The sequence below is a fragment of the Ligilactobacillus apodemi DSM 16634 = JCM 16172 genome (genome assembly GCF_001434405.1).
GTDB classification, from domain to species: domain Bacteria; phylum Bacillota; class Bacilli; order Lactobacillales; family Lactobacillaceae; genus Ligilactobacillus; species Ligilactobacillus apodemi.
The window spans coordinates 230687-288357 of record NZ_AZFT01000053.1 but is presented as its reverse complement, the minus strand read 5'-3'; the positions used below and the strand labels follow the sequence as shown (position 1 = coordinate 288357).

At 37.7% G+C, this 57671-nt stretch carries 52 protein-coding genes, 1 tRNA gene and 2 pseudogenes (2 of these 55 running past the window's edge); 5 read left to right on the top strand and 50 right to left on the bottom strand.

The features are described from left to right. The 5 genes from FC32_RS06695 to FC32_RS06675 form a co-directional block, all read right to left on the bottom strand. A protein-coding gene (locus FC32_RS06695) for an ABC transporter permease (RefSeq protein ID WP_025087097.1) crosses the window boundary here: on the bottom strand, nt 1–302 show its 5' portion. It extends 469 nt beyond the left edge of the window; the window shows 302 of its 771 coding nt (coding positions 1–302); its start codon is at nt 300–302; the stop codon falls past the left edge of the window. Continuing rightward, nucleotides 299–1078, bottom strand: a complete 780-nt coding sequence (locus FC32_RS06690) for an ABC transporter permease (RefSeq protein ID WP_025087098.1) — start codon at nt 1076–1078, stop codon at nt 299–301. Before FC32_RS06690 ends, FC32_RS06695 begins: the two co-directional genes overlap by 4 nt. Further along, nucleotides 1075–2001: an ABC transporter ATP-binding protein gene (locus tag FC32_RS06685; protein ID WP_004049758.1), complete on the bottom strand. Its 927-nt coding sequence runs from the start codon at nt 1999–2001 to the stop codon at nt 1075–1077. Before FC32_RS06685 ends, FC32_RS06690 begins: the two co-directional genes overlap by 4 nt. Nucleotides 2002–2165: 164 nt before the next feature. Continuing rightward, entirely contained in the window at nt 2166–3329 is a 1164-nt protein-coding gene (locus FC32_RS06680; RefSeq protein WP_035459765.1) for an ATP-grasp domain-containing protein, read from the bottom strand. Nucleotides 3330–3352: 23 nt separating this feature from the next. Next, nucleotides 3353–4099, bottom strand: a complete 747-nt coding sequence (locus FC32_RS06675) for an esterase family protein (protein WP_025087100.1) — start codon at nt 4097–4099, stop codon at nt 3353–3355. A gap of 610 nt (nt 4100–4709) precedes the next feature. Between FC32_RS06675 and FC32_RS06670 the strand changes: the two genes are divergently transcribed. Further along, nucleotides 4710–5543: an alpha/beta hydrolase gene (locus tag FC32_RS06670; protein ID WP_025087101.1), complete on the top strand. Its 834-nt coding sequence runs from the start codon at nt 4710–4712 to the stop codon at nt 5541–5543. A gap of 58 nt (nt 5544–5601) precedes the next feature. Here FC32_RS06670 and FC32_RS06665 read toward each other — a convergent pair whose 3' ends face one another. From FC32_RS06665 to FC32_RS06635, 7 genes are all read right to left on the bottom strand, one after another. Then, entirely contained in the window at nt 5602–7821 is a 2220-nt protein-coding gene (locus FC32_RS06665) for a DNA translocase FtsK (RefSeq protein ID WP_056957337.1), read from the bottom strand. 199 nt (nt 7822–8020) lie between these two features. After that, nucleotides 8021–8662: a YtpR family tRNA-binding protein gene (gene ytpR / locus FC32_RS06660; protein ID WP_025087102.1), complete on the bottom strand. Its 642-nt coding sequence runs from the start codon at nt 8660–8662 to the stop codon at nt 8021–8023. 21 nt (nt 8663–8683) lie between these two features. Further along, nucleotides 8684–9001 (bottom strand): thioredoxin family protein, encoded by a 318-nt coding sequence (locus tag FC32_RS06655; RefSeq protein WP_025087103.1) that lies wholly within the window; start codon nt 8999–9001, stop codon nt 8684–8686. An 82-nt stretch (nt 9002–9083) separates the two neighbouring features. After that, nucleotides 9084–9728: a tRNA (guanosine(46)-N7)-methyltransferase TrmB gene (gene trmB, locus FC32_RS06650; RefSeq protein ID WP_056957336.1), complete on the bottom strand. Its 645-nt coding sequence runs from the start codon at nt 9726–9728 to the stop codon at nt 9084–9086. A 140-nt stretch (nt 9729–9868) separates the two neighbouring features. Beyond that, nucleotides 9869–10663 (bottom strand): phosphotransferase family protein, encoded by a 795-nt coding sequence (locus FC32_RS06645; RefSeq protein WP_025087104.1) that lies wholly within the window; start codon nt 10661–10663, stop codon nt 9869–9871. Between the two features lie 63 nt (nt 10664–10726). Then, nucleotides 10727–11941, bottom strand: a complete 1215-nt coding sequence (locus FC32_RS06640; protein ID WP_025087105.1) for an ABC transporter permease — start codon at nt 11939–11941, stop codon at nt 10727–10729. Next, nucleotides 11934–12674: an ABC transporter ATP-binding protein gene (locus tag FC32_RS06635; RefSeq protein ID WP_056957335.1), complete on the bottom strand. Its 741-nt coding sequence runs from the start codon at nt 12672–12674 to the stop codon at nt 11934–11936. Before FC32_RS06635 ends, FC32_RS06640 begins: the two co-directional genes overlap by 8 nt. Nucleotides 12675–12822: 148 nt before the next feature. Here FC32_RS06635 and FC32_RS06630 point away from each other — a divergent pair, with 148 nt between their 5' ends. The 3 genes and pseudogenes from FC32_RS06630 to FC32_RS06620 form a co-directional block, all read left to right on the top strand. Further along, nucleotides 12823–13251: an HIT family protein gene (locus FC32_RS06630; protein ID WP_025087106.1), complete on the top strand. Its 429-nt coding sequence runs from the start codon at nt 12823–12825 to the stop codon at nt 13249–13251. A 5-nt stretch (nt 13252–13256) separates the two neighbouring features. Further along, the gene (locus tag FC32_RS06625; protein ID WP_025087107.1) at nt 13257–13562 is read left to right on the top strand and encodes a hypothetical protein; all 306 of its coding nucleotides are present in this window, start codon (nt 13257–13259) and stop codon (nt 13560–13562) included. 93 nt (nt 13563–13655) lie between these two features. Beyond that, nucleotides 13656–14543 (top strand): annotated as a pseudogene (locus FC32_RS06620) (peptidylprolyl isomerase PrsA); the annotation flags it as partial. Nucleotides 14544–14846: 303 nt separating this feature from the next. Here FC32_RS06620 and FC32_RS06615 read toward each other — a convergent pair. The 31 genes and pseudogenes from FC32_RS06615 to FC32_RS06465 all read right to left on the bottom strand — a co-directional run bounded on the left by FC32_RS06615 (nt 14847) and on the right by FC32_RS06465 (nt 48876). Continuing rightward, the gene (locus FC32_RS06615; RefSeq protein ID WP_025087109.1) at nt 14847–15452 is read right to left on the bottom strand and encodes a response regulator transcription factor; all 606 of its coding nucleotides are present in this window, start codon (nt 15450–15452) and stop codon (nt 14847–14849) included. A gap of 8 nt (nt 15453–15460) precedes the next feature. Then, nucleotides 15461–15850, bottom strand: a complete 390-nt coding sequence (locus FC32_RS06610; protein ID WP_025087110.1) for a sensor histidine kinase — start codon at nt 15848–15850, stop codon at nt 15461–15463. After that, nucleotides 15847–16293 (bottom strand): Rgg family transcriptional regulator, encoded by a 447-nt coding sequence (locus FC32_RS06605; RefSeq protein WP_162150520.1) that lies wholly within the window; start codon nt 16291–16293, stop codon nt 15847–15849. Before FC32_RS06605 ends, FC32_RS06610 begins: the two co-directional genes overlap by 4 nt. Beyond that, the gene (locus FC32_RS06600; protein ID WP_025087112.1) at nt 16290–16700 is read right to left on the bottom strand and encodes a helix-turn-helix domain-containing protein; all 411 of its coding nucleotides are present in this window, start codon (nt 16698–16700) and stop codon (nt 16290–16292) included. Before FC32_RS06600 ends, FC32_RS06605 begins: the two co-directional genes overlap by 4 nt. 150 nt (nt 16701–16850) lie before the next feature. Then, nucleotides 16851–17441 carry a ribonuclease H1 domain-containing protein gene (locus FC32_RS06595; RefSeq protein ID WP_025087113.1) on the bottom strand — a complete coding sequence of 197 codons (591 nt, stop codon included), beginning with the start codon at nt 17439–17441 and terminating at the stop codon, nt 16851–16853. 22 nt (nt 17442–17463) lie between these two features. Next, nucleotides 17464–18414, bottom strand: a complete 951-nt coding sequence (locus tag FC32_RS06590; protein WP_025087114.1) for a 3'-5' exoribonuclease YhaM family protein — start codon at nt 18412–18414, stop codon at nt 17464–17466. A 128-nt stretch (nt 18415–18542) separates the two neighbouring features. Then, nucleotides 18543–18881 carry a YlbF family regulator gene (locus FC32_RS06585; RefSeq protein ID WP_025087115.1) on the bottom strand — a complete coding sequence of 113 codons (339 nt, stop codon included), beginning with the start codon at nt 18879–18881 and terminating at the stop codon, nt 18543–18545. A gap of 75 nt (nt 18882–18956) precedes the next feature. Continuing rightward, the gene (locus FC32_RS06580) at nt 18957–21098 is read right to left on the bottom strand and encodes a PBP1A family penicillin-binding protein (protein ID WP_025087116.1); all 2142 of its coding nucleotides are present in this window, start codon (nt 21096–21098) and stop codon (nt 18957–18959) included. A gap of 163 nt (nt 21099–21261) precedes the next feature. After that, a complete protein-coding gene (gene argR, locus FC32_RS06575; RefSeq protein WP_025087117.1) occupies nt 21262–21729 on the bottom strand; it encodes an arginine repressor in 468 nt (155 codons plus the stop codon). A gap of 72 nt (nt 21730–21801) precedes the next feature. Further along, on the bottom strand, nt 21802–22521 hold the full coding sequence (locus FC32_RS06570) for a cyclic nucleotide-binding domain-containing protein (protein WP_025087118.1): 720 nt from the start codon (nt 22519–22521) through the stop codon (nt 21802–21804). Nucleotides 22522–22676: 155 nt separating this feature from the next. After that, nucleotides 22677–24374, bottom strand: a complete 1698-nt coding sequence (gene argS, locus FC32_RS06565) for an arginine--tRNA ligase (protein ID WP_025087119.1) — start codon at nt 24372–24374, stop codon at nt 22677–22679. Between the two features lie 260 nt (nt 24375–24634). After that, nucleotides 24635–24705: transfer RNA gene (locus FC32_RS06560), tRNA-Gly, on the bottom strand. Nucleotides 24706–24751: 46 nt separating this feature from the next. After that, a complete protein-coding gene (locus FC32_RS06555) occupies nt 24752–24961 on the bottom strand; it encodes a hypothetical protein (protein ID WP_025087120.1) in 210 nt (69 codons plus the stop codon). Nucleotides 24962–25075: 114 nt separating this feature from the next. Next, nucleotides 25076–25972, bottom strand: a complete 897-nt coding sequence (locus FC32_RS06550; protein ID WP_025087121.1) for a LysR family transcriptional regulator — start codon at nt 25970–25972, stop codon at nt 25076–25078. A gap of 99 nt (nt 25973–26071) precedes the next feature. Continuing rightward, on the bottom strand, nt 26072–27352 hold the full coding sequence (gene purD / locus FC32_RS06545) for a phosphoribosylamine--glycine ligase (RefSeq protein WP_025087122.1): 1281 nt from the start codon (nt 27350–27352) through the stop codon (nt 26072–26074). Between the two features lie 14 nt (nt 27353–27366). Further along, nucleotides 27367–28905 carry a bifunctional phosphoribosylaminoimidazolecarboxamide formyltransferase/IMP cyclohydrolase gene (gene purH / locus FC32_RS06540; RefSeq protein WP_025087132.1) on the bottom strand — a complete coding sequence of 513 codons (1539 nt, stop codon included), beginning with the start codon at nt 28903–28905 and terminating at the stop codon, nt 27367–27369. 15 nt (nt 28906–28920) lie between these two features. Further along, nucleotides 28921–29490, bottom strand: a complete 570-nt coding sequence (purN, locus tag FC32_RS06535; RefSeq protein WP_035459769.1) for a phosphoribosylglycinamide formyltransferase — start codon at nt 29488–29490, stop codon at nt 28921–28923. 9 nt (nt 29491–29499) lie between these two features. Beyond that, nucleotides 29500–30540 (bottom strand): phosphoribosylformylglycinamidine cyclo-ligase, encoded by a 1041-nt coding sequence (gene purM / locus FC32_RS06530; RefSeq protein WP_025087123.1) that lies wholly within the window; start codon nt 30538–30540, stop codon nt 29500–29502. A 2-nt stretch (nt 30541–30542) separates the two neighbouring features. Next, nucleotides 30543–31991 (bottom strand): amidophosphoribosyltransferase, encoded by a 1449-nt coding sequence (gene purF, locus FC32_RS06525; RefSeq protein ID WP_025087124.1) that lies wholly within the window; start codon nt 31989–31991, stop codon nt 30543–30545. Further along, nucleotides 31967–34195 carry a phosphoribosylformylglycinamidine synthase subunit PurL gene (purL, locus tag FC32_RS06520; RefSeq protein ID WP_025087125.1) on the bottom strand — a complete coding sequence of 743 codons (2229 nt, stop codon included), beginning with the start codon at nt 34193–34195 and terminating at the stop codon, nt 31967–31969. Before purL ends, purF begins: the two co-directional genes overlap by 25 nt. Beyond that, complete coding sequence (gene purQ, locus FC32_RS06515; RefSeq protein ID WP_025087126.1) at nt 34192–34875, bottom strand: phosphoribosylformylglycinamidine synthase subunit PurQ; 684 nt, start codon at nt 34873–34875, stop codon at nt 34192–34194. Before purQ ends, purL begins: the two co-directional genes overlap by 4 nt. After that, entirely contained in the window at nt 34875–35123 is a 249-nt protein-coding gene (gene purS / locus FC32_RS06510) for a phosphoribosylformylglycinamidine synthase subunit PurS (RefSeq protein ID WP_025087127.1), read from the bottom strand. The genes purQ and purS overlap by 1 nt, the downstream gene beginning before the upstream one ends. Then, nucleotides 35123–35842: a phosphoribosylaminoimidazolesuccinocarboxamide synthase gene (gene purC / locus FC32_RS06505; RefSeq protein WP_025087128.1), complete on the bottom strand. Its 720-nt coding sequence runs from the start codon at nt 35840–35842 to the stop codon at nt 35123–35125. Before purC ends, purS begins: the two co-directional genes overlap by 1 nt. Nucleotides 35843–36063: 221 nt before the next feature. After that, nucleotides 36064–37209 carry a class C sortase gene (locus FC32_RS06500; RefSeq protein ID WP_056957334.1) on the bottom strand — a complete coding sequence of 382 codons (1146 nt, stop codon included), beginning with the start codon at nt 37207–37209 and terminating at the stop codon, nt 36064–36066. A gap of 78 nt (nt 37210–37287) precedes the next feature. Then, entirely contained in the window at nt 37288–38973 is a 1686-nt protein-coding gene (locus tag FC32_RS06495; RefSeq protein WP_025087129.1) for a SpaH/EbpB family LPXTG-anchored major pilin, read from the bottom strand. Beyond that, nucleotides 38963–40183, bottom strand: a complete 1221-nt coding sequence (locus FC32_RS06490; RefSeq protein ID WP_025087130.1) for a SpaA isopeptide-forming pilin-related protein — start codon at nt 40181–40183, stop codon at nt 38963–38965. Before FC32_RS06490 ends, FC32_RS06495 begins: the two co-directional genes overlap by 11 nt. Nucleotides 40184–40186: 3 nt before the next feature. Continuing rightward, complete coding sequence (locus FC32_RS06485) at nt 40187–43417, bottom strand: SpaA isopeptide-forming pilin-related protein (protein ID WP_025087131.1); 3231 nt, start codon at nt 43415–43417, stop codon at nt 40187–40189. Nucleotides 43418–43745: 328 nt separating this feature from the next. After that, nucleotides 43746–45041 carry an adenylosuccinate lyase gene (gene purB, locus FC32_RS06480; RefSeq protein ID WP_025086665.1) on the bottom strand — a complete coding sequence of 432 codons (1296 nt, stop codon included), beginning with the start codon at nt 45039–45041 and terminating at the stop codon, nt 43746–43748. A gap of 22 nt (nt 45042–45063) precedes the next feature. Next, entirely contained in the window at nt 45064–46218 is a 1155-nt protein-coding gene (gene purK / locus FC32_RS06475) for a 5-(carboxyamino)imidazole ribonucleotide synthase (RefSeq protein ID WP_235722443.1), read from the bottom strand. Then, nucleotides 46181–46669 (bottom strand): 5-(carboxyamino)imidazole ribonucleotide mutase, encoded by a 489-nt coding sequence (gene purE / locus FC32_RS06470; RefSeq protein WP_025086663.1) that lies wholly within the window; start codon nt 46667–46669, stop codon nt 46181–46183. Before purE ends, purK begins: the two co-directional genes overlap by 38 nt. Nucleotides 46670–46852: 183 nt before the next feature. Beyond that, nucleotides 46853–48876: pseudogene (locus FC32_RS06465) on the bottom strand (KUP/HAK/KT family potassium transporter). Nucleotides 48877–49048: 172 nt separating this feature from the next. On the opposite strand from FC32_RS06465, the gene FC32_RS06460 reads away from it, so the two are divergent. Further along, nucleotides 49049–49777 (top strand): deoxynucleoside kinase, encoded by a 729-nt coding sequence (locus FC32_RS06460; protein WP_025086662.1) that lies wholly within the window; start codon nt 49049–49051, stop codon nt 49775–49777. Nucleotides 49778–49834: 57 nt separating this feature from the next. Here the strand turns inward: FC32_RS06460 and rny are convergent, their stop codons facing one another. The 7 genes from rny to yfmF all read right to left on the bottom strand — a co-directional run. Next, nucleotides 49835–51379, bottom strand: coding sequence for a ribonuclease Y (gene rny, locus FC32_RS06455; protein ID WP_025086661.1), 1545 nt, complete (start codon nt 51377–51379; stop codon nt 49835–49837). A 195-nt stretch (nt 51380–51574) separates the two neighbouring features. Next, nucleotides 51575–52651 carry a recombinase RecA gene (recA, locus tag FC32_RS06450; protein WP_025086660.1) on the bottom strand — a complete coding sequence of 359 codons (1077 nt, stop codon included), beginning with the start codon at nt 52649–52651 and terminating at the stop codon, nt 51575–51577. Between the two features lie 202 nt (nt 52652–52853). Continuing rightward, complete coding sequence (gene pgsA / locus FC32_RS06445) at nt 52854–53441, bottom strand: CDP-diacylglycerol--glycerol-3-phosphate 3-phosphatidyltransferase (RefSeq protein ID WP_025086659.1); 588 nt, start codon at nt 53439–53441, stop codon at nt 52854–52856. Between the two features lie 99 nt (nt 53442–53540). Next, nucleotides 53541–54557 (bottom strand): helix-turn-helix domain-containing protein, encoded by a 1017-nt coding sequence (locus FC32_RS06440; protein ID WP_025086658.1) that lies wholly within the window; start codon nt 54555–54557, stop codon nt 53541–53543. A gap of 186 nt (nt 54558–54743) precedes the next feature. Then, the gene (gene ymfI, locus FC32_RS06435; RefSeq protein ID WP_025086657.1) at nt 54744–55472 is read right to left on the bottom strand and encodes an elongation factor P 5-aminopentanone reductase; all 729 of its coding nucleotides are present in this window, start codon (nt 55470–55472) and stop codon (nt 54744–54746) included. Then, nucleotides 55469–56776 (bottom strand): EF-P 5-aminopentanol modification-associated protein YfmH, encoded by a 1308-nt coding sequence (gene yfmH, locus FC32_RS06430; RefSeq protein WP_025086656.1) that lies wholly within the window; start codon nt 56774–56776, stop codon nt 55469–55471. The genes ymfI and yfmH overlap by 4 nt, the downstream gene beginning before the upstream one ends. Beyond that, nucleotides 56776–57671, bottom strand: the 3' portion of a protein-coding gene (gene yfmF / locus FC32_RS06425) for an EF-P 5-aminopentanol modification-associated protein YfmF (protein WP_025086655.1). The gene runs 367 nt beyond the window's last position; only the last 896 of its 1263 coding nucleotides appear in the window; its start codon lies beyond the right edge, outside the window — the gene reads right to left on this strand; it ends in the stop codon at nt 56776–56778. Before yfmF ends, yfmH begins: the two co-directional genes overlap by 1 nt.

Sequence of the window (57671 nt, the reverse complement as noted above, 5' to 3'; positions counted from 1 at the left end):
AATGGTTTGAGCAATAAACTATCCAAGCCCCCATCAACAATTAGCTCGCTTAGTTCTTCATGACCCAAAATAAATATAAAGTTGTAAGCCGACACCATAACTGATATACCCGTCACTAATACTAAATAATCAGTACGATCCCAACCATTTACCGACGTATTGCTCGAAAAATATACATATCCTGTTACATACTCTATTGCATAGAAAATAATTGCTAACAAAAAAGTTAACCACCCTGTTGCTCGATAGATCATAAACTGTTTAAGACTTTTATCCCAAGCACAGCTTAACACACGCATCATATACTCTCGACTCCTTCATATAGACGTAATCCATGCTTTAAAATAAGCCTATATATCACTAAAAATATGAATGTCCATCCAAGCGTAACAATTAAGTATTGCATCAATTCATATCCAGACAGACCAACAGTTAAAAAGCGCGCTGGTATGTCAGTAACTAGAGAAAAAGGATTATATTGAATTACTATAAAAAACTTGTTAGGTAAATGTGACAACGGAAAGTAACGTCCCCCAAATAATAAGTAGCACGCTGTCACAAATGAACGCAGTGGCCATAATTCGATCAACCAAAACGCCAGCATTCCTAAGATCATCATCAAAGAAAAAAACATTACGCCTGCAAAAGCCAGATATATTACTAAGAGAAGTAACATTAATACTGAAATTCCCGATAAAGACCCAAAATATACTACTAAGCATAAATTTATCACTATACCTAGAAACTGATCGCCTATAAAATATGCCAGATGCTCACCGTATAAAGAAATAGGCCGTTCAAGAAGCGTTGAGAGGCGCCCCGATTTTATTTGCGTCGCTAATCTAAAGGCTGGGGCAACACTAAAGCTCAGCGCTAAAAAATTGGCTAGAAAAAGGTAGGCATTTAATTTTTCCAGACTATAGTTTGGAACTACCAAAGCTTTCTGGCTATATAGCGCCTCCCAAACAAAAATACTAACTCCTACCTGCAAAATAGTCAGCCCATACTCTAGTACGATATTAGTCCGATAGATCAATTTTGCTTTTAAACTAGCTAAAAAAACATACAAGTATTTCATATACTATCCCCTTTAATAAATTGCAGGATCAATTCTTCTAGTTCCATACCTCTTTGACTGACACGTAAAATTCTTTCTGCGGGTATTTTAGCCAGAATTTCATTTAGTTTATCTGGGGCACACGTTAGTTTTTTCTCCACTGATTTTGAATTTAAGAAATCAATATCAAATAAAATTTCGGTGGTTAGTTCTTTTGGTAACTGCTCTAACTTGTCATTAAAAATGATTTTTCCCTTGTTTAAGATAATTACTTTATCTGCTAATTGCTCAATATCTTTGATATAGTGCGACGTGGTTATGATCGTTGTCTTGTGATACTGATTTTCAAGGCGCAAGATCTTATAAATAGTCTTTTGTGTTACAAAATCTAGTCCTAAGGTGGGCTCATCTAAAAACAAATACTTCGGTCGATGTAGCAAAGCCGCGATCAACTCACACTTCACTCGTTGACCTAGTGATAATTTACGTACTGGAATGTATAACAGTTCAGTTACTTCCAATTGTTCGCTCAACCAAGTTAAACGAGCATTATACATTTGCTTTGGTAGTTCGTAAATGGCAGCCAACATATCATAGGTATCGATCGCTGGTAGATCCCAAATCAACTGAGATCTTTGCCCCAATAAAACACCAATATTTTTTAGGAACACTTTTTCCCTTTGATAGGGCAACATTTGATCGATCTTTATCTCTCCTTGCCTTAAAGGCAATATTCCGGTCAATAATTTGATCAATGTTGTTTTTCCAGCTCCATTTCTGCCGATCAAACCTATCATTTCCCCTTCATTGATCGTTAATGAAATGTCAGATAGTGCCTCGACCTGAATGACCGATCGCTTGAAAAAATCATGCATGACCCCTTTTAAACCCTGTGATCGCTTAAAAGTTGTATACTGTAGTGTCGCGTTTTTGACTTCGATCATTTTTTCATCCCCTTTTTGCCCTAAGCTTAAGGCAACAAAAAAAGCTCTGCAAGTGCCATACAGGATTTAGCACTTGCAAAGCAGGATTTAGTTGATCAGCATTTCCAAATAAGACAGCGGACTTGGCTGCCATTTATATAGAGACTTGTATCACAGCCTCGTTTTTATTTGACTTGACTAACAAAATCAACGATCTTTAAAAGTTCTGATTTCGTTTTAGTGTTGAAAATATAACCAATATCACCCATAACTTCGGCAAAAACCCCCGGAACAGTTTGGATATCCTTTAACGCATATCCATATTTTTCCTTGATCATTTCTTCATCATACCGATATGTGCGCTTGTTATTGCGTGAAATATATACACTATAGTAATAACAGTCATTGGTCCTATAAAATTTATTTTCTTTAACGATATGCGCATACTCATCAAATAGATCTAATTCATGCGCATGATTCATCAGATCGATCGAAGCACCACCTGGAGGACGACAATTTAATTCTAAGGCGTACAATTTGCCATCTTTTGTACGGAAGAATTCAAAATGAAAGAAACGCTCTCGCACATCAAAAGCTGCCACGCTCTTTACCCCATATTCGTAAAGATCTTTTGAAATATCACGTGTCTCATAATAATACATGTCACCGCCACGGTTTACCGTTTCTAGTGCTGGTTCCATGTATACTAAAGATGAATAAAAAACGATCTTACCATTTTGATCAGTCAAACCATCAAAAGTTATGATATCACCTTCGATAAATTCTTCCATAAAATAAGCAACATTTGACCGTTTCTTTTGTAAAAAGTCGGCAAAATCAGCTTCACTGGTGATCTTATAAGTATCACTCGCACCTACCCCAGAGTCGGGTTTGATAATAACGGGATAGTCAAATTTTTTCAATAATTTTTTAGCTTCTTTATCGGTTTTAAAAGCTGCTCCTGCCGCAACGGGAATATGATGCTTTTTAAAGACTTCTTTCATTTTCGATTTATATTTAATGACATCAATATCCGCCAATTTATAACCAGGGATATTAAAATCAGTGCGCAGTCTAGCATCTTGGAAAAGCCAGTGCTCATTTTGAGATTCCAATCGGTCGATCTTACCATACTTAAAGGCAAAATACGCTACTGCCCGATACATTTCTTCATAATTTTCCATATCATTAACTTTGTAATACTCTGTCAATGCTTCGCGCAAATTTACACTTAAATTTTGATACTCTTCATCCCCGATTCCAAGCGTGGTGATTCCATTTGCAGCTAAGCGCACTGAAAAATTTTCAAAATTTTCTGGAAAATGGGGTGATGTGACAATAAAGTTCATTAAATTCTTCCTTTCTATCGCTATCAAAGCTGTCCAAGTTCAACTAATTTTCCTAAATAATATGGCATTTGTTTGCGCCACCAGATCCAATCATGAGAAACATCTTCGCCCCAATAATCAAACCAACCAGGGATATGCTTATGTTGAAAGGCTCGTTCTAATTTTTTAGTTTCTTCGACTTCTTCCCATGGTCCCAATCCAGTACAAATAATATAGGTGTTCTTAGCATATTGTTCTAAAAACCACGTATCGGCTAAATTTCCCAAATAGTCAACCGGAGAATTTAAATAAACTAACTCGTCGTTGCCATAGTCACCACATAAAAAGCGAATATCGTATAATCCACTCAAAGAAATAACGGTATCAAAAACGGTCGGATATTTAAGCCCAAAGTTCACCGCATGATAGGCCCCCATTGAACAGCCTGTAGCTAGCAAACCTCCTTGCCAATCATTTTCAGCACGGATCAATGGAACAAATTCATCAATAATAAAACGCGCATATGCTTCATGAGCTAAAGCACGGTCATGTGGCGATTTCCAACTAGCTTCCCATGACTCATTGTCATATGAATCTGGGGTATAAAAGCGAACTTTACCACTAGTGATCCACGGTTCACAAGCTGCGATCATCCCAAAATCACCATATTCAGCATGACTCCCACCTGATGATGGAAAGACTAAAATAGGCTTACCTGCATGCCCATAAACATTAAACCCCATATCACGACCTAAATTTTGACTATGTAAATAGCGATTTTCAAAAAACATTGTATTTCTCCCCATCCATCTCTATTTTCATAACACTTTTTAATTTTTATTCACGATTCCTTCTCATAAAACAGTTAATCTATGTTTTATTTTCGCTAAAAAACATAAAAATATCTTTTAATTTACTCTAATTTTTTGTTAATATTATCACAAAATTTCTTCCTTGTGAATAGTTTTCACCATATAAAATTAGTTCTTTTTAATCATTTAGCAATTTAATTGGTATTTTTTAATAAAAATTTCAAAAATATTGTATAATTAAAGTGTAAAGAACTCGTTTGAACTGTTTTTGCAAACACCTTTAATTGCTTGCTTTAGCACAAAGATAAGAGGTGAACGATATGTGGAATGAAGAAGAAAAACAAAAGATCAAAAAAATTTTTAGAGTGAAACATCCCTTTAGTCTGGGTTTTCCATCCATTTAAAATGCTTTTTTATTTGATCTGTATGACTTTTAATAGTCTTCATCGGTTGGCAGCTCATTTTTGGGACGCAAAACGACAACACGCTGGAGCAACACCAAACATCTCCTCAGACTGAAATAATAATCGAATGATCAATCATAATATTTTTTAGAAAGGACGCTATTTGCTAGCGCTACACATAAATTATGGTCTATACGAATAATTTTTACTTAGAATTAAAAACTCATTATTTGACAGTTCCCTATTCTCCTGAAAAACGTCGCGTCAGAGTCTTATTACCACAAGATTATTTTAATGAACCTACTAAAAGATATCCTGTCCTTTATTTGCATGACGGGCAAAATGTTTTTCACAGTCATGAAGCCTTTGCAGGATATTCTTGGAAAATCATCCCATTGATCAAAAGTCATCCTGAAATTCCTCCGATGATCGTTGTTGGTATCGATAATTCAGGTGAATATCGCTTAGATGAATACGCTCCTTGGAAAACTACCTTTTTTAAAGACGGGGGCTTAAATTCTTTTGGTGGGTTAGGTAAAAATTATGCTGATTGGCTAGCTCGAGAGCTTAAACCTTTTATCGACCGAAAATATCGCACATTACCTGCCAAAGAAAATACACTCTTAGCCGGCAGTTCCATGGGAGGATATATCACCGCTTATATCGGTGCCTTATATCCCGAAATTTTTGGAAATTTAGGTGTTTTTTCTAGTGCAGCTTGGTTACGCGCCGATAAATTTTCACAATTCATCTATACTCATCCGCTCGACAAAAATGCCAAAGTTTATATTCAAACTGGTGCCAATGAAAGTGATGCTGGCGACGATGATGTCTTACCACCTAACCAGCAAGCTCAAGCCTATATTGACGAAGCATTAAACTATCAACATGCATTACTTCAAACTGGATTACCGGTTTCACGAATTCGATTGCGGATTTTTGCCAATGAATCACATCACGAGTATTACTGGGCTAAACATTTTTCTGAATTTTTAAATTTCATCTTTAACGAATGGTGATATCAATAGTAAAAAGACCAGGTAAAACTAAGAACCTTTAGTTTTACCTGGTCTTTTATCAGTTTGTACGTAATTTATCTAAACCTTCTTGGGTCAAAAAGACTTTCCGTGGTTTAGCACCATGCGCTGGTGATATATATTGTTTAGCTTCTAAATCTTCGATCAAGCTAGCCGCACGATTATATCCGATCGAAAAAACTCGTTGTAACTTAGAAGTCGAGATCGTTTCTTCATTAACGATATAATCTAAAACTCGTGGCATTAACTCATCTTGTTTTTCTGTCTCTAAAGCGCGTTTCTTTAGATTATCTGGGTCAAACGCATACCGTGGTTTACCTTGTTGTCTGATAAAATCAGTCACAAAATCAACTTCATCTTCAATATACGTTCCTTGCAGACGCATTGGTTGACCTGAACCATTGCCCAGATACAACATATCTCCTCGGCCTAAAAGGCGCTCAGCTCCAGCTGTATCTAAAATAGTCCGTGAATCAACTTGACTAGCGACCATAAACGCAATTCTAGTTGGAATATTGTTTTTGATCGTCCCAGTAACAACATCCACACTCGGGCGTTGTGTTGCTACGATCAAGTGGATCCCAGCAGCTCGAGCTTTTTGGGTGATCCTTGCGATATAATCTTGAACTTCTGAGGACGCTGCCATCATCAAATCTGCTAACTCATCAATGATGACTACGATATACGGCAATTGTAAGCCATATTCGCCAGCTGCCTTAGCTTTTTGATTATACGCTTCAATATTTCTTGCTCCTGCTGCGGCTAAACGTTGATAACGTTCTTCCATTTCATTAACCAACCACTTAAGGGCTGCAGCAGCGGCTTGCGGATCAAAAATCACCGGTGCCAAAAGATGTGGTAGATCATGATATGGAGCCATTTCAACTGCTTTAGGGTCGATCAAGACTAACTTAACTTCATTTGGTGAAGCTTTATACAAGAGAGAAACTAATAAACTATTGATAAAGACAGATTTCCCTGAGCCAGTCGCACCTGCGATCAAACCGTGAGGCATCTTTTGGATATCGGTGATCTGTGGTTCACCAAAAAGATCTACACCTAAGGCGATCGTTAAAGGTGAAGAGGCTGTTTGAAATTTTTGTGAGCATAACACTTCCGATAACATTACTGGACGTGATACTTTGTTAGGGATCTCGATCCCTACACTACTCTTACCTGGAATTGGGGCTTCGATCCGAATATCTTTAGCTGCTAAAGCTAATTTTAAATCATCGGTCAAGTTGGTGATCTTGTTGACTTTAACCCCACGACCCAATGTTAATTCAAACTGTGTAACGGTTGGTCCGATCGTCCAATCGCTTACTGTGGCATCGACGTGGAAAGCTTTAAGCGTCTCATTTAAAGTTACTACTTGCTCATTGACCCATTCATCCAACTTAGGGTCATCTTCGATCACGGGAGCAGGCAATAAGCTTAATGGTGGAAGTTGGTAACCTTTTTGGTCAAAATCTTGTGTCATTTGCGGAGTGACTTGTAAAGATTCTTGTTTTTCTTGTTCAACAAGATTTGCTTCATGTGCCATCGCTGCTTTTAAACCAGTCATTTTTTCACGTACTACATTAGTTTCAGTTTGAGACTGACTAGTATGGTAAGCTTGTACAGATAATGATTCAGATCCACTTTCACTTTGACTGCTATCTGAAACTACACTTTCGCTACGAATTACTTGACTTACAGACTCTTCTGAAGTGGCTACACTAGCGCTCTGATCAGCTGAATCACTTGGAATTGCCTGTGTTTGAAGTTCACTTGAACTAACTTCACTTTGGCTAATAAATTCACTGGCAGATTCACTGAGCGAAGGTACTTCAGTCGTACTACCACTAACTTCACTTACTTTTTCACTAGCGATCTTATCTATAGTTGAAGTCTCACTTTGTTTTTCTACCGAAACAATCGGATTTTTAACCGTGAGATCAATTGCTTTTGTTCCTAAAAAAACAGTACTTTCAAATAATAAATAATCATCGGGCTCTTTTTTCATTGACCAGATCAATTTTTCATAATCTGTTTTCTTCGTATTACTTTGCCGTGAAACTACTGAACGTGGAACATACTTGGGACTAAATGCCCGGGTTGCGAAATCCTGAAGTTTTTCTGCTTTTTTAGCAGAATTTTTTTGTGGTCTTTTTACAGTTTCAGTTTTAGCAACAGACTTGGCTGGTTGCTCAACACGTTTAGGTGTGGTTTCTTTTTGACTATTGTTTCTGTAAAAAGCTGGGCCATCATAATGTTCCATTGCTTTCATCCTAACTTTTTAAACTAACTTCCCTATGTCATAGGAGGCAATTACAGCTTTTGACTGCAATATTCATTAATTCCATTATAGTAAGAAATCGTTCAAGAAAAAAGTACTTTCCCTTTTAGTACTTGGATTAATTAATTTTATTCTTACTTAAAAATAAAAATGCCCAGAATTTTCATTCTAGGCATTTTTTCTAGTCAACAAATAATTGAGCTGCTTTTTCAAAATCAAATGCTTCGCCGACTTTAAATTCTATTGGATCAAGCACTAAGATTCCGCGAGCTTGAGGGGCATTTGGTAACGCTAATTCTCTAGCAGCACATAGCATCCCAAAGCTTTCTACACCACGTAATTTACCGGGCCAGATCATCGCCCCGTTTGGCATCATCGCCCCGATTTTAGCTACGACCACGTTTTGACCCGCTTCAATATTGGGCGCACCGCACACGATTTGAAGCGTTTGGTCATTATCAACTGTGATCTTAGCAATGTGCAAATGATCAGAATCTGGATGTTCCGCTAACTCAGCTACATATCCAACCACAAATTTAGGTTCAGCGTCATACTCTAATTCAGGTTCAAAACCAGCTGCTTGCAATGCTTGATTCAACTCAGAAACTTGCTTAGCATCTAAAAACACCTGACCATTTCCTGTTAGATCCGCCAAAATTTGTGTGGCTGCTAAAAAATTGAACCCTAATGTTTCTTGTGTTTTAACATCATAAATTCTAACGATATCGCCTTTTTGTTCGCTGGCTTGTTCAGCCGTTTCTGGACGGATCATCGTCAATAAAACATCACCCATTTGGGTTGGATTATAGCTAGAAATTAACATTATCTTCAATACTTCCTTTTTCTAAATATTATTCAAAAAGTCTTCAACTTCTTGTTTGGTTTTACGATCTTTGTTTACAAAACGAGCTTTTTCTTGACCATCTTCATAAACAACAAAGCTTGGGATCCCCATGATCATCATTTCTTGACAAAGGTCAATATTTTCATCACGGTCAACTAAAATAAATTCATAATCTTTGTATTCTGCTTCGATCTCTGGCATTGCTGGCTTGATAAAACGACAATCAGGACACCAGTTAGCAGTAAAAAATAATACATACTTACCCGAACTTAATTTTTCTTCTAACGCCTTTTTATCCAATTTTGCTAATTTTTCCATTTTCAAAAACTCCTCCGAGATAAATTAATTTACTTACTTTTTGTATTATAACTTACCTCACCTTGTTTTAAAATTTATTTGCTTAATGCTTAAAATGCGCTTCAAGTTTATAGATGGGTTGCCCTTTTTGACTGAATTTTTCTTCATATTCAGTCATCACATTATCGGTCAAATCTGGGGTTTGATGTAAATCAAGCCAAACTTGATCGAATTCCATCCCGTAATTATTTAAACTAGTCAAAGAATACTCAAACAAACCACGATTGTCTGTTTTAAATTCTAAATGACCCGTTGGTTGCATAACTTCTTCATATTGAGCTAAAAAGCTCTTATAAGTCAAGCGCCGTTTTTCATTGCGATTTTTAGGCCAAGGATCAGAAAAATTCAAATAGATGCCACTAACTTCATTGGGTTCAAAAAATTCTGTCAAACCACTACCGTTAGCACAAACTAATTGCAAATTGGGTAACTTTGCTTCGATTTGTTTTTTCAAAGCAATCCCGGTCGCAACTGTCTGCATCTCAAGTCCAATGAAATTACGTTCAGGATATTTTTTAGCCATTTCAACGATAAAACGACCTTTTCCCATTCCGATCTCAATGTATAATGGTTGTTCTTTTTCAAAGCGGCTTTGCCAATTTCCTCTAAGTGCAGCCGGGTCAGTGACTACGTATTGCGGATTTTCTGCAATTAAAGGCTTTGCCCAAGGTTTATTTCGTAAACGCATATCTTCTTGCTATGTAATGTAGGTTGCTTACATAGACTTCCTTTCTTTTTAAATCGGTATTATTGATAAACCTACAAAATAATGACTAAATTCACTAAATAAGGGACAAAAGGTGCTTGAGCCTTTCATCCCCATTAGTTTCAAATATAATTTTGATTTTTGATTACTTGACTAAGCTTGATAATGTCTTGGTTCATTTCATGGAAATGACCACGTTGATAGTTATGCTTGATAACCAGCAATAAATTGATCATGGCATACCAATTGATGCGCATCATCATTTCGGCTGTCGGTAGACGCTTTTCGTACCGCTCAAGCCATTGCTTCCAATCTTTACGTGGGACATATTGACACATTAACATACTAAGATCTAAGGCTGGATCGGCTAATTTAACAGCCTCCCAGTCCACTAGATATAGCTGTCCTGACTCCGATAAGAGCCAGTTTTTATGATTTAAATCGCCATGACATACTTCGTAATTCGAGCGTTCAAGTTGTGGCTGTTTTTCTTTCAAACGTGACGAAACATCGTGTAATAACGGGTGTTGGCGCAAGTCATCACTTAAACCATTAAAATACTGTGCTAATAAATCAGCTGGAGTATATGCTTGACCACCAACTTGCAACAGCATTTTTTTCAATAAACTCGAGTGATGCAAGCGATAAAGCAACTTCGAGACTTGTAAGGAACACATCTCATTACGCTTGAGCGAACGACCATTCAACCATTCTTGAGCTGTTAAAGTGTCACCCGAAATGGTGCGCTTAGACCAAATCAAACGTGGCACGATCTCCTCTAACGAAAGAGCGGCTAAAAATGGTGAAGTATTACGCTTTAAAAAAATGCGTTCATCGTTATTTACTGCCATATATGCAGTACCTGTGTCGCCACCGATCGGAAGAATCTCCCAGCCTTGTTCCAAATTGAAATCCATCTGGGGCTCTCCTTTTGAAAATATCGATAACTAAGATAAGTCTACAAAGAACTCACATCAGTGTCAAGCTCTTTTTCCTAACCGTGACTTTAGATAAGGCCCAGTTAATCCTATGATTTCAAGGAATAAGACGACTGCGATCTCTCCGCCTAAAAGCCAAGTGTTGGTTTGTAAACTGTTGATCACGGCAAATAGAAGTGCGCTAATGCCTAAAGTTACTTGCAAAACTCGTTGAAATGCTTGTAATTTTTGTTTTTCAGTCACTGGATACAAGTGAGTAAAAACGATCTCGTCAAAATGACGATAAAGTGCCATCAACTGGAAGCCTAACATGTAAATAAATAAGATACTTACTAAAAAAGCTAACCACGGTTCGTGGACAAAATATAAAATGATCGCACCTAAAAGGTTTAATCTGATGATCAAATCACTGTATTCACCATTTCGCACCAAGGCACGCCAATACAAATAATGATATGGGTGCTTGGGTTTTGGGCGTGGCAAAAAGCGATCCAAATATTTTCGCCGTTTCGCTGCCGCTTGCAGAAATGGTACGTCCGTAAATAGATTAAAGAAACGGTACAATACTAGCATTCTTGCCTGTTCATTTGCAATCGCTACTTCCCATAAAAAGACTTCTTGGGTTTGGATTTGTTTTACCATGCGTTCAACATAAATTCCAAGCGCTGCCGTGATCAAGACAAAATACAAGCCATTGAAATACAATGCGCCTAAACAGATCAGTAAACTGAAAAAAACATCAAGCAACAATTTATAGCTTAACTGTGCAAATTTATGCTGATACAGCGCCAGATATTGACGTTTTAACAGTAAATATTTCAAGCTAAGTACCACTAAACCTAAGTAGATCAATTGGATACTCGTAAAAGTCGTGGCATACAGTAAAAATGGTGCTAAACATAGCATCACCAAGATATCAAAGCCCCACGCAAACAACAAGGAATGATTAAATGCTTTATTCAAATAACTTGGCATTTCAGCTTGCTTCGGGGAAATAAATACGATATCAGCTGATTTTAATAAAGTCGCTAAATTTCCGACTTGCAAGGTAACGACTAAAATCAAAGCCACCAGTGGCTTAGCATAAAAATAATCGGCATGTAAAGGCAAACTTTTCAAATAATTTGAATATCCTAAACCCAAACCACCAAAAATAAAAAGTAACGCTAAGACAAAATGGTCGTTAAAGACATAACGTAAATACTTAAACATCTGTCTTTGGTGGGCACTTTGTCGTTCATTCCACAAATTAAGCATTACGTTCACCTACTCTTGCTAATTCAAGATAGATCTCAGAAAGTGAAGCTTTAGGGGCTGAAAATTGTTGACGTAAATCAGCCAAATTCCCCTTAGCCGTAAGTTGTCCTTGATCGATCATCACAAAGCTATCACAATACTCTTGGGCCGTACTCAAAACATGAGTCGACATCAAAACCGCTGCACCTTCAGTTTTCTTTTGGGCGATCAAGTCTAATAGATCCTTTGTCGCTAACGGATCTAACCCTAAAAAAGGTTCATCAATGATATAAAGTGATGCTTCAGTAATAAAGGCACACACGATCATCACTTTTTGTTTCATCCCTTTAGAAAAATTTGCTGGAAACCAATCCAACTTATTTTCCAAGCGAAATGTCTTGAGTAATTTATTGGCTTTTTCCCAGGCTTGCTTAGTTTCCAAGCAATAAGCCATCATTGTTAATTCAAGATGTTCTTTTAAAGTCAATTCTTCATATAAAATGGGAGTTTCTGGAATATAGGCCATTTTTTGCTTATAAACCTGCGGAGAAGTTTTTAAACTTACTCCATCGATCGTTATCTTACCTTTTTGTGGCTGCAACAAACCGATAATATGTTTGATCGTAGTTGACTTACCAGCACCATTTAACCCGATCAAACCTACTAATTGACCTTGTTTGACTTCAAATGAGATATCTTTTAAAACAGGAACTTGTGAATAGCCCCCGACTAGATTTTCAACTTTTAACGTCATAAAATCCCCTACTCTATCAATTGTTTATCGCCTAACAATAACTTTAATTTCAATAAAATTATTGCGCTTAGTTACTAGTTTACAACAATTACATATAAATAGTGTATACTAAGAACAGATTTAAATTTTTTTGAAAGAAGGGTTAACTATGACAGATTGTATTTTCTGTAAGATCATTTCTGGAGAGATCCCTAGTACGACCGTTTATGAAGATGATCAAGTCAAAGCTTTTTTAGATATTACTCAAGTTACACCAGGACACACTTTAGTAGTACCTAAAAAACATGTCGTTGATATTTTTGAATACGACGAAGAATTAGCTCAAGCTGTTTTTAGTCGTATTCCTAAAATTGCTCGTGCGTTAAAAAATTTTGACCCACGTGTCAAAGGTGTTAATATTGTCAATAACAATGGTGAGGTTGCTTACCAAAGTGTCTTTCATTCTCATATTCACCTTCTTCCGCGTTATACAAAAGAAGATGGCTTTAAGATGACCTTTACCGATAATTCAAAGGACTATGATAGCCAAGCGCTTCAAGCGATCGCAACTAAAATTTCAGAACAGATAAAGGACTGAATTACATGAAAAAATTACTCTGGGTAATTGGGATCACCGGTGCCGCCGGTTATTATCTTTACCGTAAGCGCGATGATATCTTAGCTTATTGCACGGAAAAAATGATTCAGCTTGAACAAACAAAAAATGAGCTTAAAGACTACTCAACAAAAGTTCAAGCGGTCAAAGACAATGCAACTAAGTTTGCCAATGAACTCCAAGCAGCACAACCTGTGCTTGACTCATTGACTCAAGATATTCAACAATATGCTGATGAAATCGAACCTTTAGCCGAAAAGATCCAAGCAGATCTGCCTGAGTCAAATAATTGATTATTTAAGAATTATTAAAAACAATAATCATTCCCAGTAATTTTGTGTTATATTATACTTATTAATTTTTACGAAATGGATGTGTTTTACGTAATGAAAAAATTGCTTGTGGCATGTGCCAGCATTTTGCTAACATTTTCACTTGCAGCTTGTTCTAAAACAGTTGCAACAACTTCTGGTGGTAAGATCACTGAAAGTGAATACTACAGCAGTATGAAAAATACTACTTCTGGTAAACAGATCTTACAACAAATGATCTTAGATAAGATCTTAGAAGGTAAGTATGGTGATAAAGTTACAACAAAAGCAGTTAACAAAGAATACAATAAATATAAGAGTCAATATGGTTCTTCATTTTCAACTGTTTTATCTCAAAACGGTTTAACAGCTTCTTCATTTAAGAAGAGCATTCGTTCTAACTTGCTCTTACGTCAAGCTGTGATCGCTAATACAAAGATCACAAAATCACAACTTAAAAAGCAATGGAAGAGTTATGAACCTACGATCACAGTTGCACAGATCTTAGTTTCTAAGAAATCAACTGCTAAAAAGATCATTGCTGAATTAGAAAAAGACGGTTCTTGGAAGAACTTCAAGAAGTTAGCTAAGAAGTATTCGATCGATACATCAACTAAGAGCTCTGGCGGTAAATTACCATCATTTAACAACACTGATACATCACTTGATGAAACCTTCAAGAAAGCAGCCTTTGCTTTGAAACAAGGTAAGTTCACAACGACACCAGTGAAGACAAGTTATGGTTACCACATTATCTACAGTATCAAGAATCCTGGTAAGGGTGAGATGTCTGATCACATCCAAGATCTAAAAGATCAAATCATCGAAGAAAAGATGAATGATTCTGCTACATTACAAGCTGTTATCTCTAAAGAATTTAAAGAAGGTAACGTAAGTATCAAAGATAGTGATTTGAAAGATATCTTAGCTGATTACCTTTCATCATCATCTTCTACAAGCAGTAGCTCTTCTAAGAAGAGTTCCTCAAGTTCTAAGAAGAGTTCTTCATCAAGTTCTAGTTCTGATGCTTCAAGCTCGTCTGACAGTTCAAGTTCAGATTCTAGCTCTGATGCTTCAAGCAGTTCTGAAGAATCTTCTTCGGCTGAAAGTGCATCAAGCAGCGCGGATGAAGCTTCAAGTGCTGACACAACAAGCACAGCTAGCTCAGCTGAATAATAAAAATTAAAAATAACTCTAGGTAAAATGAAACCTAGAGTTATTTTTTTGCGTTAAATTAATCATAAAAATACGAAGTTTGCCACTTACTTAGATCCAACCATTTTCTTGTGCCAACATAACAGCTTCTAGTCGCGAAGTAGTTCCTGTTTTACTCAAGATAGCTGAAATATAATTACGGACTGTTCCTTCTGCTAAAAAGATTTTCTCAGCGATTTCTTTAGTTGTTGCCGTAGTTTTCATCACTCGCAAAATCTCTAGTTCACGTTTCGTTAACGGAGGCTCTTTAGTGGTAAACATGTCTTTGACTAACCTGCTCTCATATATTGTTTGCCCAGTAACGACCGCTCTGATCGCCTTAGCCAACGTCTCGCTAGGTGAATCTTTTAAGAGATACCCAGCAACTTGGGTGTTAATTGCTTGTTTAAAATATTCTTTTCGCGCAAAAGTTGTCAAAATAATAATCTTTACTGGTTGTTTGAGCAAAGCCAATTGCGTTGCCACTTCTAATCCGGTCAAACCGGGCATTTCAATGTCTAGTAACGCTACATCAGGATGTAACTGCAAAATATCATGCAAAGCTTGTGTACCATTGGGCGCCGTACCAATAACTTCAAAATCTTCTTCTAGTTCAAGCAATAATTGTAATGCTTGCGCGATCATCATCTGGTCTTCTGCAAGATAAATTTTTATCATCAGTTCGCCTATCCTCTCTTTTTGGGAATCGTTAATATAATCTGTGCCCCATTATTGTTCTTAAACATACAAGTCCCTCCAAGTTTTTGAATACGCTGTTTAATTCCGCTAAGCCCAAATGATTCTTCTTTCTTACCCGCTTTAAACCCAACCCCATCATCTTTTATGATAACATGATATTTTTCGGGACTTTCATCAAATATCACTTTCAAAAAACTAGCTTCACTATACCTGATAGCATTGGTGACCGCTTCATTTAAAACGGCTCCAATGGTCTGCTGTACTTCTTGATCAAAAGACATTGCTCTAGTCTCATTTTCGACCAATAACGTGATCTTGGCTTGTTTTAAATTATCACTAGCAACATGCAAAGTTTGCAATAAAGTCTCATGTTTCAAGTCACATACTTTTTTAACATTTGCTTGAAAAACAACTTTTCTTCCACATCATCCACATACACCGCTACGGCTATAGCATGATCTACTAACGTTGCACCTTTTTGCTTATCTCCCACTAAAATCAAACATAGTCCTTCTAAAAAAAGAATTTTATTCTTGGCGGAATAACATTTTCTACCGACAAAAATATCTAACGCATTCTCAATATCTTGTAATAATTTAACCATATTCTTGCGTGTACCGATGCCCTTAAAAATAAATTCGGTCAGTATATCTGCAATCTGAATCAGCACAAAGTCTTGGCATTCTCGTCGGTGATATTGTCTGAGCATTCTAAAATACAACAATTCAGTCGTCTGACTATCTAGACAAAAAATTATACTTTTAAATAAAGTAACTTCATATCCCCACCAGTAATTAGAATCAAGCAAATAATTCGTCAACTTCTTAATCTTTTTTTCTCAAAAGGTAAACCAACATACTGATTTATCCTTTGTTCCACAATAATTGCATTGAATTGATGCCGAAAATTGCTATCCATGCTATACTTATCTTTTTCCTCTGTTGCAAGCAGTTGTAATTCTTCTAAATCCTGTTTCTCTAATAACAATTGTAGTTTATTTAGAAAAACAAGTTGTTGATCTAAGTGTGTAACTAATGAAAAATTCTCTAGCTCAAAACTAAAGAAATTCAACCTATCTAACAACTCGATCAACTTTTCAGCACCAATACCACATTCATTTCTCTCAAACTTAGACAACAGTTGAACTGACATAATCTTAGTTGCTACTTCTGTTTGTGTGAGTCCTTTATCTTGCCGCAAGATTCTAAATTTTTCTCCAAAAAACATTTTCTCATCCCCTTTTATCTACTGATTATATTTTTTCCACTCGTAATTACAACTTAATTAATATAACTAAAAGAGCCACCGTAATTGCATATCCAACTACGATGGCTCTTAGCTCAAATATTCTATTTTTCGGGTAGCACGATTTTTTGGTTAATTGATCCCACAAGCTTCCTTGGCTAATTGATCAGCTCGCTCATTAAATTTTACCCCAGTATGAGCCGAGATCTTTTTAAATTTTACAGTCAAATCATTTTCTTTTACTAGTTTTTTTACAAAATTAGCATAACGTTTAGTCACGTCTTTTTTAGCTTGCCATGAACCATCCGCCCAACTAGCGATTCCTTGATAGTCATGACAGATCGTGACTTCTTCCATCCCACTTTTGACAGCGTATTGCAAGGCATAGCCCGTCGCTAATAATTCGCCCCCAACATTATGCAAAGCGATAATTTCATCGTCAGCGTTACAAAATTTATGTTCATGGATACTCTGATTATCTTTTACGACCACGAAACTACCACCAACCAATTGTTTTTTCGCATTAAAACTGCCATCAACAAAAATACTTTCGCATGGTAACAAGTCATCTTCTTGATCGCTGATAAAAGCTAAGGCTTCTTCTTTCGTCGCAAATCCTTTAAATACTGGACTTTTCACCTGCTTTAAGGCAGTCTGACATTCAGGCCAACTCGTGTAGATTTCACCCGTATTTTTAATTGCGTAAAAATTCTTTTTTGCCATTCTCTTTCCTCGCTATCTACATTTATTCCTTTTCTGATGGACGATAGAAATTCCGTCCATCTAGGCCAAAGATCCGTTCAGAAAAGTTGCCGGGTTCCGTATGTGAAAGACTCTTTTGTAACATTTGCAAAGAAGCATCTAAATTATCAAGTTGATGCAAGACATCGGCTTCTACTAGATGTGGCTGAACTGGTGAACCATACTCTAGCAAGCCGTGATGTGAAACGATCATATGGCGCAATAAGACGGCATCTTCACTTTGAGGATCGATTCCTAATTGTTCACAAGCTACCATGATCTGTTCGTCGATCAAGACGATATGACCTAATAAATTTCCGGCTAAAGTATAACTAGTTGCCACTGGCCCTGAAAGTTCTAAGACTTTACCTAGATCATGTAAAATAGTTCCAGCATACAACAAAGCTGGATTTACTTGATCATACTGGTTCGCAACTGCTTTAGCTAGCCGTAAGATCGAAAGTGTATGATATGCTAAGCCCCCCGCAAATGCATGGTGATTTGACTTAGCTGCTGGGAAGCTAAAGAATTCATCGTGATACTTCTTTAAAAGTTCACGTACGATCCGGTTCCAAGTTGGATTAGTGATCTCAAAAATATATTGGTTTAATTCTTCTTCCATCTTAGCAGCATTTTCAGGTGCACCTTGTAAATAGAGCTTAGGATCACTAGGCTCGTCTGCATTTGCTAACCGCAATTTAAATATTTTTATTTGAGGGTTATTTTGGTAATTTTCCCTTTTTCCGGTCAAATGAACGACTTTACCAGGAACAAAACGTTTGATATCTTCTTCAGAAGCGTCCCAAAATTTTGCACTGATAACACCCGAATTATCAGAAAAATTAAAAGCGATAAATTTCTTACCATTTTTGGCAATTCTTGTTTCTGCCGATTTGACCAGTACAAAAAGTTCTAAATTTTCGTTGACTTTGTAGTCAAATAATTTTTTTATCATGGTATTTCCCTATCCATTTCTGTTATTCTTTTCTGCTATCTAACTGTAACACACTTTCTGACCTTGTGCAGAAATTTTAGAAAGCTAATAAAAAGAGCACGCTGATAACCAGCGTACTCTAGCGATAATTAGTCACGATACAACTCTTGTACCGGTTGGAAAATGATTTGGCTCAATTCGTCCATCAACATGCTTAAAGCTTGTTCTTTTAACATTAATTGTTGTAATGTTTCAAAGTCTTTTGCTTTTTCGCCAGCAGCTTGAAGCTTCTTGAAATCTTCTTCCGTGATATTGCCTTGCATTTGCTTGTGTTGCATTTCTTCTTGTAAACCTTGCAATTCTTTGAAGCAAGCATAAGCAGCTTCATCAGCTTTCAATGCTTCATAAGCAGTTTGGAGATCCTTATATTGTTGTGTTTCTTTTAAATCACTTTCTAATTGATTAGCTGTATCGTAAATATTTACCATAACTAACTCTCCTTTAAATTTAATAACTTTATTATACCGCAGATAGACCTAAAATGTTTCAACTAACACCTAAATTTAATTACCAAATAAACTATTTAAGGCATCCTTACCTTTTTGCAACCAAGAGCTAGCAGAATCCTTCAAATTAGAAGCACCTTCTTCAACTTGTTGACCGGCGTTTTTGATTGTATCCCATAAACTATCCGAAGAACTACTGCTACTTGTATCATCCGTATCAGTACTGTTTTCTGCCGCCAAAGTTGAAGCAGCTTTTACACTAAACTGAGTCCCCTTAGTATAAGGCAAGATGTCTTCCATCAGCGTCTTAAAGAGCGCGGAACCGCCACGTGTTCCTGCATTTTCGATCGAATACTTGCTTGAGTCAAAGCCGACCCAAGTAGCAACAACCACATCTGGTGTATAGCCAACGTACCAGTGGTCGGTTTCAGCCGTAGATGAATCGGTCCCATTTCCTTCAGTCGAACCTGTTTTCCCGGCAATTGTATAGCCCGATGGTTTAGCACTGGCACCAGTTCCGATCTTATAGACATCAATCAGCATACTTGTCATTTCATTTGCATTTGATTTAGACATGACTTTAGTTGATTGAACTTTAGTATTATCAACGATCGTATTGCCAGAAGCATCAACGATTTTTCTGATCAAATGCGGTTGATAACGAACACCATTATTGGCAAAAACTGTATAGGCACTAGCAATTTGATATGGCGAAACGCCTTTCTTTAACCCACCTAAAGCTAAGCTCAAGTTAGCGTCAGATGAATCAAGCGTGATGCCAAATTTTTCGACCCAGTTATAACCTGTTTTTACACCGATCTTATTTAACAACCATACCGCCGAAGTATTTTTACTTTCAGCAATCGCTTGATACATCGGTAATTCACCACTATAAACTTCATTCCAGTTATGTGGCGTATACTTATCAGTCCCGTAAGATTTTAATTCATCTGGCAATTCAGTATCATAATGATATCCCTTGGTCAATGCTGGGGCATAGACGGCTAATGGCTTGATCGTTGAGCCCGGTGAACGAACTAACTGAGTACTACGATTATACCCACGAAAGACATGGTTTTCTTCACGTCCACCGATAAGCGCTGCAACCCCACCAGTAGTTGGATCAATTGCAATTGAAGCACCTTGAGCCTGAGTTCCATCACTTGCATTTTGTGGGAATAAAGTTGAATCAGAAAAATCTTCTTGCATCTTAGTTTGATAATTTTGGTTAAGTGTTGTATAGATCTTATAACCACGATTCATAATATCAGATTCACTTAACCCATATTGCTCAATAGCTTCGGAAATGACAGCATCAAAGTAATAAGGATATTTATAACCCGAGTTATAAACATACGTATCTTTGGTTACCATCGCAGTTGCTTGATATTGTTTAGCTTGCTCAGCTGTTAATTTATTATTCTCTACCATTAAGCTCAAGACGACATTGCGTCGTTTTTTGGCTGCAGCGGGATGATCAATCGGGTTATACGCATTTGGACTAGTTAGCATCCCTGCTAAGGTAGCCGCTTGGGGAACCGTCAATTCACTTGCACTTACCCCAAAATATTTCTTAGCGGCATCACCGATTCCCCAGACACCATTGCCAAAATAAGCATGATTTAAATACATTGCTAAAATTTCTTTTTTAGTATAGACATTTTCAACTTGCATTGCGATAAAAATTTCTTTCGCTTTCCGTGAAAAAGTCTGTTCTTGGGAAAGAAAGGCATTTTTGACCAATTGCTGTGTCAAAGTACTTCCCCCACCACTGATCGAACTATTACCAGTTAATTTATTTTTTACATACATTAAACTAGCACGGGCGATCCCTTTGAGTGAGAAACCATATTCATTATAAAAATTTCTATCTTCGGTCGATAAGACAGCATTAATAACATTAGGTGAAATATTATTGATCGAAGTCCACGTTCCCTTTTGTGAATATAAATACCCTGCTTTTTGATCACTATTGTCATAAATTTCTGTTGCTTGCTCTAATGTATTTTTTAATTCTTTAACATTTGCGGTTTTGGCAACATATGTCAGATAAATACTCATACATAAAAAAACAGTTAATGTTAGTGCTACTAACCAACGCCAAATTTGATAACGATGAAACTTAGCTTTCAGCCAAGTCCAAAAAATACCTCCATAGTGTAAAAAATTTCGACGTAATTTTTTCAAAAAATCATTCATCTCAAAATTCCTTTTCTGTTAAATTCAGTCTGAGCAAATATAATCTTAGCATATCGTCATGCTTTTAGACAAAAAATAGTTGAAATTTAATAATAATTCAAATTTAACAATAACTCTAATCTAATAAAAGCAAGTGAACCCTTTTGGTCACTTGCTTTACTATCTATAATAAATTGTCTAGGTCTACATGCTCATTAAACATCGCATTAACGTTTTGTGCACTTTCTTTTGTGGGGCTAATGACTACCAACGTATCAAATCCAGCGATCGTCCCCGCAATATCAGATAGCGCTAGGTCATCCAAAATCGCTGCTAGTACGTTAGCATTGCGTGGTGTCGTGTGGATCACGTTCATAAACTCGACCAAGGTGATCGAAGTAACTGAGTCATTGATCGCTTTATATAATTTATCTTGTTCTGATTGGTTATTAGCCTTAAAAATAAAGTATCTTAGATTGCCATCGCCATCTTGTTGCTTTACGATCTGCATTTCTCGAATATCACGTGAGATCGTCGCTTGAGTGGCAGTAATTCCCATTTCTTTTAGTGCTTGCATAAGTTCTTCTTGATTAGAAATGATTCGTTGATTGATCAACTGTTCAATTTTTTCTTGTCGTAATTCTTTTTTCAAAAAATACACCTCGTAACTTAAAGCAGATCTTACTATTATTTTAGCAAACTTTTTATGACAAGCAAATTGTTGTTATTTTAGCAAATTTCGAAAAAATGTCTGCTTAGAAAATTGTTCAACGGCAACTTGCGTTAACATCAACTTGCGCCGGCCTTTTTTTAAGATCCCACGGCGACAAAGTTCATCAATGATTTGATTAACCGTTGACAATGAAGCCCGTGCAAACGAGGCTACCACACTTTGATCGATCCGGCGTGGCAACCTGAGCCAACTTTGTTCTTGCTTAACACCGTAAAAAAATGCTAAATACAACAATATTCGTTCTACGCGCAAATTCATGGGAGTAGTATAACAATAACTGTTAAACAATTTTTCGCGGTTAACTAAATTTATCATATCATTTATCAATATTTGGTTAAAAGCAGTTGAATACTCTCTTAAATGCTTAACTGCAAAAGCTGGGATCAAAATATAAACTACATTATCATCAAACGCGACTAATTCTTCTTTGGCATCTTTTTCGATAAAATATGGTTCATTTGGACGACAAAATGCAATATAGTTTAACTTTTGTTGTTCATAATCATATATTCGAAGTGCTCCTAAACCACTAATAAAATAACAAATTCCCCCAACATCTTGGTCATTAAATTTAATTTCTTCATTGTACTTACAATCACGTACATGACAATTTTTAGAAAAATACTTGCGCTCAAGCTCCCCTAGTGTAGTTAAGCGTTCTAAAAAAGCATTGACCACTACTTGGCGCTCATCTCTTCTATAAACTCCCAAGCCGATCACCTTCTTTTTATTATATTTTTCTTTAGTCTATCATTTAACCTCCATAAAATAACTTATATATTAATAATTTTTTTGTAATCGAAAATTCAAAAAGTCGGCATTAAATGAGAAAGCTCCCAATTAATACCGACTTAATAGTCTATTTACTACATTTCATCTGGTGCACTAACACCTAATAAACGCAATGATTCTTTTAATACTTCTGCCACGCTAGCAACTAAAGCTAAACGTGCTTCTAATTGATCATCTTCCACTAAGATCTTCGAATGTGCATAGTATTTATTAAATGCTTTTGCTAAGTGGATCGCATATTTTGCAATTACGGATGGTTCATATTCAGCAACTGCGCGCGCAACTGTTTCAGGGAAATCGCCTAAAAGACGCAATGTTTCCCAAGCATTTTCGTCAGTTAAACGATAAGCCTTACTTGGATCGATCTCTTTGACTCCAGCCTTACGTAAAATACTCATTGCACGTGCATGTGAATATTGTACATATGGACCAGTTTCACCTTCAAAACGAACAACTTCTTCTAAATCAAAGTCAAAGTTATTCAAGCGTTCATTTTTAAGGTCATGGAAAATAACAGCCCCAACCCCAACTTCTTCGGCTACTTGTTCTTTATTAGCCAAACTAGGGTTTTTAGTTTCAATTTGTTCTTGTGCTAAACTGACCGCATCATCTAAAACTTTTTCTAACAAGATCACCCGACCAGAACGAGTTGATAATTTTTTACCACCTTGTGTGATCAAGCCAAATGGGATGTGATGAATGTCATCTGACCAGTCATAACCCATTTCTTTTAAGACAGCCTTTAATTGTTTAAAGTGGTTAGATTGTTCATTCCCTACAACATAAAGTGATTGAGCAAAGTCATATGTCCGCTTGCGGTAAATAGCAGCCGCTAAATCACGTGTGATGTAAAGTGTTGCTCCATCAGTCTTTTTGATCAAAGCTGGGTTTAAATCATATTCTGAAAGATCTACGATTTGCGCACCTTGACTTTCTTGTAAGAGGCCTTTATCTTCTAAGATCTCTACCACTTCATCCATCTTATCGTTGTAGAAAGCTTCACCATTATAAGAATCAAATTCGATTCCTAAACGATCATATACAGTAGTAAAGGCTTTAAGTGATTCTTCACGGAACCATTTCCATAAACGGGTAGCTTCTTCATCGCCATCTTCTAAACGTTTGAACCAATCACGTGCTTCTTCATCCAATTCTGGGTTCTCAACGTCTTCTTTGTGGAAGCGGACATAATATCCTAAAAGTGAATTGATCGGGTCATTTTTAACTTCTTCTTCACTTCCCCAGAGTTCATAAGCACGCATCAATTTACCAAATTGTGTGCCCCAATCGCCTAAGTGGTTGATTTTAACTGGCTTATAGCCTGATTTTTCCATCAACAAAGCAATTGAATTACCGATGACAGTCGAGCGCAAATGTCCCATTGACATTGGCTTGGCAATATTAGGTGAAGACATATCGATCGGAACTTGACGATTTTCACCTGTAGTAGCATCACCAAAGTGTTCTTTGTTAACTAAGACATCATTTAAGATGTCAGCACTAAATTCGGCTTTATCTAAGAAGAAATTCACATAAGGTCCAACCGCTTCGATTTTTTCAAAGCCTGTTTTATCGATTTTTTCGACTAATTCTTGCGCGATCATTTGCGGTGCTTTACGCAAAACTTTAGCTAAAACGAATGCTGGAAATGCATAATCACCTAAATTTAAAGCTTTAGGACGTTCGATCTTAGCCATGATCTCTTCTTCACTTAACTGACCATCAATTGCTGTATACACAGCTTGTGCAACTAATTGCTTGTAATCTTTCATACTTTACCTCCTAAAAAACAAAAAGCCTCTTGCTCAGCGTTACTTACGCTTTGCAAGAGACGAGATTTTCCCGCGGTACCACTCTTTTTGATCTAGATCCACTTAATATTTAATTGCTCCTAAGAAGCGCGCTTCGCTTGCTTAAATAATCTGGCTTTCACCCTCCCAGACTCGCTTAGTATCGCTACAAGTTACTCCTCTTCTATGTTCAGAGTTAAGTTAAAAAAACATCCCTAGTAAAATACTAGAGATGACCTTGAAGCGGGTGACGAGAATCGAACTCGCGACATCAGCTTGGGAAGCTGGGATTTTACCACTAAACTACACCCGCGACAACAGAGATTATTATAGCACCTTTATCTCTGTTTGTCATCACTTTATGCAGATATTTTTTTCATATGATTCAAAGCAACGACAGCACGATTATGAAAATCGCTAACAACTACCGTATCATCTTTATGATGTTCTAAAATTTCTACCACGGCAGAGTTTTCGTATATTTTTTCGATTGAGCCCACAAAATTGTGTGTCAACGAAGCAAATTTATCGCATGTTACTTTGTCGCCCACTTTTAATTTTGTTTCCATGATCAATATTCACCTACTTTGTCTGGCAATGTCCTAAGAATATTATCAAAATTCAATCTTAGATGCAAGCAAATAAGCCAAGAAATTTTGAGTTATTACCAAAAGTTAGAAAATTCATACTTGATCACTTAATTTACCATAGCGTTCAGTCAAATAAGCCGTTACGATTTCAATAAAAGCTCGCGTCGAAGGTGTTTGTTGCGCCTTAGAATGAGTCACTAAAGCAATCGTCCTAAAATGGCGTTTGGAAAATGGATAACGTACCACATTTCCAGAAAGTTTTTGTAAAGCTAAGTCAGGTAAAATCCCTAGCCCTAATCCCGATTCGACCATTGCAATGATCGAAGCATCGTCAATACTATATTGTAAAGAATTAGCAGGAACGTCGTAAGCGTCTAAGGCAGCTTTAGTATTACGGTCATAATCTATTTCTTGCAAAATAAATGTTTTATCCGCAACATCGGCTGCAACAACTGCTTTTTTGTCTCGGGGCTCAAATCCTTCAGGTGCAACACAATAGATTTCGTCGCGATACAACGGTAAAACTTCCAAATTTTCTTTGATCGGTAGCGCTGAAAAACCTATATCTAGTTCACCTAACTTGATTTGTTGAATAACTTCATTAAAATCACCTTGCCAGACTGAGATCTCTATTTCAGGATATTCCTGTTTAAACGTATTGATCATATCCGGTAACCAATTAATACAAACACTACTAAAAGCCCCTATTCGTAATCTCCCTTGATCTAAACCATTGATCCGAGCTGCTTCTTCTAATAACTTATCTTCGGTATTTAAAATTTCTCTCACAATCGGAAGGATCTTTTCGCCAGCAGAAGTTAATTGCACACCGTTACGATTTCTGAAAAAAAGGGCAAATCCTAATTCTTTTTCCAAGCCATTGATAGAATGACTGATCGCAGAAGGCGTTACATTCAAAACTTTAGCCGCCGTAATAAATGCTTTTTGCTTAGCAACTTCACTAAAAGCTTGATACATAAAATTACTCAATCTCACTCGCCTCAACTTTCAAATCAAAACATACCATCTAGTCTCTTTTCCGTCAACGACTAGTAAAAAACAGCCATTGCAGCGAATGGCTGTTAAACATCAGAAATCTTTAGCACTTTTATGTGTTGCCTTTTTACCAATATCTTGTCGGTAATAGCAGTCAATAAATTCATGTTGCCCAAGATAGTCGTAAACTAATTTTTGGGCAGTTGTTAAATCTTTGGCTTTAGCTAGAACCGTCAAAAGTCGGCCACCATTTGCACGCAGTTGCTCACTATGATCATTTTCACTAACATTTGCAAAATCAAGTGTGACATCATCAATGCTCTCAAGCGTTGGCAATGCTTGGCCCTTATGATACTCACCTGGATAACCTTTGGCAGCCACGATTACACCTAAACAGGCATCGTTTGTTGCTACAACTTCGGGAAGCTTTTGACCTTCTACGGCAGCATCAATCAACATTGCAAAATCAGAAGCGATTCGTGGTAAAACAACTTGTGTTTCAGGATCACCTAACCGAACATTATATTCAATAACTTTTGGACCCTTAGCTGTCATGATCAACCCGATGTATAAAATTCCACAATAATCAAAATTTTCTTGGCGCAAACCAGCAATCGTAGGCTCAACCACTTCGGTCAACATGCGTTGATAATCGTGTTTGGGTAACTGTGGTAAAGGGCTGTAAGCTCCCATTCCACCAGTATTAGGACCTTGATCATTGTCGAAAGCTCGTTTATGATCTTGAGCCATCGGTAAAATCTGATAATCTTTACGACCAACTGCAACAAATAAGGAATACTCTTGTCCAGCTAAAAATTCAGACAATACGATCTGCTTTTGACCTTTTTTAAACATTAACTTGATCTCTTTTTTAGCTTGTTCTTTAGTAGGCGCGATTACGACTCCCTTACCAGCTGCTAGACCATCGGCTTTAATAACAATTGGTTCGGCAAAATCAGCTAGAGCTAAAATTGCAGCTTCAGAATTTTGAAAAGTTTCAAAATAAGCAGTCGGAACTTCATATTTATTCATGAAACGCATCGCAAAATCTTTAGAACCTTCGAGCATTGCAGCATCCTTCGCTGGACCAAAGATTTTAAAGCCATCTTTTTCAAACGAATCCACAATTCCTGCTACAAGTGCATTTTCGGGTCCGACAAAAGTCCAAGCGATTTCCTCTTCATAACAAAAACCTTTTAATGCATCAAAATCCAATTCTGAAATCGATACAAGGTTGATTCCATCTAGCGTCATTCCAGGATTACCTGGTGCACAAAAAACTTGGGCAACCTTAGGACTAGCTAGGAGTTTCTTGGCGATTGCATGCTCACGTCCACCCGAACCGACAACTAATACTTTTAGCTTATCTTTCATTATTCATACCTCAACTAATGTCTGAAATGACGGATTCCCGTAGTCAACATTGCGATGCCATATCTATCCGCCATTTTGATCGAATCTTCATCACGGATCGAGCCACCAGGTTGAATGATTGCTTTGATACCGTTTTGGGCAGCATATTCAACACAGTCATCCATTGGGAAGAACGCATCAGAAGCTAAGACGGTTTCGTCATCAATATCATTTTTGGCGTGTGCGATCGCAATTTTAGTGGAATCAATTCGGTTTGGCTGACCTGCCCCGATTCCAAGCGTTCTTTTAGTATTGGCGACCACAATTGCATTAGACTTAGTATGTTTAACTGCTTTTAGAGCTAACAACAATGCTTCTTTTTGAGCTTCTGTTGGTGCAGTTTTAGTCACTAAAGTCCATTTGGTTGGATCTTCTAAGGTCATATCTTGAGCTTGCACTAAGAGTCCCCCCATCACCGAAACTGTTTCAAAGCCTGGAGTTTCATCTTTAGCACTAAAATCTAATTGCAATAAGCGGAGATTTTTCTTTTGTTTTAAGATTTCTAACGCTTCTGGTTCAAAATCAGGTGCAATAATAATTTCTAAAAACAATTTATGCATCTTTGCAGCTGTTTTTTGATCAACCGTGCGATTTAAGACAATGATTCCTCCAAAAATCGAGATTGGATCGGCAGCATGGGCTAGATCCCACGCTGCTTCGATCGTTTCTGCTTGTCCGATTCCACATGGGTTCATATGTTTTAAAGCTACAACTGCTGGACCTTCAAATTCACGTGCGATCCGTAAAGCAGCATCAGCATCTTTGATATTATTGTAGGAAAGTTGCTTACCATTTAATTGTTTAGCAGCCGTGATCGCATATTTTTTAGGTAAAGCATCTTGATAGAACCATGCTGGTTGATGGGAATTTTCACCATAGCGCATCGTATCCTCTAAATCATAAGTCAAGGTTAATTTTTCTGGAGCTAAAAGTTCAATTTCGTGGTTTAAGTATTGTGCGATTAGAGCGTCATAACTTGCTGTATAGCGAAACGCCTTAGCGGCTAAACGTTTTCTTGTTTCTAAGGTCGTGGTTTGGTGCTCATTTAGTTCGGCTAAAACGGTCGCATAGTCGGCTTTATCGACCACCACGGTTACATCATTGAAGTTCTTAGCCGCTGAACGAAGCATACTAGGACCACCAATATCTATATTTTCGATTGCATCAGCAAAATCTTTTGTTTCATCACTGGTCGTTTCTTTGAAAGGATAAAGATTTACGCAAACTAAATCGATCGGAGCAATAGCTAACTCTTCCATAGTTTCAACGTGTGACTTCACATCACGCCGCCCTAAAAGTCCTCCATGAATGTAAGGATTGAGGGTCTTAACTCGCCCATCTAAAATTTCGGGAAAATGAGTTACCTCTTCGACTGCGATCGTTTTGATCCCAGCTTCATCTAACATTTTTTTAGTACCACCAGTCGAAATGATCTCAAAATCATGTTCAACTAAGCCTTTGGCAAATTCAACAACTCCACTTTTATCTGAAAGACTGATCAATGCTCGCTTCAAAAAAATTCGCTCCTTTTAAAATATCTGTTTTAGTGCTTGCGGATATAATTCATATTCACACGCATGAACACGTGCTTCTAAAGTTTCCAAAGTATCATCTGGTTGAATAGGGACATGTTTTTGTAAAATTGCCGGTCCCGTATCTAACCCTTGATCGACATAATGGACTGTGACACCAGTTTGTGTTTTGCCATGTTCAACATGATCTTGATAAGCTCGCTCGATCGCGTGTAATCCTTGATACTCAGGTAAGTATGCCGGATGAAGATTTACGATCTTGTGATCATAGGAACTGACAATATCTGGACCTAAAACTCGCATATAACCAGCTAAAACAACAAAATCAATTTGATGTTTAGCTAATATTTCTAAAATTTTTTCTTCGTAACGTGGTTTGCCACCACATTCTTTAACCGTAAAAGTCTCAACTGGAACGGCTAACTTTTTAGCCCGCTCGATCACTTTGGCATCAGGATGATCACTAAACAGTAAGGCTAACTCAGCATTAAATTCACCTGCTTTAAACTTTTTAGCCAAAACTTCAAAATTAGTGCCATTTCCAGATGCAAAAATCGCTACTCGCATCTAATCACCTCACACATTGATCACGATCTTAGCTTCGTTTGCAGGTCGTTTGACTAAAGTTCCGATTTGGTAAAATTTTTCTCCTTGTGCAGTTAACTCTTGTTCGACTTGAGAAACATCTGCCAAAGAAACTGCCAAGACTAGTCCGATACCCATGTTAAAAGTTTCGAGGCAATCCGTTAATTCGAGATTTCCCATCTCCTTTAGATACGTAAAGATCCCTGGAACTTCCCACGAAGAAAGATTCAGTTGGGCTTGCAGATCATCACCAAACATCCGAGGAAGATTTTCAATCAAACCACCACCGGTAATATGACTAACACCCTTGATCAAACCAGCCTTGATCAGCGGTAAAACTTCTTTTACATAGATTTTTGTTGGTGCTAATAGCGCTTCTCCAACAGTTTGTCCTGCCAATTGAGCCGGTTTTTCAGCTAAATCAACGTGATGATCTTTAAATAAAATTTGTCTTACTAACGAAAATCCATTTGAATGTAAGCCATTTGAAGGTAAACCGATCAAAGCCATACCTGCTTCGGGCAACTTGTCATCTAAAATTGCTTTTTTCTCAACTGCTCCTACAGCAAAGCCCGCTAGATCGTATTCTTCTTTGGCATACATATCAGGCATTTCTGCCGTTTCGCCCCCGATCAAGGCAGCACTTGCTTGACGACACCCCTCAGCTACACCGGAAACGATCTGCGCCATTTTTTCCGGTTCATTTTTCCCCGTTGCAATGTAATCAAGAAAATACAACGGTTCAGCACCTTGAGCTAAAATATCATTCACACACATTGCCACACAATCGATCCCAATTGTATTGTGTTTATCAAGCATTTGAGCGATCATTAATTTTGTGCCCACTCCATCGGTCCCAGAAACAAGAACTGGTTCAGTTAAATTTAACGTGCTTAAATCAAACATTCCGCCAAAACTGCCTAAGGCACCTAAAATACCTAGGCGTTCAGTCGATTTAACATCTGCTTTGATTTTTTTGACCATTTCATATCCAGCGTTCACATCAACGCCAGCTTCTTCATAACGCCCCATAATTAAAGTTTCCTTTCCGTTTGTTGTTTGAGTGAAGCTAAGTAACCAGCTTCATAGTCATAAAGTGGTGTCGGATAATCGCCATCAAAATATGCTACCGTCAAACCGCCATTTTTACTTGCTTTAGCCCCAGGAATAGCAATTGCTTTGATCAGACTTTCAGTACTTAAAAATTCTAAAGAATCTGCTCCGATCAACTCTTTGATCTCTGCCACACTATGATCAGCAGCAATCAATTCAGCCCGTGTCGAAATATCAATTCCGTAAAAGCAAGGAAACCTTAACGGTGGGGAGGCAATTCGCATATGAACTTCTTTTGCGCCAGCTTCTTTTAACAATTTCACGATCTGCTTAGATGTGGTTCCGCGGACAATCGAGTCATCAATGATTGCAACTTTTTTACCTTCAACGACACCGCGAACGGCTGAAAGTTTGAGTTTTACGCCACGTTCACGTAATTCTTGAGTCGGTTGGATAAATGTACGTGCAACATACTGACTCTTGATCAATCCCATTTCGTATGGCAAGTTAGCTGCTTCGGCAAAGCCAGAAGCTGCTGAAAGTGAAGAGTTGGGAACACCGATCACAATGTCAGCATCAACTGGACTTTCCTTAGCTAATAACCGCCCCATCTGTTTGCGCGCAGTATGAACATTTACCCCATGAATGATCGAATCTGGCCTGGCGAAGTAAATATATTCCATTGAACAGATCGCTAACTCAGTATCAGTGGTATAATGATCGATCTGTAATCCATTTTTATCAATAATGATCAATTCTCCTGGTAAAACATCACGCACAAATTTTGCACCTAACATATCAAGCGCACAAGTTTCGCTGGCCACAACGTACGCTCCATTTTTCAATTGACCGATGCACAAGGGGCGAAAACCGTTAGGATCTAACGCAGCAAAAAGCCGATCTTTTTGTAGTAATAAGAAAGCAAAACCACCTTTTACTTCATTTAAACTAGCTTTCAAAGCAGAGACAAAGTCTTTATCGCGTTTTTGACGGATCAAATGGATCAAGATCTCAGTATCTGAATTTGATTGAAATACTGCACCTTGTGCTTCAAGTTGTTTCCGCAAAGTCTTAGCATTCGTTAAATTTCCGTTATGCGCTAAGGCAACATCCCCATCATAAAAGTTAAATAAGAAAGGTTGTAAGTTATTGATCGAATCATTACCACTCGTAGCGTAACGTACATGTCCAATAGCTGATATCCCATCAAGTGCCGCTAAATCAGCTTCATTAGCAAAGACTTCAGATAAGAGACCCTTATTTCTAAATTGTTTTAATTGTTTACCATCACTTGAGACGATCCCTGCACCTTCTTGCCCCCGATGTTGCAAGCTATGCAAGCCAAAATAGGTCAATTCATGGGCCCGCTTAGTATTAAAGACACCGAAGACACCACATTCTTCATTTAGTCCTTTGATTTCATGAGACACGGTATTGCTTCCTCCCATAATTTTTGTGCTGTTGCTACTGGAACACTAAAGTTTTCATCGGTTAAAGTTACTGCTAGATTTTCTGTCGCTGTGACTTCTCCGATTTTTGTAGCAAATTCACCTAAAGCAGTTTCAAATGCTACCTGATCTTTTGGTGAGACACTGACTACAAAGCGACCAGCAGTTTCACTGAAAAGTAATTCTTTGGTCAAGTCCAGTTCGACACTTGCGCCTAAGCCACTGCCAAATAATGTTTCGGCTAAACAAACACCTAAGCCACCTTCACTGGCATCATGACTACTTTGTACTAAACCGGTTTGCATCGTGGTTAAGAGTTTTTTCATGTAATCATTGATCGTCGTTAACTCAACCGGATTTAAAGCACCAAAAATTTTTTTAGTTTGCATTTTTTGTAACTCACTACCCGCAAAATCAGCTTTTGTCTTCACACCGACTAAGTATAATAAGTCACCAGCTTGCTTAACAGTCGATGAAATGATGTGTTTCACATTTTCGATCAAACCGACCATCCCGACCATAGGTGTTCCATAAATAGCTTCCCCGTTATTTTCGTTATATAAAGAAACATTTCCCGAAATAACCGGAGTATCAAAGACTTCACATGCTTTTGCCATCCCAGCGACTGAATGATGTAATTCATAATAAATTTCTGGATCATTAGGATCACCATAATTCAAGCAGTCAGTCATGGCTAATGGTAAAGCGCCACTAGAGATCACATTGGCGCAAGCTTCTACTACTGCCATTTGTCCACCGATCTCAGGATCTAAGTAAACAAAGCGACCATTACCATCTGTTGTCATTGCTAAGGCCTTATTAGTTTTTCTGATTCGCATGACACCAGCATCACTTCCCGGGCCAAGGACGGTACTTGTCCGTACTTGTGAATCGTAAGTTTGCGTAAACATTTCCTTAGAGGCAATCGTTGGCTGTTGCAATAAAGCAAGTAATGTTTGCTTAGCATCAGTAACATCTGGAGTCCAAGGTGCCATTTCTTTGGCTTCTTTTAAGCGTTTAGGCATCTGTTCTGCACTAGGTTCTTCTAAAACATCGTCAGTTAATGTTGTAACGGGAATATCAGTCACAACTTCACCATGATGTTTCAAGACATATTGCCCATCGTCGGTAACACGCCCAATCACGACGGCTTCCAAATCAAATTCTTTAAACAGTTTGATCACATTTTCTTCATAGCCTTTACGCACACAAAGGAGCATTCTTTCTTGGGATTCCGACAACATGATCTCGTATGGTGTCATTTCAGTTTCACGTTGAGGAACTTTTTCTAACTCTAAAACTAAACCACTACCGGCTTTTGAAGCCATCTCACAAGATGATGATGCAATTCCTGCGGCACCCATATCTTGGATTCCGACCAACCAATCAGCATGTTCATGAGTTAATTTTAGACAAGCTTCCATTAAAAGCTTTTCCATAAATGGATTACCAACTTGGACTGCCGAACGTTGTGTCTCTTTTTCATCGCTAAAATCACTTGATGCAAAAGTTGCTCCGTGAATGCCGTCACGCCCAGTTTTAGCGCCAACATAGATCACAGCATTACCGACTCCAGCAGCGCGACCTTTTTGCATATCTTTTTGTTCCATCAAACCAACGCTCATTGCATTGACCAAACAGTTACCACGATAGCAATCATCAAAAGTCATTTCACCACCGACAGTTGGAATTCCCATACAGTTACCGTAACCACCGATCCCGGCAACCACACCATTGACCAAATATTTTGTCCGTTCGTCAGTTAACTCGCCAAAGTGTAACGAGTCCAAAGAAGCAATTGGTCGAGCACCCATACTGAAAATATCACGTAAAATCCCGCCAACACCGGTAGCAGCTCCTTCATATGGTTCTACTGCTGAAGGATGATTGTGACTTTCGGCTTTGAAAACTACGGCTAGATCATCGCCAATATCAACGATCCCTGCCCCTTCACCAGGGCCTTGCAAGACGCGTTCATTTTTATTGGGGAACAATCGTAAAACAGGCTTTGATTTTTTGTAAGAGCAATGTTCACTCCACATGACAGCAAACAAGCCGGTTTCGGTATAGTTAGGCAAGCGATGTAATAACTTGTCGCAAATATAATCATATTCTTTTTGCGTTAAGCCCCATTCAAGATATGGTTTGAGAGTTTGGATCTCTTTTGGTGTTAATTCAGCCATTATTTTCCCTCCGTTTTGACCGTACCTGATGTCAATAATGATTTAAAGACGCGTAAGCCATCTTCATTGCCAAGCAAAGCTTCAACTGCTCGTTCTGGGTGAGGCATCATCCCTAACACATTTCCCCGTTCATTACAGATCCCCGCGATGTCATGCAAGCTACCGTTAGGATTTTCTTTGGCGTAACGAAAGACAACTTGACCATTTTCTTCTAGTTGCGCTAACGTTTCTTCATCAGCATAATAACTTCCATCGGCGTGAGCGATCGGCAAATTGATCACTTCACCATTCGTATATTCATGAGTAAATGGTGTTTGAACATTTTCAACGACTAACGGAACTGTCTTGCACACAAACTTTAAGCTATTATTTTGCTTAAGTGCGCCAGGCAATAATCCCGCTTCGGTCAAAATTTGAAAACCGTTGCAAGTTCCAAAAACTGGCTTACCTTCATTAGCCATACGCACGATCTCAGGCATCACTTTTGAGAAACGTGCAATGGCACCACAACGCAGATAATCACCGTACGAAAAGCCACCTGGAAGCATTACTGCGTCAAACTCGCTGAGATCTTCACATTTATGCGACACATATTCAACATCGGCACCTAAAACCGTGTGTAAGGCTTCATAAAGGTCAATATCACAATTAGACCCTGGAAAGACAACGACTGCGATTTTCATTAAACTTCCTCCATCACTTTATATTCATAAGTTTCAAGGTTAAAGTTCACCAATAGTTCTTCGGCAATTTCTTTGACTGCCGTTGAAATATCTTTTTTAGTCGGATCTAATTGAACATCGAAAAATTTACCAACTTTTACATCTGCAACTTCATCGTGTCCAAGTGCATGGATCGCTTGTTTGATCGTATCTCCTTGGGGGTCAAAAACTGATTCCTTATAAGTTACATAAATTCGTACGTTTGTCATTATTTTTCCTCCTCTAAAGCTACTTTTAAGCGATTTAAAACTTCTTCGTAAACTGGGGTCAACTCGCCTAGATCTTGGCGGTAAACATCTTTATCTAAATGGGCTTTAGTTTCCTTATCCCACAAACGACAATTATCAGGGGAAAATTCATCGGCTAAAACTAAAGTTCCATCACTTAAACGTCCAAACTCTAATTTGAAATCAACTAAGATCATATTTGCTTTTAAAAAGAGTGCTGATAAAAGTTGATTAACTTGACGCGAAAGTTCCCATAATTGAGCCAACTCTTCTTTTGTCGCTAAACCTAAGGCTAATGTCTGTGATTCGTTAATAAAAGGATCATCTAAGGCATCACTTTTATAGTAGGTCTCTTCCACTGGTGTTTTAAAGACTGTGCCATCTTCAATACCAAAACGAGTAACAAAATGCCCGGTCGCAATATTGCGAGTAACTGCTTCAAGCGGAATGATCGTAACTTTACGCACTAACTCTTCTGTAGCAGAGAGCTTTTTAATAAAGTGAGTCTTTAATCCTTTTTGCGTCAAATACTCAAAAATAAGCGTTGAGATTTCATTATTGATCTGACCTTTACCTTTGATCTCATCTTTTTTCTTACCATTTAACGCAGTTGCTTGATCCAAATACACGACCCGTAATACTTCTGGATCATCAGTACTCCACATTTGTTTTGCTTTTCCGGTATAAATTACTTCTCCCATGGTGATCATCTTGCTCCTTTAATTTAAATACGAACTTTTTAAAAGCACAAAAGACATTTCATTCGTTATTTCACAATAATAAGATAACAAAATCTCTAAATATCGTCAATAAAAAAAGACGTACATTTTATTTTTAAGAATATAAAAAGTACGACTTTATACAAAATTAAATTTAAAAACAATTTACATTTTACACAATGTAACCTAAAAACCGAACAAATTCATCTGTGACGCCATTTAAAGATTCCATTAAGGTAACTAATAACACTTGCTTGTTTTTTCCGTGGGTAAAGCATGCCAGCAGTTTGACTTTTCTGCTTTATACCAGCAATAATTCGTTGTGAACGTTTAGCATTTGGTTCTTTTACACTGTATAAAGCCCCTGGTAAATCAGTGAATGAAACTTTACCGGTCGCATCGCTTGCAACAACATACGGCTTTTGTGCCCGCAAAAGATTTTTCTTACCTTTTTTGTCATACAACCCAAATTTGATCCCTGCAAGTGGTGCTCCAGTCTCAGAAACACAGTAAAAGCTTAAATCAAAATGCTTTTTACGTAAAATCGCTGCGTGCATCGTTTTAAACAATACATATAATAAAAAGCCAAATAACAACACACATCCAGCTAAGATCAACCCTTGTTGCAACATAATGTTACGATCAGTATCTTTGATTTGTTGATCCATTTCAGCTGTATACGGCACACGATGTCCCTTTAAGACTAAGCGGTGTGTATTTAACATATATGGAGTACACGTCAGTAGCGAGGCAATATCTCTCCCCGATTCGACTGCTAAAACAGACGTATCCGTTGGTAAAACAGTCTTGATCGACTCGATCTCATAGGCGATTTTTTGGTTATACACTTCAAAAATGAAGATGTCGCCTTTTTTTAACTTATTTAAGTCGGTAAAAAGCTTTCGTTCAGGTAAACCACGGTGACTTGAGACAACACTGTGCGTACCGACACCACCGACAGGAAATGACGTTCCATCTAAAACGGCCGCCCCATATTGGATCGTTTTACTATTAGTTGTATCAAACAACGGTAAATTGACATTGATCTTAGGGATGATCACATTACCGATCAAATGCTCTTTTAAGTTTGTCTTAGTTGATTCCGAGGCATTTTTAAACGGATCACTTGCCGTATTTTGTGATATTTGCTTATTCTTTTCCTGTAAGGCTTTGAGTTGTGCTTGATTAGCCGCATTATTTTCCTTAGAGATCCTACCGATCCGATATTGATCGATAAAATTATTCAAAGCTCCCACATAGAAAGGATACAGTGCAATCACGATTCCAATGATAAAAACCGCGACCAGCCCCACTTGCAACCAAGCCCTATTTTGCTTCTTTTTTTTCATATTTTTTCCTTTCTTTGATATTAGAAAAAGGGTTGAGAATAACTCCCAACCCCTTTATAACTATTTAACGTTTAAATATTAAACATTATCATTTTTGTTAACACGACGGAACCATGCATAAGCACCTGCCATTAAAGCAAGACCTGCAAGTAAGAAGATGTAGATCCCGTAACCACCAGTTGAAGGTAAGAGACCCTTCTTAGCGTTTTTAACTTCGACTGGATTTGCTTTTGTTGTCTTGTATGAATCACGTTCAACTGTAAATTCTACATTTCCACCTTTAACATAACCTTCTGGAGCCTTAACTTCGACTAATTCATAATCAGCATATGGTAAGTATTCTAATTCGATCATACCTTTTTCATCTGAAGTATAAACAGTTGCTTTGTTGATGTCAGAAGTCCATTTTTGTTCTGTACGGTTACCAGCGTTGTCTTGGTTGAACTGTACATAAGCTTTTTGTTTTACATCGTAAACCACGAATTGTGCACCTGCTAAAGCAGCATTTGATTGTGCATCAACCTTCTTGAAGTTGTAACCACCAACAGCCAATGGCTTGTGAGCTTGGTCTGCCATCACTACCGCAGCACGAGATGCCAATAGTGAAATTGAGTTTTGAGTTGCTGTTTCATCAGTTGAAACTTGTTCACCGGATGTTGTATCAGCTGTAGCTGTGATAGAGTTATCGACTGGGTTATCCAAAGATGATTCTGTCTTAGCTAAGTAAGCATAGTAAGTAATCACTAGAGTTTCACCAGCTAAGTCAGCATTGTCAGCACCAGTAATGTTTAAAGTAAATTTGGAGTTACCGCCTTCTTGACGATCTTCTTCATACTTAACTGTTGCATTAATAACCTTGTCACCAATTTTTACTTGAACGTTGTCACGTAAAGTAGCAGGATCAGCGTTAAGTGTATCAACGATCGTATCTACAACTTTTCCATTTTCAACAGCTACTTGTTCTGGTAAAACAATACCAACACCTGGGTCATCGACGATTTCGATCCCACTGTTTTCAGCAAAAATTGTTGAAGAAGGCACATGGTATGTTACTTCATATTGCAATAAGCGACCAACACGAGGAGATAACACAGTGTCATTGATCGCACCTAAACCTGTCCAGTTTGTATGGTGGTGAACAGTGTCATCAACTAATTCTTTGGAGATCTTACCTTCGTAGTTATCGTTATTTTCAGCGTTTTTTGGATAAACATGGATATCACTCAAAACGTTTGTTGTTACTTGACCATTTGCATCGTAAGCGTAAACTGGCATTGTCAACACGATTGGTGCAGCTTTTTCAACGATTGCAGATGGTGACTTTGTTTCTAAGATAATGTATGTTTTAAATTCATTACCAGCTTTTGTATCTAAGCCACTAAAAGTTACGTCACCATTTTTATCTGTTAATTTTTGGTCTGCAGCTACATTTGCTGGAGTTGCATTAGTATATTTTTCAACTAAAGCAGCTGTTGCATCTTCTGCAGTACTACCTGAAACTTCTTTGATATATTCATCTGTAATATCATAAACCGTAAAACCAACGTTTGGTAAAGCATCCCCACCAAAGTCACTCATGATATTACCGGTATTTTGAGTTGGTGCTGGTGTTTCACTGTCAAACACACGTTTATGCACCGTCACATTGACTTTGTCAGGGATCGTTTCATCCGCTGAAACTGATTTAACACTAGCCAAACCAGGTACAATGATTGAAGCTAGTAACAAGATACTCATAAAAATTGCTTTAAGCTTATTTTTCATTACTTCCACTTCCTTTGCTTACTTTTTTTAATTTATATAATTGCATTGCTGCTAAGATTACCATCAAGACCCCAATTAAAGAGATCCATTCTTTTTGTTCACCTAACTGGGCTAACATGCCACCGATACTTGAATCAGTCGCATCACCTTTTGCGTTAGTTGAACTAGCAGTTGTTCCTCCAGTTGAACCACCATTACCTGATTGGCCTGGAGCACCTGAAACTACTTCATTATCGGTATTTGAAGACGAATCAGCTGGATCTTTTTTACTATCACTTGTTTCATCTTCTTTATCAGTTGTAACTGCATAGTTTAAAACTTTTGGTGCTTGCGTAAATGAGCTTGGAACCATTCCAGCCACTAATTCAGCTAAAACAATTCCGTTTACACTAACCTGGGTATCAGTAACTTTCACCACAACATTTTTAGCTTCAGTTGAGATCTGATAACCAGTTGGTGCACTAATTTCTTCAAAGAAATATTCGCCATTGGTCAAACCAATATCACATAAAACTAAGCCATTTTCATCTGAGACAAATACTTTTAAGTTAGCATCTGTTGCTGGCGTTTTACTTGCAGTAAATTCTGTCCCAGTAGTAGTTAAATATTGCTTTTCGCCTGAAACTATCTTACCTAAGACAAACTTAGCGTTGGCCAATGGTGCGCTAACTTCATCTTTAACGCCATACTTGTAAAAATATGGTGCTCGTGTCAGTTTGACTGGTTTAGCATACAACTCAAAACTTGTTTGTACACTTCCATCTTCATTGACCAACGGTAAAGCAAATGCGAGTGGCATGATCGTTTGCCCATCTATGATCTCATCTTGGACGATCAAATATGCCCCTTGATTTGCAGCTAGCTCAAATTGTGCTTTACCATTGGCAGCAGTAGTTACACTTTGGAGCTTTGTGATCTTATTGTCAGCTAGATAAGTTTTTACTTGACTAGCTGACATTTGCGCAAAACTTTCCAAAAATGCCTCTGCTTTTGCAGTCGTCTTTTGTTGCGCATATTCTTGGCTAAGATCATACAGTGAAAGTCCTACTCCAGCAGCCGGAATAAGCGAACTGCCATTAGGATTTTCAACTTGATTTTGCACCGTGATCTGTACTTTTTGTAAACTGCCGTCATCGGCTTTAGCCACGATCCCTTGCAGTGAGAACATTAAGGCGATCATCAAAAACATTACTTTAAATAACCTTTTCATGACCTACACCCCTTTTCTCTTACGAAAGACCGTGATCCCACTACCAGATAAGATGATCAAAATAAGACCAACGATCGCATATAACAAGATCCCTTGTCCCCCAGTTTTTGGTAAAAGACCAGCTGGGTAATTTTTGATCGTTAAAGTCAACGTGTTTTGACCATCGTCAGTTAAAGTAAAGTCAGCATTCTTATCAGCTTCTACCGTACCACTAGCAGTGATCGTAAAGTTGATATCTTCGGTTAACTTCACGTAACCTTCTGGAGCTTTTGTTTCTTTTAAGGTATATGATCCTGGTTTAAGATCTTTAACCGTAAAGATGCCATCAGTACTTGAAACTACTTCATAAGCGTTACCGTTTGCATCAGTTACGGTAAATTCAGCTCCAGCTAATTCTTTTTGCGTATAACCATTGATTTTTTTAATGGTCAACGTTGTGTCTTTAAGCGTATTTTCACGCGCGATAAATAAATCAGCTGAACCTTCACTTGCTAAATAAAGTTGATTCTTAGCTGTTGGTGTACTTGCCGTGATCTCTTCGCCATTTTCGTCAAACCATTTTTCATCTTCCCACTTAAATTTGACCAATGTTTCGTCTAATTCGTAACCTGTAGGAGCAGTGATTTCACGTAAAGCATAGTGACCAGACTTAAGTTCACTTAAAACTTCTTCTGTGTTAGCAACGATTTGTTTAGTAAAGCTTTCATCGATCGTTTGCCATTCATCAGTGTAACGAATCAATTCAAACTTAGCGTTGGCTAACTCTTCTTTATTTTGGTTATATTTTTTAACTGTCACACTACCCGTTTGCATTGCTGTATTTTCTACTGCAAATTCAATTTGGTTAGTATCAGTATCATCCTTAGCAAGCGTTACCTTTAAATCGGTCGGTTGCTTTTCAAATTCAATTTCACCTTTGGCTGTGATCGTGAATTTGATTGGATCTTCTAAAAGATGATAATCTGCTGGAGCTTTCGTTTCCGTTAAAGTATAAGTTCCTGGTTTTAAATCCTTGAAGTTAAGCTTAGTCTTAGCTTCATCAGCGTATTCAAAAGCAATTACTTCACCTTGATCATTTGTTAACTCAAATTCTGCCCCTGAAAGACTATTTCCTTCAGTGTCAGTTTTCTTTAACGTCAATTCAAATGCTTTTAACGTATCGACCTTCACTCCAGTCAAGATGTATGCATTTTCATTTGAAAGGTTCAAATAAAAACCATCTTTGTCTTGCTCACCTTTTGTAGTTGTGATTTCTTGGCCTGCTTCATCATAGAACTTACCATCTTTTACACTAAATTTAAGTGGTGTTTGATCTAATTCATAACCCGTAGGAGCTTTTGTTTCGATCAAAGCATAATTTCCATTAGTGATATTTCCCGTAATATCTTTGGAATTTCCGCTTAATTTTTGTGAGAAATCTGGATCTTCTGTGACAAAATCGTCAGTATATTTAACTAACTTAAATTCTGCCCCAGATAATTTATCTTGTGATTCGGCAGCTCGCTTTTCAACTTGAACCCCTAGTTGAGTGTTAACGATCTTCCATTTATTATCCCCAATGTGTTCGATCTGTGTATTAAAGCCATCAACAGCGGTTTCTTCACTGACTGTATATTTATAGTCATTACCAAAACCATCATATTTTGCTAAATACACTTGACTTGATCCAACGGTTAACTTTTCAAATTTTTTCTGCCAATTATCAGCGACGGTCAAAATACCAGTTGCTTCTCCCCAAGCACCATTAGTGGCATTTTCACGAATCACTTTAAAGCTGATATCTTCTGGCAAGGTTACGTCATCACTAAACGTCTTCCATTCTTTAGTAACTTCAATGCTTGTCCCTGAAGCTTTACCCGAAGGAACCCCGAATTTTGTATCACTGATATCATCGGCTTTAAAAACAGCTGTGCCACTGATTTGATACCAATAATCCGGTTTAAAATTCTCTGTCCCAGTCTTCAAGCGCACTTGGTAGTGAAGTTGAATTTCTTCGTCTTTACTCAAGTTAATACCATTTAAAGTTATGGTGTTGCCTGAACCACCGATCCAAGGAAGTGCAGCCGTTCCCACAGTTTTTGAGCCAACAGATTTTACAGTTGCAGCATTAGCATCTACATATTCGTACTGACTGCCTAAAGGTATTGTAGCTGTACCATTACTGATCGTGCTAAAACTACTGATAATATTTTCAGTCTGACTATCTAAATAGTTAGTGATCCCAGCAGCAGATGTAACCGATTCATAATGTCCTGGACTCGCTAATTTTTGCATGTTCGCTTGATATTGATTTGCAATATTAATACCCAACGCCCGTAACGAAATACCTTGGTTTTTAATCAAACGTGCTTCACCTAAAGTAGCGGGCCATGTTGTATTTATCGAATGACCATTAACGGTATATGATGAAATACTCGTGGAAGTTCCATCGCCATCCATATGATTGTAGTCAAAACTTGTCCCGTATACGGTACCATTCTCAGTAATAGCACTCTTCACTCTAAAGGAACCAGTAGGCTCACCATCCGTTAATAGGATGATCATTTTCTCGTCACCGCTACCTTTTTCTAACATCGGTTCCGCTGCATGAAGTCCGTTTTGGGTATTTGTACCACCTGTTGGACTATTATCGTTAAGCATACTATTTATCTTAGTTGCATTAGTTGCTGCACTAGCCAATTCAACTGTAGTTAAAGACGAGTAGGTATATGTGACTAAGCCCACATTAACATTATTCTCTAATCCAGCTTTTTTGATATCTGTAAAGAAGTCACTAATACCTTTCTTAATATAGCTATACCTACTATCGTTATTCATACTTGCAGACCTATCGACTACAAAAACCAAATCAAGTGTTTTGGACTGTTTGATCGTATTACCTTTGATATTGGTATAGACATCAAATACCCCAGGTGTGCTCGTTTCGCGGGCATATTGGCGGATCGCATAGTCTGGATCACTAGCATTGCCATAGTTGAAATATGAATTAGTAAGATTGCTTGGATCTCCATTCCAGCTTGTATTCCCATCATAACCAGAACTTGTGCCCCCTTGGTGGTTGATCACATTTTCTTGGCCGGTTGGTTGCCATGATGCAGCTGGATAAATTCCTTTATCATCACTGTTATATTTAGGCGCTAAGCCCGAATCCGCAATAATCGTTTGTGGACTGAACATCGGAAAAATTAAGCATATTAATGCAATAACTGTCAATATTTTTCTAAACATTTTCATCCCTTCATCTCCTTTCCTGCTTAATACACTGTTTGATCATGTAACACCTCCAACAACTATCGACTTCCCCACATAGATAGATTCAAATTACATACAAATACATAGCTTAAGTTTTAAATATTATACCTAAAATTATATATATTGTATTCAAATTTTATCTTATATGATTACTCTCATTTTGGCAACGGTTTTACTAATTAATTTTTTATAAATATAATCAATAATTAATTATTTTATTGATTAAAAATTATAAAAAAGCAAAAAAATAGTATCTCCAGTACGAATATCCTTCGTATTAGAGATACTATTTAACATTATTTTTTTCTAATTATTCTAAACCAACTTTTTTAAAGATATCATCAATATGACGTAAGTGCCAATGGTAATCAAAAGCATCATCTAAGTCTTCTTTAGATAACTTACTCATGATCGTTTCATCACTTTCAAGTAATGGTCTAAATTGTGTTTGTTCGTCCCAAGCTTTGGCAGTGTATGGTTGCACTAAATCATAAGCTTCTTCCCGACTCATACCTGTGTCGATCAACTTAAGTAAGACACGGCCACTGTAGATCAAACCAAAAGTCCGATCCATATTGCGCTTCATATTTTCTGGGAAGACCGTTAAGTTCTTAACGATGCGCCCGAAACGGTTCAACATGTAATCGATCAAAATCGTCGTATCTGGTAAAATGATCCGTTCAGCCGAAGAATGTGAAATATCACGTTCATGCCAAAGTGGCACATTTTCATAAGCAGTTACCATATGGCCACGGCAAACACGCGCTAGACCACAAATATTTTCAGAACCGATTGGGTTACGTTTATGTGGCATTGCAGAAGAACCTTTTTGACCCTTAGCAAAATATTCTTCAACTTCACGAGTTTCTGATTTTTGCAAACCACGAATTTCAGTGGCAAATTCTTCTAAACTCGTAGCAATCAAAGCTAAAGTAGCCATATATTCTGCGTGAAGATCACGTGGCAAGACTTGGCTAGAAACTTCTTGCGCACGAATTCCTAATTTTTCACAAACATATTCTTCAACAAATGGATCAATATTAGCGTAAGTACCTACCGCACCACTGATCTTACCGGCTTCAACACCCTTAGCAGCATGATCAAAACGCTCGATATTACGTTTCATTTCTGAATACCAACGAGCTAACTTAGCTCCAAAGGTTGTTGGTTCGGCATGAACACCATGTGTCCGTCCCATCATAACAGTATTCTTATGTTCACGTGCCTTATCTGCAACAATTTCAGTGAAAGCTTCAAGATCTTTACGGATAATATCGTTAGCTTGTTTTAATTGGTAACCATACGCCGTGTCGACCACGTCCGTACTTGTCAAGCCATAGTGGACCCATTTCTTTTCATCCCCTAAAGATTCAGACACATTACGCGTAAAAGCAATGACGTCATGATGAGTGACAGCTTCGATCTCCCGAATGCGGTCAACGTCAAATTTAGCGTTAGCTTTTAGTTTTTCAACATCTTCACTTGGAATATGTCCTAACTTAGCCCAAGCTTCGTCGGCAGCTAATTCAACTGCTAACCAACATTCAAATTTCTTTTCATCTGTCCAAATGGCAGCCATTTCTGGACGTGTATAACGTGATATCATTAAAAAATCTCCTTTGACTCTATTAATCCCATACTTTAGTTGCTGTGATCTCAGCTAAAGTCGTTGACAAATCGTTTGTTAAAATTGTGATATGCCCCATCTTACGATCATGGCGCACATCTTTTTTGCCATAATCATGAAAATGCCATTGTGGTTTTTGGGCGATCAAGGCTTCACTTCCTGCCTTATGTTGCCCCAAAACATTGACCATAACAGCCGGACGTAATAATTCGATCTGTGGTAAAGGCCAATTTAAAATTGCACGATTATGAATATCAAATTGCGAAAAATTGCAAGCTTCGATCGAAAAATGTCCTGAATTATGCGGACGTGGCGCTAGTTCATTAACATAGATCTCTTGGTCTTTTCCCACAAAAAATTCTACGCCCAAAATTCCATGTAAATCTAAACTTTCAGCAATTTTAAGCGCAAGTGCTTGAGCTTTGTGTTGTAAATGTTCATCCATGCGCGCTGGAATAATACTTTCATGCAAAATATGATTACGATGAATATTTTCACTAACAGGAAAAACGGTTGTGGCGCCACTTACATTACGCGCAACCATAACTGAGCATTCCATCGAAAAATCGACAAATCCCTCTAAGATGCAAGGTCCTTGTTGTAATAGTTCCTCAGCTTCTAAAAGATCGGCTGACTGCTTAAGTGTTACTTGAGCTTTGCCATCATAACCACCTTCGCAAGTCTTTAAAATACTTGGCATTCCTAGCTTAGCTACCGCTTGTTTGAGCTCCACTTTATTTTTAACAGCCTCAAATGGTGCTGTCTTTAGCCCACTTTCATGCAAAAAAGTCTTTTCAGCTAAACGATTTTTAGTGATCTTTAACAGCCTTGTTCCTTGTGGTAAAAGTTTAGCATCTGTTAGATGTTCAAGTGCTTCTAAATCAACATTTTCAAATTCATAAGTCATAACATCAACGCGTTTAGCTAACTTTTCTAACGCCGAAAAATCATCATACGGAGCCACAATTTGTTCATCTGATGCTTGCCCTGCTGGACAGGTTGGATCTGGGTCTAAAATGACTGTTTTAAGTCCCATTTCCTTAGCTGATAAAACGAGCATTTGTCCCAATTGACCACCACCAATGATTCCGATAGTTCCATTTTGAGCGACCATTTTATTATTCAAGAAGATCACCGCTTTCAACTGCTTTATCATGCATTTCTTTCCGATATGAGAGCAATTTTGCTTGGATATCTTTATCTGTGACACCTAAAATTTGTAAAGCTAACAAGGCAGCATTTTTAGCACCAGCTACACCGATTGCCGTTGTAGCAACGGGAACCCCAGCAGGCATTTGCACGATCGATAATAACGAATCTAAGCCATTTAAAGCTCGTGATTGAACTGGAACCCCAATTACTGGTAAAACAGTATTGGCTGCAATCATCCCTGGTAAGTGAGCTGCCCCCCCTGCACCAGCAATGATAACTTCAATTCCATTTGCAACTGCACCTTTAGCAAAAGACAACATTTCTTCTGGCATTCGATGGGCTGAAATCACAGCCTTATCATATTTTACACCAAATTCATCTAAAACTTCAGCAGTATTTTTCATTGTTTCCCAATCCGAATAACTGCCCATCACAATACTAATTCGATTACTCAAGCTAATCCCTCCCTAAGTGCTTTAAGCATAACAAAGCACTTGAAAATTGTCAAAATAAAAATCGAACTATTATCCAATTTATTCATTTTTTATACGTATAATACTTAAAAAAACAATATTAAATTTCTAAATTAGTTAGAATAACCGAAAGAAGCACCGCAAAATTATGCCGTGCTTCTTTCATCATTCACAAGTACTACGCTTAATATCTTTCGGATTTAAGATCACTCGCTGTTCGATCACTGGTACGCTACGTTTCTTCAAGAAAAGTGGCACTTTTTCAAGATGAACTTCACTTGTCTCTAAACCAAACCACTGAACCGGAGTGGTACTGTGATCTTGTAGAAAGATCCGCGCCGAGATCAAAAGACGGATCCATGGTGAGATCCGCGTATTAGGCGAAAGGACTTCTTGAATCATCAAAACAGAGAAGTTGCCTACAATTCTCCCGGGATTTGTCGTATATTTTTGCGGTTGTTCGTCAATTACATCTTTTTGCATCAAATCTGAAACGATCTGGTAAAGATACAAATTGACACTTGGGCTCATTTTATAGCCTAAATACAGCTGCAGATTAACGATGTTACGTGTTCCCATCATATCGACCGTGTAATAATTAGTATATGGTTCATCGGTAGTATTAACACTGACAAACCAATAAACTTTTGCGCGCTTAGGTTTCTTATCTAAAATCGAGTACAAGATCTCACGTTTGATACTCAAATCGCGCTTAACTTTTGCTAAGATGATCAAATTATCCGTAAAAAGGGGTTCACTTTCATCTTTTGATAAATCGAGTAACATTTGTTTATAGTTACGTAAATTAACCATTTCAGAGCGATCAGCGTATCTTTCACGCACACGATTACCAAAATACCAAGCAACCATCATCGCTAAGATCAAAGCCGTGATCACCGCCGTAATGTAACCCCCGTGAGCAAATTTACTCAAACTGGCGAGTAAGAAAATGATTTCAATTACTCCAAAAACGACTAAAACAAGGTACGCTAATGGTGTTTTTTCTTTCATACGCAAATATTCAAATAATAATAACGTCGTCATAAGCATCGTTAAGGTGATCGCTAGCCCATACGCTGCTTCCATATGCTCGGAAGTTTTAAAGTAAAATAAGACTAATGTAGTACACAAACATAGTAACCAATTGACAGCAGAAATATAGATCTGTCCCCGCGAAAGGCTAGGATGTTCAACTTTCATGCGGGGCAAGACCTTAAGTCCGACTGCTTCTTGGACTAAGGTAAACGAGCCAGTGATCAAGGCTTGTGACGCAATGATCGCTGCTAACGTCGCCAACAAAACACCAAATAAATATAAATTTGGCGATAAGATCGCATAAAATGGATTTTCAAAAGCTTTAGCCGCTTTGATCTGAGCTAAATGTGTGATCAAATATGCTCCTTGACCAAAATAATTTAGTAAAAGCGCTAAGCAAACTAGTGGCCAAGTCAAATAAATATTTTTTCGTCCGACATGCCCCATATCAGAGTACAGCGCTTCTGCACCTGTAGTAGCTAAAAAGACGCTCCCTAAGATAAAGATCCCAACTTTATTAGTCTTAGAAAAAAGTAACATCAGACCATAATGCGGTGATAAGGCTTTTAAAACACTGAAATCAGCAAACATATTACTTAAACCAATGACTGCTAAAAAACCGAACCATAATAACATGATCGGACCAAAACCCTTACCAATAAAACTCGTTCCAAACCGTTGTAATAAAAAAAGAACCAACAAAATCGAAAATGTCACGATAATAACATTACTTTGCGAATTGATCCATACTTTTGAGCCTAAGTAAACACCTTTTAAGCCTTCGATCGCACTTGTGACGTCACTGCTGGTGTTAGTGTTCCATCGGCTAACAACGCTGCTCCACCGATCAATGCAGGGTAAATCAACCATTTCTTGTGCTGTCTAACTAACGCATACAACGCAAATATCCCACCTTCACCGCGGTTATCTGCGCGCAAAGCGATCAAAACATACTTAACAGTAGTCATCAGCATCAAAGTCCAAAAAATCAGTGATAAACAGCCAATCACATATTCTTTAGTTAGATATTGTGGTCCGCCTAGATCAGTTAACAAAGCATTCATTACATACAATGGCGATGTTCCAATATCACCATAAACAATTCCCAATGTGATCAATGCGCCGATAAAAATACGGCTTTTTTGTTGCTTCATCTTCTCACGTGCCTTTCTAAACAAAATATTACTTTGCTTATTGTAATAACATAGAAGAATAATAGTCCTCTTGACCCTATTAGTCAAATATTTTTGATTTAGTTGAGTTTGAAAAAAAACTGTTAAAACTGTAAGATAATTAAGGTACTTAAACTGAGAGGATGAACCTATTATGATCACATTAGCCGGAATAATCGGCTCGGGAAAATCGAGTTTAACTCAACTTTTAGCCGAGGAGTTGAATTCGACTCCTTTCTTTGAACCAGTCGAAGATAATCCTGTTTTACCACTTTTTTATAAAGGAAATGAGATCGCCGCTAAAAAACGACAAGCTGGTGACAAAGATGCTACTAATCCATATGCTTACCTTTTGCAGACCTTTTTCTTGAATCGACGCTTTATGATGATGAAACAAGCAATGCAACAAAAAAATAATATTTTAGATCGCTCGATTTATGAAGATGCGATGTTTATGAAGATGAACACTGATATGGGAAATGCAACTGCGATCGAATATGCTACTTATCAAGAATTACTAGGACACATGTTGACCGAATTAAAACTTGCTTCGCCCACAAATAATGCCGATTTAATGGTTTTGATCAAAGTTTCATATGATACTATGATCAAACGGATCCAAAAACGTGGCCGTGACTATGAACAGATCTCAACTGATCCATCCTTAGTCGACTATTATCAACGGTTATTGCGTTATTACGACGAATTTCAAGCAAATTATCAACTTTCTGAGCTACTTATCATTGACGGCGATAAATATGACTTTGTCGAAAACTCAGCTGATCGGAACCATGTTTTAGATTTGATCGAAGACCGCTTGGTTACACTCGGAAATCTCTCAAAAACACAAGCTAATGATCTTAAAGAAAAACGTTATAACTAAAAAAGGAGCTACAGCTAATAAACGGGCTGTAGCTCCTTTTTAAAAAATTGCTAATTATTATTTTGCATACTCGACAGCACGGGTTTCACGAATTACCGTGACTTTGATATGTCCAGGATACTCGAGTTCTTCTTCGATCTTCTTTCTAATATCACGTGCTAAAACGGTTGCTTCTAAGTCATTTACTTCATTTGGTTTGACAATGATTCGAACTTCACGACCAGCTTGGATCGCATAGCTCTTCTTAACGCCATCAAATTCATTTGAAATATTTTCTAATTTTTCAAGTCGGTGAATATAGTTTTCAAGCGACTCACTTCTTGCTCCTGGTCGAGCGGCCGAAACCGCATCAGCAGCTGCTACTAAAACAGCAATAATTGATTTAGGAGCAACATCTCCGTGGTGTGAAGCGATCGTATTTATGACAACTTCATTTTCTTTGTACTTCTTAGCGAGTTCGACCCCAATCTCAACGTGGGATCCATCTACTTCATGATCGATTGCTTTACCGATATCATGAAGTAAGCCTGCGCGTTTCGCCATTGTAACATCTTCACCTAATTCAGCAGCTAAGACACCTGCAATTTTTGCAACTTCAACCGAATGATTCAAAACATTTTGACCATAACTGGTTCGATAATTCAAGCGTCCGATCGTCTTGATCAAATCTGGATGCATCGAATGGATACCAAGGTCAAAAATCGTTTCCTCACCAGTTTGGCGAATCTTACTATCCATTTCTTTGGTTGCTTTTTCCACCATTTCTTCAATTCGAGCTGGATGGATCCGACCATCTTGGATTAATTTTTCAAGTGCCATCTTAGCGATCTCACGTCTAACTGGATCAAAACCACTCAACACTACAGCTTCTGGTGTATCATCGATAATCAAATCGATCCCGGTCAATGTTTCTAAAGTACGAATGTTACGCCCTTCACGACCAATAATGCGACCTTTCATCTCATCATTAGGCAAATTAACGACCGAAACTGTTGTCTCTGATACCATATCAGCAGCACTTCGTTGGATAGCTTGCGCAATTAGACTCTTAGCCGCTTTGTCAGCTGAAGCCTTTGCTTGGGCTTCACTGTCTTTGATCATTACGGCTAATTCATAGCTCAATTGATTGCGTGTATCTTTGATGATCAAATCTTTAGCTTGTTCTTTAGTCAAAGCTGCAATTTCTTCCAGCTTATCTTTTTGCTGTTGTTCAAGCGAAGTGACTTCTTTAGTTTTTGCTTCTAATCTTTGTTGTTCAGCAGTTAACTTGCTCTCTTTACGAGTTAAGATCTGTTCACGTTCATCTAAAACAGAATCTTTACGATCTAGATTCTCTTCTCGTTTTAACAACCGATTTTCTTGTTTTTGAACCTCAAAGCGACGTTCTTTTAATTCACTTTCAACTTCCTTACGGTAGCGATGGCTTTCATCTTTTGCTTCTAATAAAGCCTCTTTTTTGGCACTAGCAATAATACCCTTAGCCGTTTGAGTTGCTGCGTCAAGTGATTGTTCATACGTCCGTTTGCGGTAAAAAATTCCTAAAGCAAAACCAAGTACTAAAGTCAAAACAGCGATTGCGAGGATGACGACCAAATAATTCACATTTGCACCTCCGCGATCTATGTTGTGTAAAATAAATGTAACGTTTAATTCACACACAATAATATTTTAATGTTTTCTATCACCTGATGTCAATAATTATCAGTTACACGGACAAACAAAAAGCGTAATATTAACCAGGAAAGTAATTCCCCTTAAATAATTACGCTTAAAAATATTATTTATATTTTATTGTCATTATTTATCTTTTGTTTCTTTATCAGCTTTCGCCAAACTAACCGGTTTATTAGTTTTAGTAGTTTCTGTAGCTGTTGTTTCTTCTACCGGTTCTTCTTTTGCAAAATTGCGCACTTTTTGAGTGATTTCTTCCATCACGTCAGGATTTTCAGCTAAATAACGTTTAGCTTTTTCACGCCCTTGACCGATATGACTGCCATTATATGAGAACCATGAACCACTCTTTTCGATGATGTCTCGTTCGACCGCCATGTCGATCAATTCACCGGTCTTGGAAATTCCCTCACCATACATAATGTCAACTTCTGCTTGTCTAAATGGAGGAGCAACCTTATTTTTCACAACTTTGATCCGAGTTCTATTCCCAATCACTTCAGCGCCATCTTTAATTTGTTCTGCACGACGCACTTCTAAGCGAATCGTTGAATAAAACTTAAGCGCACGTCCACCTGGAGTCGTTTCGGGATTTCCAAACATCACACCGACTTTTTCACGAATTTGATTAATAAATAAAGCAATCGTCTTTGTTTTATTGATCGTCCCAGAAAGTTTTCTTAGGGCTTGTGACATCAAACGGGCTTGTAACCCAACATGTGAATCGCCCATTTCACCATCAATTTCAGCCTTTGGCACCAATGCTGCTACAGAGTCAATAACAACAATATCGACCGCACCAGAAGATACTAAAGCGTCGGCAATTTGTAAACCTTCTTCACCTGTACCAGGTTGTGATAGTAGAAGATCGTCGATATTAACACCAAGAGCAGTTGCATAGGCCGGATCAAGTGCGTTTTCAGCATCAATATAAGCAGCTAGACCGCCTTGTTTTTGCACTTCTGCTACAGCTTGTAAAGCAACTGTCGTCTTACCAGAACTTTCAGGCCCATAGATTTCAACGATTCGACCACGAGGGAAGCCACCTACACCAAGCGCTTCATCCAATGCTAAAGATCCACTTGGAACCGTTGAAATTTGCGTATCGGTCTTTTCACCCATACGCATAATTGCACCTTTACCAAAGTCTTTTTCAATTTTTTTAAGCGCCTTATCAAGCGCTGCTTTTCTTTCATCAGCCAACTACAAGTCCTCCTCTTTTCCGTTTAATTATCTCGTATCTATATCATACTTAGTTTCAAAATAAAAAGCAAGCATTTTACGAACTAATGTTTGATTTAATAAAAAATCGCTAAAAAGCTCCCTATTTAGTAAATACGCTAAAACTAACTAAATTATGCTAAAAAAACCGCAAAAATGCGGTTTTTTAATTATTCCGTTAAGATCAATCGTTAAATGAGTCTGCAAAAACAAAACGGCTCTTCCAAAAATACTCTATTCCTGAATAGACCGTAAAGAATAAACAGATATACAATAAAATCTCACCGATCATAATATGAATGTTGATGAAAAATACGTTGTTTAAGTATAAGAAAATAATCGCAAACATTTGGGTCATCGTTTTGATTTTACCTGGCAACTCAGCCGCCATCACTTGACCATCGTTTTCGACGACGATCAAACGTAGACCAGTAACCGCTAATTCACGGCAAACAATGATCGCAGCTACCCAAGCAGGTACTTTCCCCATTTGTACTAAAATAATAAATGCTGTCATCACTAACATTTTATCAGCTAACGGATCAGCAAATTTACCAAAATTAGTAACTAAATGTTGTCGTCTAGCAATTTGACCGTCTGCAAAATCAGTGATCGAAGCAATCGCAAAAATCAGCGCTCCGACTAATTGTGTGGTCGGGATCGTTGTGTGAGCAAGAACAACGTTACCCCAATCTAGTGGTAATAATAAGACGAGCATAAAGATCGGAATTAAAAAGATCCGCATGATCGTTAATTTATTTGGTAGATTCATAACTATTCACTGTGCTAAAAATTAACCTTATTAGCACAGCATCCTTTCTTTGATTTTAATACTCTCTTTTTAGCTGTCTCAAAATAAATTTACTTAAAATCAATTACTTTGAGATTGTTCTACATTGATCGTGATCGTTCTAACGGTTGAAGAACTATTTTCTTTCAAGAAATTAAACTTCTTACCGTTGATCTTGATCGTTGTTGCTGTTGAGTTTCCTAAACTAAGTGTGATCGTTGACGTATTTTCTGGAAGATCTACAGTTTGGCTAGATGTCGAATCACTAAGCGTCCCTTGCCAAACTGTTGAACCATCAGCTGAAACCGAACTCCAAGCAGTTGAACCACTAGCAACAGAAAGCTTGATCACATTTTTAGATGGTGCATTAGCCAAGGTATACACAAAGCTTGAACCCGAAGCTGAGGTGTTGGTGATCGTTTGTTTGCTTGCTGTTGTAGAAGACTTCTTCTTAGAACTGCTACTTGCTTTTTCGCTAGAAGAACTGGATTTTTTAGCCGAACTACTACTTACTTTTACACTTGAAGAGCTCGTCTTTTTAGCTGAACTACTACTTGTTTTTGTACTTGTTGAACTTGATTTAGCACTTGAACTAGTTTTTTTGCTAGAACTACTGCTCTTTTCGCTTGCAGATGAAACTGAAACCGCAGTATTAGTACTATCGATCTGAGTACTTTCGTTACGGCTTCTATCCCCTAAGGCAAACACATAGATCGTACTTAAAATCGCAACTACGATCACTAAGATAATAAAAGTCGGTAAGTATCTAATTGCTTTTTCTAATAGTGGTGAAACCGGCTTTTCTTCACGTTTTACTGCTTCAGTACGTGTTTTTGCCGTTGCCTTCTCTTCACTTTCAGATGTTTCATTTTTTTGTTCATCTAATTTAGTTAAAAATTCTTCAGGATCCAATCCAACTGTTTCAGCATACTGTTTAATAAAAGCGCGAACATAAAATTTACCAGGCAACGCATCAAAATCATCTTCTTCAATCGCGATAAGATAACGCTTTTGAATTTTTGTTGTTTGTTGTAAGTCATCCAAAGTCAACCCTTTTTCTGTACGGGCTTCCTTCAAAACTTTTCCAATATCTTCCATAACTCACTCTGCCATATCTACACCAATAGGATAATATCCTATGTAAAAATATAGCTTTTCCTTTCTCAATTGTTTATTACCACTATCCCCGTAATTTTATGCAGTAAGTTTAAATCTAAATGTTCGATCAAAACATCTTTAATCATGTTAATTCTAACTTTTTTGCCTACAATACTCAACTCATGACTACTTTAGCCAACCTCCAGTTACATATAGCGTTTGTCCGGTTAAATAGCTCGCTTTTTCATCTAATAACATGCTAACAAAATAACTGATCTCAGTCGGTCGTGCAAAACGCCCGAGTGGAATCTCTTCACAAACTTCATCTTTTTCATTTTCTGAAAACACTTGATTCATTTGCGTATCAACCGCACCTGGGGCAACCGTATTAACCGTGATATCCAAAGAAGCAACTTCTTTACTATATGCTTTACAAAAAGCACTTTGCGCTCCTTTGATCGTGCTATAGGCTACTTCTAGCGAACTACCAGCACCACCGTAAACAGAACCAATAAAAACGATTCTCCCAGCTTTACTTTGAGCTAATTTAGTTTCTAATAAAGCAAGTAAGCGCAATGGACTTTGAACTTGCATATTTAACATAGCGGCAAACTTTTTGGGTGGCAATTGGCTAAACAGCCCATATTCCGTAGTTCCTTGAGCAAATATCACCGCGTCCAAGCCACCAAAGATACTTTGCGCCAGTTTTTCGACATTTTTTACTTCAGTTAAATCACATTGAAGTGGCAAAAAATCTTGTTTAGGGTAAGTTGTTGCCAAATTTTCAACTAGCTCGGTCACCTTTGCTTGATTGTGATGATAATGCAAATAAAGCGACCAGCCTTTAGCTGCTAGATCACGTGCGATTTGACTTCCAATGTCACCGGAAGCCCCACAGATCAGAGCCCAACTCATGACAGATCATCTTCTTTCGGTAAAATCTGATAAACGCTAATTGCCTCAGAGCGCAAGAATTGCTGAGCTACTTCTTTGATATCCCTCAAAGTCAATTCTTCTAAAAGGGGAACAACATCAAATAATGTTGCCCCTTCAAAAAGATCACCTTCGTAACTGTTAGCAATACTTTCTAACGAATTTAAAGCTTGAATGTTACGCCCGACCATTTCTTTTTTGGCTAATTCAAATTCAACTTCTTTACCCTCTAACGTCTCTAGCGCATGCTCTGCGATCTCGATCACTGCATTTGATAACTCCTGTGGTTTATTGGTATCACCGGAAATAGAAGCAAAATGAAAACCACGTTCAAGCGAAAAGTCATAACTAAAACTATCATCTAAAACTCCTTGATCATAGAGTTCTTGATAACGCTCAGAAGCTTCGCCGTAAAGTAAATACAACAGTAATTCGATCTTTAACTTATAACTTAAACTTTCACGTCCACCAGGCAATATATCTAACCCTTTAATCCCGATGATCGTTTTTGGCCGTTGAACTGCTAACTCTGTCATACGATAAGGAATTATTTCTTTTCCTTGAGGATCAAAAAACAGATCCGCGCGTTCGATCGGTTGAGCTTGTGGGAAAGTTCTTTTAGCTTGATTTTTCTTGATCAAGTCAATCATTTCTTCAACTTCAAAATTGCCCACTAAAAAGAGATTCATATTACTTGGTTGATAGAAAGTATGGTAACAAGCATATAAATCAGCAGACGTGATCTTTTCAATCGATTCTACGGTACCGGCAATATCGCTACTCAAAGCATTTTTAGGGTAAAGGTTACCTATAATTCCAAAATATAGTTGCCAATTAGGGTCGTCATCATACATTTTAATTTCTTGTCCAATGATCCCCTTTTCTTTAGCAACAGTCTTTTCTGAAAAATACGGCGTTTGCACAAAGTCTAATAACGCTTCGACACATTTATCAGCATTTCTAGTCGTTGAAAAAAGATAACTCGTGCGCGTAAAACTGGTAAATGCATTCGCATCAGCACCATATTTTCCAAAAATATCAAAGGCATCGTGATCTTCTTTTTCAAACAGTTTATGTTCCAAAAAATGAGCGATGCCATCAGGAAAACGACGCATGTTCGTTTCGCCTAAAGGAACAAATTCATTGTCGATCGAACCATAATTAGTAGTCAAGATTCCATAGGTCTTATGAAAATCTTTGCGCGGCAATAAATTCACTCGTAAGCCATTATCCAAAATCGTTGTATAAAGTGATTCCCCAAACTGCGGATAACTATATAGCTCCACTACTCTTGCCCCCCATCTAAAAAGTAGATTGCTTGTAATTCTACTTTTTGTGCAACTTGCATAACCTCTGTTTTGGTAACTTGATTTAGCTTTTGGAGCCATGAAGCTGGTGACTCACTTGTTTTAGTAATAAATTCCAGCTGTAACCGATTAAGTGCTGTCATTTGACTATCAAGACGACTTTCATAGCTGTTAGCTAAATTTAGTTTGATATTTTCAAGTTCTTCAAGCGTAAAGTTCCCCGCCGCCAAATCAGCGACTTGTTCTTTGATCAAAGCTAATGCACGTCTTTTATCAACCGACTTGATCCCTGTTTGGATCACCAACAATTGACGAAAAGGATCAAAACTACTGCTAGCATAATATGCTAAACTAGCTTTTTCTCGCACATTCATAAATAACTTGGATTGTGGCGAACCACCTAAAAGTGCATTAAAAATCAAGGCCGCATAGTGCATTTCACCGCGATATGGCACAGGTAAGCGATAAGCCAAGTCTAATTTACTCTGGTTTAAAGTTTGTTGCGTAATTTTTTCTAAGACACTTTCATGCCGAGGCTGAGTATACAGATAATTTAGTTTCGTAGCCGTTCTAGGCTCAAACGAAAGTTCTTTTGCACAGGCTAAAACATCTGCAAACTCAACATCCCCTGACACTAAGATCTGAATATTATCTTGTTGCAACATTTTTTGATAATACGAATAAAGTTCGCTAGCAGTAATATTAGTTAAATCTGCTAAATCCCCATATTGCGCACTTTTTTGAATCGGATCATCAAAATACATTTTTTGTAATTCTAAAGCCGCATATGTTTGTTTATTATCTTTGACAGCTTCAATATAAGCAGCTAAATTTTCCTTTTGACGCGTAAAAGTTACTTCATCAAAAGCATTTT

Excerpts from the sequence above, each read along its gene's own strand:
- argS (WP_025087119.1), bottom strand. The coding sequence starts at position 24,374 with ATGAAAGATTACAAGCAATTAGTTGCACAAGCTGTGTATACAGCAATT.
- FC32_RS06655 (WP_025087103.1), bottom strand. The coding sequence starts at position 9,001 with ATGGAAAAATTAGCAAAATTGGATAAAAAGGCGTTAGAAGAAAAATTA.
- FC32_RS06460 (WP_025086662.1), top strand. The coding sequence starts at position 49,049 with ATGATCACATTAGCCGGAATAATCGGCTCGGGAAAATCGAGTTTAACT.
- FC32_RS06645 (WP_025087104.1), bottom strand. The coding sequence starts at position 10,663 with ATGGATTTCAATTTGGAACAAGGCTGGGAGATTCTTCCGATCGGTGGC.
- FC32_RS06635 (WP_056957335.1), bottom strand. The coding sequence starts at position 12,674 with ATGACGTTAAAAGTTGAAAATCTAGTCGGGGGCTATTCACAAGTTCCT.
- purC (WP_025087128.1), bottom strand. The coding sequence starts at position 35,842 with ATGGGAGAAGTAATTTATACCGGAAAAGCAAAACAAATGTGGAGTACT.
- purK (WP_235722443.1), bottom strand. The coding sequence starts at position 46,218 with ATGATAAAGCAGTTGAAAGCGGTGATCTTCTTGAATAATAAAATGGTC.
- FC32_RS06595 (WP_025087113.1), bottom strand. The coding sequence starts at position 17,441 with ATGGCAAAAAAGAATTTTTACGCAATTAAAAATACGGGTGAAATCTAC.
- FC32_RS06670 (WP_025087101.1), top strand. The coding sequence starts at position 4,710 with ATGGTCTATACGAATAATTTTTACTTAGAATTAAAAACTCATTATTTG.
- purB (WP_025086665.1), bottom strand. The coding sequence starts at position 45,041 with ATGATATCACGTTATACACGTCCAGAAATGGCTGCCATTTGGACAGAT.
- purN (WP_035459769.1), bottom strand. The coding sequence starts at position 29,490 with ATGCGAGTAGCGATTTTTGCATCTGGAAATGGCACTAATTTTGAAGTT.
- purD (WP_025087122.1), bottom strand. The coding sequence starts at position 27,352 with ATGAAAGATAAGCTAAAAGTATTAGTTGTCGGTTCGGGTGGACGTGAG.
- FC32_RS06690 (WP_025087098.1), bottom strand. The coding sequence starts at position 1,078 with ATGAAATACTTGTATGTTTTTTTAGCTAGTTTAAAAGCAAAATTGATC.
- FC32_RS06500 (WP_056957334.1), bottom strand. The coding sequence starts at position 37,209 with ATGAAAAAAAAGAAGCAAAATAGGGCTTGGTTGCAAGTGGGGCTGGTC.
- purS (WP_025087127.1), bottom strand. The coding sequence starts at position 35,123 with ATGACAAACGTACGAATTTATGTAACTTATAAGGAATCAGTTTTTGAC.
- ymfI (WP_025086657.1), bottom strand. The coding sequence starts at position 55,472 with ATGAGTTGGGCTCTGATCTGTGGGGCTTCCGGTGACATTGGAAGTCAA.
- FC32_RS06580 (WP_025087116.1), bottom strand. The coding sequence starts at position 21,098 with ATGAATGATTTTTTGAAAAAATTACGTCGAAATTTTTTACACTATGGA.
- FC32_RS06685 (WP_004049758.1), bottom strand. The coding sequence starts at position 2,001 with ATGATCGAAGTCAAAAACGCGACACTACAGTATACAACTTTTAAGCGA.
- trmB (WP_056957336.1), bottom strand. The coding sequence starts at position 9,728 with ATGCGTTTACGAAATAAACCTTGGGCAAAGCCTTTAATTGCAGAAAAT.
- FC32_RS06485 (WP_025087131.1), bottom strand. The coding sequence starts at position 43,417 with ATGAAAATGTTTAGAAAAATATTGACAGTTATTGCATTAATATGCTTA.
- FC32_RS06680 (WP_035459765.1), bottom strand. The coding sequence starts at position 3,329 with ATGAACTTTATTGTCACATCACCCCATTTTCCAGAAAATTTTGAAAAT.
- FC32_RS06440 (WP_025086658.1), bottom strand. The coding sequence starts at position 54,557 with ATGGAAGATATTGGAAAAGTTTTGAAGGAAGCCCGTACAGAAAAAGGG.
- FC32_RS06490 (WP_025087130.1), bottom strand. The coding sequence starts at position 40,183 with ATGAAAAGGTTATTTAAAGTAATGTTTTTGATGATCGCCTTAATGTTC.
- FC32_RS06585 (WP_025087115.1), bottom strand. The coding sequence starts at position 18,881 with ATGGTAAATATTTACGATACAGCTAATCAATTAGAAAGTGATTTAAAA.
- FC32_RS06615 (WP_025087109.1), bottom strand. The coding sequence starts at position 15,452 with ATGATAAAAATTTATCTTGCAGAAGACCAGATGATGATCGCGCAAGCA.
- purQ (WP_025087126.1), bottom strand. The coding sequence starts at position 34,875 with ATGAAAATCGCAGTCGTTGTCTTTCCAGGGTCTAATTGTGATATTGAC.
- FC32_RS06600 (WP_025087112.1), bottom strand. The coding sequence starts at position 16,700 with ATGTTTTTTGGAGAAAAATTTAGAATCTTGCGGCAAGATAAAGGACTC.
- FC32_RS06590 (WP_025087114.1), bottom strand. The coding sequence starts at position 18,414 with ATGATAAAAAAATTATTTGACTACAAAGTCAACGAAAATTTAGAACTT.
- FC32_RS06625 (WP_025087107.1), top strand. The coding sequence starts at position 13,257 with ATGAAAAAATTACTCTGGGTAATTGGGATCACCGGTGCCGCCGGTTAT.
- ytpR (WP_025087102.1), bottom strand. The coding sequence starts at position 8,662 with ATGTTAATTTCTAGCTATAATCCAACCCAAATGGGTGATGTTTTATTG.
- FC32_RS06665 (WP_056957337.1), bottom strand. The coding sequence starts at position 7,821 with ATGGAACATTATGATGGCCCAGCTTTTTACAGAAACAATAGTCAAAAA.
- FC32_RS06555 (WP_025087120.1), bottom strand. The coding sequence starts at position 24,961 with ATGGAAACAAAATTAAAAGTGGGCGACAAAGTAACATGCGATAAATTT.
- purM (WP_025087123.1), bottom strand. The coding sequence starts at position 30,540 with ATGGGGCGTTATGAAGAAGCTGGCGTTGATGTGAACGCTGGATATGAA.
- FC32_RS06630 (WP_025087106.1), top strand. The coding sequence starts at position 12,823 with ATGACAGATTGTATTTTCTGTAAGATCATTTCTGGAGAGATCCCTAGT.
- FC32_RS06640 (WP_025087105.1), bottom strand. The coding sequence starts at position 11,941 with ATGCTTAATTTGTGGAATGAACGACAAAGTGCCCACCAAAGACAGATG.
- FC32_RS06495 (WP_025087129.1), bottom strand. The coding sequence starts at position 38,973 with ATGAAAAATAAGCTTAAAGCAATTTTTATGAGTATCTTGTTACTAGCT.
- pgsA (WP_025086659.1), bottom strand. The coding sequence starts at position 53,441 with ATGAATCTACCAAATAAATTAACGATCATGCGGATCTTTTTAATTCCG.
- FC32_RS06675 (WP_025087100.1), bottom strand. The coding sequence starts at position 4,099 with ATGTTTTTTGAAAATCGCTATTTACATAGTCAAAATTTAGGTCGTGAT.